Consider the following 57,671-nt stretch of genomic DNA (forward strand, 5'->3'; position numbering starts at 1 on the left):
TCCTATGTTGCGGTCAAATCCAAGAGGTCTCCAATAATTTGCTAATAAAAACACGATCGCGATGGCTGCTATGGCGATGTTTATGTAGTTAGCACGCTTTCGCGAAAGCGTACCCAACAAAGACCAAAGTGCTACAATTGAAAAACCTATCAGTACTAGCCCTAACCAATAACCATAAACGATAGATGTGATACCTAAAAGTAATAAAAGTGCATTGATCACTAATTTGAATCGGTTTCCGATAGTAGTTTTTCTAAACAAAAACGCAGCAAACGGCGGTATTAAAAATAGGGCAACGATAAGAGATGCAGTAAGCGCCATGGTTTTAGTAAATGCGAGTGGGCGGAACAGTTTTCCCTCAGCACCTATCATGGTAAATACTGGTACAAAGCTTATTATGGTAGTTAATACGGCAGTGAGTATCGCACCAGAAACCTCTGATGTGGCGTTATAAATAACCTCATTAATAGTAAAAGGAGTACCATCTTCACTGACTCGTAGTTTTTCATCATGTAGATGACGTATCATATTTTCGGCAAGTATGACGCCTACATCTACCATAGTACCTATCGCTATGGCTATACCAGAAAGTGCAACGATGTTTGCGTCTACATGAAACAATTTCATAGCTACAAAAACCATAAGAACTGCTACGGGCAATAAACCAGAGATAAGTATGGATGCTCGCAGATTAAATACCATAATTATAATGACTAAAATGGTAATTAATATCTCTATAGTAAGAGCCTCTCTCAAGGTATGTAAAGTCTCTTTAATCAATACAGTACGGTCGTAAAAAGGAACGATGGTAAGCTGTGAAACTCTACCGTCTGACAGGGTTTTAGTTGGTAATCCAGAACTAAGTTCTGCTATTTGGGCTTTTACATTATTGATAACCTCTAATGGATTTGCTCCATAACGTGCAATGACCACGCCGCCTACCACTTCGGCACCTTCTTTATCTAGAATACCACGTCTAGCTGCTGGTCCTAAATGTACGTTTGCAATGTCTTTAATGCGCAACGATGTAAAACCTTTAGAATCTACAACAGCACTTTCTATATCGATTATGGATTTTATATAACCTAGACCACGTACCAGATATTCTGCCTGATTAATCTCTAGAGTTTGTGCACCTATATCTTTATTACTTTCCTTAACTGCTTTTACAACGGCAGCCATTGTAATATCGTACTGACGCATTTTTTCTGGATCGATATCTATTTGATATTCTTGTACATAACCGCCTATTGAGGCTACTTCAGAAACTCCACTAGCTGACGATAAACCAAATTTTACATAATAATCCTGTATGCTACGTAACTCGTGTAAATCCCAGCCACCGGTAACATTACCGTCTTTATCACGGCCTTCTAAAGTGTACCAAAAGATCTGTCCTAATCCTGTTGCATCTGGACCCAAAGTAGGGTTAACACCATCTGGTAACAGGTTAGATGGCAGCGAATTGAGTTTTTCTAAAATGCGACTGCGTGACCAGTAAAATTCTGCATCTTCTTCAAATATGATGTAGATACTAGAGAAGCCGAACATAGAAGAACTACGTATGGTCTTTACTCCAGGAATACCCAGAAGAGAAGAGGTGAGTGGATAGGTAATTTGATCTTCTATATCTTGTGGAGAACGACCTTCCCACTTTGTATAAACTATTTGCTGGTTCTCTCCTATATCTGGAATAGCATCTACCGCTACAGGGTCAGATGGTAAGAAACCTAAATCCCAATTAAATGGTGCGTTAATAGTACCCCAGCCCACAAATAGGCAAAGAAGTAATACAGCTATTAATTTGTTTTCTATAAGAAATTTAATCGCCTTATTAAGCATAAGTATTGATTATTAGAATGTTGAAAAGAATATATGTTTGATAATGACACATGTATTTGTAACCCAATACAGAAATACCGTTGAGCTAGATTTTCAAAAACTAATAAATCAGATTAAAAAAGACTGGTGCAGGACTTGCACATCTCGCTTAGGAATAGGAGGCGAGTAGTGTATAAAAGGAACCTCGAGCGAGGTAGTACTTTCAAAAATACTTAAGTAAGAATAAGTGAAAGAAGCAATGAATAATTGCTGATTAAAAGTGATTTTATCTAAAGATGTTTTAAGATCTTCCTGACCTTGTTTAATCACTTCATGATCTGTACAACATGATTTTTTTTGAACTGTAGGTAATTCACAATCTGCCATAACAGCCATATCTTTTTCCATACCACAAGATTTTACTTTACTTGCAAATGAGAAATCTACCAACGTATCTCCACAATAATGCATGTCCACAGTAAATGACATCGTAGTAAATAGAACTACGCAAGTCATAAATATGGCAAGTGATTTATGTGTAAATTGTTTCATTATCACAAATTTACTCAATTTCTAACTATCATTAAGCCAATTAACAAATAGATAATAAATAAGCTGATTTGTTTTAAAATTGAAATCCTAGAATCGCATCGTAATGTAGATTGTAATGCTAATTAAATCATTTTCAATCTTACGATTAATAATCAAAGCTTATTATTTCTAAATAACGCGCTGATTATTGTTCTAGGGAAAAGTATTCTAGACATTACTGCTTACTATTATTAATATGATAGAAAGTGATTGTTCGTTAAATCAGATGGTTTAAATGTGAATGCTCATTATGGGTAACAAATAGTAGAGTATGAATTGAGAGAAGCAAGTTGCTAATTATTCTATTTGACATAATATATATTATGGTTCATTTAATAAATATGTAGAAATAACAAGGAACCACAGCTATTACGACGATATTACCATTTTTAAGCTATTCATAGAATTGACTATAATGTATTCTTTTACATTATAAATTAAATACACGATTCTCAGAGACTTGAAATTAGTAAATTTTATAACTGGATTCGTTCCTGTAAAATCTCAATCAACTCATTAGAACCATATTTGTAAATATCTTTAATATCCAGCACGGTTATTTTATTATGCCAGGTTGAATCAAAAACCTCTTTAATTATTTTCAGATGCTTGTTTTCCATGACATAGATTTTATCAGCAGCATCTAATTGTTTTAGCCTTAAATAATTTGTCCCTAGATTATTACAAGTCTTTTTATTTGTTCCAGCAGATTCATAATTATTTTCCGGAAATAAATTACTAAAATAATCCTCTGCAGTTTTAGAACGATCTTTGTTTGCTGAACAGATAAACAAAATATTTTTCATAGCTAAGAACTTTTTCGCATGCCAAATATATTTACTTCATATGGTGATCTGATTACAAAATGTTAGTTAATCGAATTTACATTTCTAGCATAAATACTATTGAAAACAAAAAAAAGGGAGAATAATTTTCATTATTCTCCCTGGGGCTAATTCAGTATGTGATCTAATTCATATCAATAATACCAACAACTTCATAGGCTCTGGTCCCATCATATTGTATCTTTTCATAAAGCACATTTGCGTACTCATAATAAGTTTCACCATCTAGAACTACTTTCTCATAATCGTCTGGTAATTCATATACTATAGTTCCTATTTCAGGTTCTATTACTTCATATTCATTATCAACTTGATTATAAAAAATTCCATTTACATTGTAATAATTATGGTTATTAAAACGTACTGTTCTATAATTAATAGGTAATACATTTATTCTAAAACCAACTTTAGGCGCTATTACAATATATCGACCTCTAGACTGTGTATAATATTTATTATTAGAGTAATAATAATTTTGACCATTGTGACGCACTACTGTTCTATTAGGTACGTTTCTAACAGAAATCACTTTCTTTTTGGGTGTTTTATAAGTAACTCTATTACTAGCTATTCTACCTTTAGTAGATCTACTAGGTGTCGTTACTGTTCTCGTTTTAGTAATCGTAGTGGTTGTTTTTCTATTGTCTTTTTTAATGGTAGTAATTCGCGATTGAGCATTGACTTGGACAGTCATTGCTAGTAAAAAAGCAATAGGAACAATATATCTTTTAGTAATTGATTTCATGACTTTCTATTTATGTGATTAAACTTTGCTATACTTCACTTATATGACGCACATCAAGCAGAAAGGTTTAAAATACCCTATCACATACATTTGTTAAAATCTTATATCACTATTAAAATATTTTCAGACCATTAGAAAAATTAGGCATAAAAAAAGGCACACTATTAAGTGTACCTTTATTGTAAATAATAATGAAAATATTATTTCAGTAAACCTAGTAATCCTGTTAATTCTGTTAGGTTTAAACTAGAGTTATTATCCTTATCTAAAACATTGAAGTTTTCAGAAACAGATCCTATTGCCTCTGTAGAACTAATTGCCTCATCTTTATTTGCATCTAACAAAGTAAAAAGACTAGAAATTTGCTGTACAGTAGAGTTAGAACTTAAAGAACTTAACAATGTTGCCGCTTGCGATATGCTAGAAGTGTTCATATTCTTTACGCTGTTACAACTAGTCATTGATGCTACTACTATTATTGCTAATGCTACTTTTTTCATGATGTATTTTTATTTATAACCGTAAAGGTAATGGCACACTTGATTCAAAACTAAACGAGAAATACATGTGTTCTAACAATCGTTAAAACACCTATTTAAAGGTTGTAATGCGTTTTTACAACTGCTTTTTAACTATTACAATAAAAGTTTTTCCATCCACTACTCCATTCCGTTCGCATCAACCATAGCTTAATAATTAGATTAAATTGATCTCATTTTACCCTTACTTTTAGGAGAGAATTTTTATGTTTTGATAAAATACATCGTTCATAATTCAATTATATGTTTACATTTGTGATGTAAACTTTAGGAGTAGCTATTAAATTAGTTTGAGAAAAATCCTTAGAACCTGATTTGGTTAATACCAACGTAGGGAAAAGTTATCAGCTTGTTGTATGCACAACACTGCACCTTTTCTATTCTCAAAACTTTTATCGTTTATAACATTACTCACATAAAGTAATTTATATCTCATGATAAACATAAAAGTAAATAACACTTTTCATAAAATTCAACCTAATAGCACTGTACAAATGGTACTCATCACACTCGCTATACCGGTTAATGGAATTGCTGTAGCTATAAATCAAGACATTATTACGAATACAGATTGGGATAAAAAAATCTTAATCGACGGCGATCAAATTCTTATAATAACTGCCACTCAAGGTGGTTAGTTGTCATTCAACAACTTATAGCTACTCACCTCCTACACATCAAAAATCAAACCTACTGTAAGCATAATTACTCATAGTCCATAACCTTATTACCATGAAGAGCAAAGACACCGCACCCAAACAAGACGGAATAACTAGACATCCATTTCCTAATTCTACAAAAGTGTATGTACCAGGAAAAATCCATCCTCAAATCAAGGTTGCCATGCGAGAAATTGCATTGAGTGACACGATAGACTCGATGACCAAAAAGAAAACACCCAATGAACCAGTCACCGTTTACGACACTTCCGGTCCCTACACAGATCCTAATAAAGAAATCGATGTTCATAAAGGGATAGAGAGAATACGTGAACAATGGATTTTAGATAGAAACAACGTAGAGCAATTAGAAGAATTCTCATCAGAGTATTGCAACGCGCGTTTAAATGATAAAAGCCTGGATCACATGCGTTTCTCTTTATTAAAGAAACCATTAAGAGCCAAAAATGGTGAAAACGTTACCCAATTGCATTATGCCAAAAAAGGAATCATTACTCCAGAGATGGAATACATCGCCATACGTGAAAACCAGCGTATAGACGAGATGACCGAAATTAGAAAGCAGCACAAAGGAGAACATTTTGGCGCTTCTATTCCAGATAAAATTACTGCAGAATTTGTACGCTCTGAAGTAGCAAGAGGTCGTGCCGTAATCCCTTCTAACATCAACCATCCAGAGGCCGAACCTATGATACTAGGTAGAAACTTCTTAGTAAAAATCAATGCAAACATTGGTAATTCTGCCGTGACCTCTTCTATAGAAGAAGAAGTAGAAAAAGCCGTTTGGGCATGTCGCTGGGGTGCAGATAATATTATGGATTTATCTACCGGAGAAAACATCCATGAAACTCGAGAGTGGATTATCCGTAATTCTCCTGTTCCTATAGGTACTGTACCTATATATCAGGCACTTGAAAAAGTAAATGGAGTTGCCGAAAATCTAACTTGGGAGATTTTTCGTGATACACTAATAGAACAAGCTGAGCAAGGTGTGGATTATTTTACCATACATGCTGGTGTATTACTGCGTTACATTCCTATGACCGCAAAACGTGTTACCGGTATCGTCTCTCGTGGCGGTTCTATCATGGCAAAATGGTGCCTGGCACATCATAAAGAAAGTTTTTTATACACCCATTTTGAAGACATTTGTGAAATCTTAAAACAATATGATGTTGCCTTCTCTCTAGGAGATGGATTACGTCCAGGTTCTGTGGCAGATGCTAATGACGAAGCTCAATTTGCAGAATTAGAAACCCTAGGTGAGTTAACCCAAATTGCTCGCAAGCACGAGGTGCAGTGTTTTATAGAAGGTCCAGGCCACGTACCTATGCACATGATTAAGGAGAATATGGAAAAGCAAATTGAGGTTTGTGATGAGGCTCCATTTTACACTCTAGGTCCTTTAACCACAGACATCGCACCAGGTTATGATCACATTACTTCAGGTATCGGTGCTGCTATGATTGGTTGGTTTGGTTGTGCTATGTTGTGCTACGTCACACCAAAGGAACACTTAGGTTTACCTAATAAAGAAGACGTGCGTGTAGGTGTTGTTACCTATAAACTGGCTGCCCATGCTGCAGATTTAGCCAAAGGTCACCCAGGTTCTCAACATCGAGATAACGCATTAAGTATGGCTCGTTTTGAATTCCGCTGGTATGATCAATTTAATCTAGGTCTTGATCCAGAACGCGCCCTTGAATACCATGATGAAACCCTACCTGCCGATGGTGCAAAGGTGGCCCATTTCTGTTCTATGTGCGGTCCTAAATTCTGTTCTATGAAAATATCTCAAGAGGTTAGAGATTTTGCTGCCGTTAATGATATCGTGGATAACGAGGTCATCGCTAGAGGAATGGAAGAAAAATCTAAAGAGTTTAAAGAAAAAGGATCTGAGGTATATCTGTAATATTTTAAGGGAGTTCCCACGCTTTAAAATAAAAAGCGTGGGCGGGCTTTCTGTTATATCTTTTGCCAAAAAAGCAAAAGGATGCCACTACAATCCCTAACTCAAAAACACTTCTTAATTATGATAATTCTTATTGCTCCAGAAAATGATATTTCAAACGAAATAGAAATATTGAACCAGTTGTTTGAAGAAGGTTTAATGTTTTATCACTTGAGAAAACCAGCAAAAAATTACCAAGAACACGTTGCATACTTAAATAAGATTGATAAGGAGTATCACAACAGAATTGTAGTGCATTATCATCATGAATTGATCAACGAGTTCAACTTAAAAGGAATTCATTTTCAGGAACAAAAAAGAATAGATCATATCGATAATCCTGGACAATATTTTAAGAACCTAGATATGTATGGAAAAACAATCAGTTCTTCTTTTCATGAACCAGAAGTTTTAGAAGCTTGTTATTTTGAATTTGATTATCATTTATTGAGTCCTGTTTTTTCTTCTATTTCTAAACAAGGTTATCAAGGCCGCGGTTTTAATGTGAATTCCATCCATAAAACCATCATAGGCATGGGCGGTATAGATACAGAAACCATAGAAGAAACTTTACAGTTGGGTTTTAAAGGTATAGGTGTTTTGGGTGGCGTGTGGAATACAGAAAATCCTGTAGAGAGTTTTAAAAGAATTAAAAAGCAATTTGAGAAATCAAGCTTAAAATAGATACACTGATTGCGTTAAGGATAGAACGGCATGTCTGAGCTCTTTTTGTGATTTTTCTTCACAAAAAAGCGAGTAGTGATAGCCTGGCCCTTTAGGGAACGCCTTAATAATGAGTTGTGAACTCTAAAATAAGAAACCACGTGAACGATAAAAACTACATATTAACCATTGCAGGCTTAGATCCTTCTAGTGGCGCAGGAATCACCTCAGATTTAAAAACGTTTGAGGCACATAATTTTTACGGTTTATCAGTTTGTACGGCGGTAACTGTTCAAAACGATGTCTCATTTAAAAAATGTATTTGGATAGAAAGAGATGATATTTTAAGCCAATTAGAAACGCTCTTAGAACGGTTTACCATAACCGCTGTGAAAATAGGAGTCGTTAAATCTTGGGATGTTTTATTAGAAGTATTAACGGTTTTGAGAGCGTACAATTCTAGTATACTTATAGTTTTAGATCCCATTTTAAAAGCCAGTGCTGGATTTACTTTTCACGATTCTCAAAATCTACATGTACTTGAAAAAGTTTTAGAAAAGTGTGATTTTATAACTCCTAATTATGAGGAAATACAAGAGTTATTTCCAGATAAATCAATTGAGGATACTATAAATTTTATTACTCAAAGAACCAATATCTATTTAAAAGGCGGTCATAGAATGGATAAGAAAGGTTGGGATGAAGTGTATTATGATATAGAAGAAAAACTGGTCTTACCTCCTATTTCTACTGGAGTTGTTTTTGAGAAACATGGCAGCGGTTGTGTTTTATCATCTGCTCTTGCGTCCTATTTATCACAAGGCGTATCAATAGAAGAGGCCTGTAAAAACACTAAACGATACATAGAACAATTTTTAACTTCTAACGAGACTTTATTAGGTACTCATAATTATGAAAATTCATGATCGATACGTTACAATACATCACACAAGGAAATTCACCTCAAGATCATATAGACAACCTGTTTAAGGCGTGTAATTACGGTATAAAATGGGTGCAATTGCGTGTGAAAAATACGGATGATGCAACTGTCTTAAATACAGCTATAAAAGCTAGAGAAATTACAAACGAGTATGGGGTTAAATTGATTATAAACGATCATTATAAAATCGCAAAAGAGGTACAAGCAGATGGTGTACATCTAGGTAAAACCGATGCCTGTCCCCTATTAGCTCGTGAATATTTAGGTAATGATTTTATCATAGGTGGTACGGCAAATACTCTAGAAGACTGTAGAGTTTTGCTAGAAAAAAAAGTAGACTATATAGGCCTAGGGCCTTACCAATTCACTGAAACTAAAAAGAATTTAAGTCCAGTACTAGGAGTTAAGGGTTATCGAGATATACTTAAAGAATTGAAAACCAAAACACCTATAATCGCTATAGGTGGTATTGCTCTTAATGATGTAGCTGCTATTCTAAAAACTGGTGTTTATGGTATAGCAGTTTCTGGAGTGATAACGAGTAACATGTCTAGTATAAAAGAGTTTCAGGATATTTTAAAGGCCACGTATTTATCAGAATAAACGTGCGAATAGAAAGTCAAAATTTTAAAAAGAAAAAATGAACAACCTACTAAAGATTGCCGATAAAGAATTTAGCTCTCGTTTATTTACAGGAACAGGAAAATTTAGCTCTTCACAAATAATGAAAGAGGCATTACTAGCTTCTCAAAGTGAATTGATAACCGTTGCTTTAAAAAGAGTCGATGTTCAAAATGAAAATGACGATATTCTATCTCATTTAAATCATAAACATATCAACTTACTGCCTAACACATCTGGAGTTAGAACTGCCAAAGAAGCCATTTTTGCTGCAAAATTATCTAGAGAAGCGTTAGGAACAAATTGGGTGAAATTAGAAATACATCCAGATCCAAGATATTTATTACCAGACCCTATAGAAACATTAAAAGCGGCAGAAGAATTAGTAAAGTTAGGTTTTGTCGTGATGCCTTACATTCATGCAGATCCTGTTTTATGTAAACGTCTAGAAGATGTAGGTGTGCAATGTGTCATGCCTCTAGGTGCTCCTATAGGAAGCAATAAAGGATTAAAAACTCAAGATTTTCTAGAGATAATAATAGAACAATCTAATGTGCCGGTAATAATTGATGCTGGTATAGGCGCACCATCACACGCAGCATATGCGATGGAATTAGGCGCAGATGCTGTTCTAGTAAACACAGCGATTGCAGTATCTCAAGATCCAATTAAAATGGCTGTGGCTTTTAAAATGGCGGTTGAGGCTGGTAGAATGGCATACGAAGCAAAACTTGCACCTATAAATAAAAAGGCTGCTGCAAGTAGTCCATTAACTAGTTTCTTAAATTAAAGTATGAGTCATTTTAAAGATTTATTTGACACCTATAATTGGGATATTACTCTAAAGAGCATTTATGATAAAACGGCTCTAGAGGTGAGCGCTGCTTTATCAAAAGATAAACTGGATATGGAAGATTTTAAAGCACTACTTTCTCCAGCCGCACAACCTTTTATTGAAGAGATGGCACAAAAAAGCCAACTCTTAACTAAAAAACGTTTTGGCAATACCATGCAAATGTACGTGCCTATGTATCTAAGTAATGAGTGTCAAAACATCTGTACCTATTGCGGATTTAGTATGACTAACAAAATCCCTAGAAGGACGTTAACCGATGCTGAAATTTTAAAAGAAGTAGCTTTTCTAAAAGCAAAAGGCTACGATCATATTTTATTGGTTACTGGAGAAGCAAATAGAACTGTAGGTGTTGAGTATTTAAAGAATGCTATTCAATTGATACGTGCTCAATTTTCAAATATTACTATTGAAGTCCAGCCTTTAGATCAAGATGAATATGAGTTGTTGGTAGAAAATGGGCTGTATGCAGTGCTCGTATATCAAGAGACTTATCACAGAGAGGAGTATAAAAAACACCATCCCAAAGGGAGAAAATCTAATTTTGATTATCGATTAGACACTCCAGACAGATTAGGGAAAGCTGGTATTCATAAAATAGGATTGGGTGCTTTATTTGGCCTAGAGGACTGGCGTGCCGATAGTTTTTTTACCGCTTTACATTTAAAATATTTACAGAAAAATTATTGGAAAACGAAGTACTCGATTTCTTTTCCAAGATTGCGACCACATTCTAGTGGTTTAGAACCTAAAGTAGAAATGACAGATGCCGATTTAGTCCAATTAATATGTGCTTTTAGGCTGTTTGATGAAGATATAGAGCTATCGATGTCTACCAGAGAAAGTGAGCTGTTTAGAGATCATATCGTAGAACTAGGTATTACATCTATTAGTGCAGAATCTAAGACCAATCCTGGTGGTTATTCTGTAGAGCCGCAATCATTAGAACAATTTGAAATATCTGATGAAAGAAGTACAGAAGAAATCGTTTCTATGCTTAAAAGTAAAGACCTAGAAGTGGTATGGAAAGATTGGGAACACTTTGAAAACGCATCAACATCATGAGTCTAACTAGAGAAGAGAGAAAACAATACGACCGTCACATATTACTTGATGAAATAGGCGAAAAAGGACAGCTGAAATTAAAAAAAGCGAGAGTCTTAGTCATAGGTGCTGGTGGATTAGGTTGTGCTATTTTACAATATCTAACTGCTGCAGGAATTGGAACAATAGGTGTAATAGACGATGATGTGATAGAACAAAGCAATCTACAACGTCAGATTTTATATACTATAGATGATGTAGGGAAATCTAAGGCAGCAACAACAATAAAGCGTTTATCAAGGTTAAATCCATTTATTAATTTTCATCTATTTCAAGAAAAATTGAATTCAAAAAATGCGATTGAATTATTTAATGATTATGACATTATAGTAGATGGCAGTGATAATTTCCCTACTCGTTATCTAGCTAACGATGCAGCTGTAATAACTAACAAACCTCTAGTTTATGGAGCTATTTTTAAATTTGAAGGTCAAGTAAGTGTATTCAATTATAAAGGCAGTGCAACATATAGGTGTTTATATCCAACATCACCTGATCCAAAAGATTCACCTAATTGCTCAGATATAGGTGTTCTAGGTGTGCTACCTGGAATTATAGGTAGTTTACAAGCCAATGAAGTTATTAAGATGGTGTGCGGCATAGGTAACGTGTTATCTAACCAACTATTAACCTATAATATGCTCACCATGCAACAAATGGTATTGACTTATAAAAAGAACACTTCTATAGAAATCAATGAATTAAATCCTGATTATAATTATGCTTGCGGTATAAAAGTCGATGATTATGGGATTACTAAAAATCAATTAAAAGCACTTCATGAAAATTATGATTTATTAGATGTAAGAGAACTTCATGAAAGAGAATTACATCATATAGGCGGTCACCATATACCATTAAGTGAGTTAGAAAAAAGAAGTTCAGAAATAACTACTGATCGAGACCTCGTAGTGTATTGTAAATCTGGAATACGCAGTAAAAAAGCCGTTCAAATACTTAAACAAATTGGGTTTAAAAACACATTGTTTTACCTGAACGACTCTATATTTTAATTAATTGATTTAAAAATGATTAAGATACATTAAGTAAACTAGTTATTCATATAAATAATTATCTCAAATCATTTAACCATCTTGAGATTAAAGATGGTTTAAGAATTCATAAAATCAATAATATCTTGTTCTATAATTTGTGGGTTTGCACCTTCACTACTTGCGACTAACGCTCCTACTGCACAAGCATAATTAATAGCTTCTTGTGGTAGATTTTCTTTAAGTAACTTACTGATTAAAGTTGCCAAAAAGGAATCTCCAGCACCTACGGTATCCACGACTTCTACTTGATAACCACTGTTATAATAGAAGGTATCATTATAATATAAAATAGCACCGTGACGTCCTTTTGTAACACAAATAGTTTTTGTATCGGTAAAGTCTGCAATGAATTTAATATTCTGTTCTAAAGAGTGAGTTTTTGATTCGAGCTTCTCTCCTATTTCAAAAATCTCATCATCATTAAATTTAATAAAATCTGCTTGTTCCATTAAATGAGCTAAAACCTCTTTTGTATAATACGGCTCTCTCAGGTTCACATCAAATATTTTATAAGATGCCAGCTTTAAAAGCTCGTATAAGGTATGTCTAGACGTTTCATCTCTTGCAGCCAAACTACCGTAGATAAAAGCATCGGCGTTTTCGGTCAATTTCTCGTTTTCTTCAGTCAACTGGATTTTATCCCAAGCTCTAGGATACATAATATCGTAAGAAGCAGAACCTTTCTGGTTAAGCATAACCTTTACTTTTCCTGTTTTTAACTCTTTATGAACTTGGATATGATCAGCATTTACACCTTGTTCTACTGTGTATTCTTTTATTTCGCTACCTTTTTTATCATCTCCTATACTGCTGATAACAGAAACTGAATTACCTAAAGATTGTAAACGCAAGGCAACGTTTAAGGGAGCTCCACCTATTTTTTTATGTGTAGGAAAAACGTCCCAAAGCACTTCACCATAACAAACTATATTCTTCATTTCCATCTGTTTAATTCTTAGCGTTTAAGTTGATCACAGATTGCTCTACTCCATTCTTTGTAATATCTTGATATGCTTTTGTAAATGCATCTTTAAAAATAGTAGAAGAAGATAAATTTCCAAAAATAGACTCTAGCGTTAAAAAGCTAGCAGGCTCTATAACAGAAGCAACAGCTTTTTCATGAAGCTGTGATTTCATCGCATCCTTTATTACTAATTCCTTTCCATTTTCATCCTTACCTAAACTATAAATAGCCCATGCTGCTACTACAAAAGCTGCAAGCTCTACCGATCCTTTTTCAACTAACTGTGCTTTTACAGTTGGTAAAATAAAGATGGGAAACTTTGCTGAACTCTCTGAACAAATACGGTCGATTTGATCTTTAATGTTGATATTTCCAAAGCGTTCTATTAACGAGTCTTTATATTCTTTTAAATTAATCCCTTCTAGATCACCTAATGTAGGAGTCACCTCTATATCCATATAGTTATGCAAAAATGTACTGATATTAGAGTTAGAAACAGACTCATCTATGGTATCATATCCTATTAATGCTCCCAGAATCCCTAACACAGAATGTCCTGCGTTAAGCAAACTCAATTTCATTTTTTCGTAAGGTTCTACATTTTCTACAAATTGCGCACCTACAGTCTCCCATGCCGGTCTACCTTCTATAAAATCATCTTCTATGACCCATTGCTTAAAAGGTTCACAAACTACAGGCCATGCATCTTGTACCCCTGTGGTTTCTTTTAAATTAGTAATATCACTAGCAGCTGTTGCAGGAGTAATTCTATCTACCATTGCATTAGGGAAAGATACATGACACTCTATCCAGTCTACTAACTCTGGAACTGCTTTAGCCACATAACTCAATAACATTCTTTTAGTCATGTGACCATTTCCTTGAATATTATCACATGACTGAATAGTACAACCTTTTAAACCACGCTCTTTTCTTAATTTTAATGCTTGTGTTAAATAACCAAATATTGTTTTAGGAGCATCAGGATTCTCTAAATCATGTTGTATGGATGGAGTACTAAAATCAAATTCTTTGGTAGCCTCATTATAATTATAACCACCTTCTGTAATGGTCAATGATATAATTTTAACCTCTGGACTGGCCATTTTTTCTATTACAGCAAGCGTATTCTCTGGTGCATATAGATATTCTACTATAGAGCCTATAACTCTAGTAGTTTGTGTACCATCTAGTTCTTTAACTATTAATGTGTACAGTCCATTTTGATTCTTTAAGGTTTGATAAATTTTAGTATCAAATTCTAGTAATGCAATTCCGCAAATTCCCCATTCAGAAGCTGAAGGATCATGCAATAATTGATCGGTATAAAACGCTTCATGAGATCTGTGAAAACCACCTATACCTACATGTACAATTCCTGTTTTAACCTTTGTTCTATCGTATGTGGGTACAGCGATACTTTCTGAAATTTTTGAAAGGTTTTCTGTATTAAGTTGATAATTTTTCATCTGAATAGTTTAATTATTTGCTTTCAAATCTTTGAAGTAAAACGGCAAATATGATAATCGCTCCTTTTACCACTTGTTGAGGGTAAGAAGGAACATTTAATAGGTTAAGAATATTACTGATAAGTCCTAAAATTAGAACTCCCATAAGCGTATTTATAGCAGTACCTCTACCACCATTTAAGCTAGCACCACCTATAACTACTGCTGCAATAGCATCTAGCTCCCAAGACATTCCCATATTAGGAGATCCTAAATTTGTTCTAGAAGCAACTATAATAGCAGCTGTCGCAGCTAGCGCTCCAGATATAGCATAAACTAAAAACTTATATTTATTTACCTTAATACCTGATAATCGAGAAGCCTCTTCATTACTACCTATAGCTATGATCAAACGACCAAAAACATTATAACGAAGCATCACCATAGCAGCGATAACGATTAGAAAAAATACAATAGCGATATTTGGTACTCCTAGCGTAGAATTGTTTGCAAAGTCAGACATAAAAACACCACCTGCCGTTTTAAAAGTTACTGGTGATCCTTTAGAATAAATAAAACCTAAACCTCTAGCTATAGTCATTAACGCTAGTGTGGCTACAAAAGGAGCCATTTTTTGATAGGCGACTAGATAACCTGAAATACTACCTAAACTAAAACCAATAACTATGGTTAGTAATATAGCTAGTGGCAAGACGACTAGATTAACCAATATGGCAAAAGTTACTGCCAGCAATGCGACCAGCGAGCCTACAGATAAATCAATACCACCAGTAAGAATTACGATTAACATACCGATACTAATAATACCTATTCCAGATACTTGCTTGAGTAAATTAGTAATATTTGCCGATGTGAAGAACACATCAGAAATTAATGCTGAAAATATAACGAGTAAAATAAAAATGAATACCGTATTATATTTGACTAAAAACTTAAGAATCCCACCAGGACTGCTCAGTTGTTCTTTTAATGTTAAAGCCATAACGTGAATTTTATATAGTTTGAGTTTGTTGTTTTAATCGTTTACCTATAGAGTAACGTAGTATATTTTCTTCTGTAAATTGGTCTTTTTGTAGCTCTCCATAAATAGTACCTTGATGCATCACTAGAATACGGTCTGAGATCCCCATAATCTCTGGCATGTCAGACGATATAACCACTACTCCTACTCCTTTTTTTGCCACTTCATTGATGAGATTATAGATTTCGATTTTTGCACCGACATCTACACCACGAGTAGGCTCATCTATAAATATCACTTTACTATCGATACTCAGCCATTTTGCTAATGCCACTTTTTGTTGATTTCCACCACTTAGATTTTTTACATTTACCTCAGAACTTGGTGTTTTAATGTTTAATTTTTCAATAAGGCCTAATACCTTTTTGTACTCGTTTTCTACATTAATAAAACCTAATTTACCAGAGATGGATTTAAAGCTCGTGACGCTTATATTACGTCTTATAGAAAGCGGTAAAAACACTCCTTCTTCCTTTCTATCTTCTGATACAAAACCTATTTGAAAAGCTGCAGCATCAACTGGAGATTTAGTTTTAATCTCTTTACCGTCTAGGATTAACGTTCCTGATTTCTTTTTATCTGCTCCAAAAATTAATTTTGCAGTTTCTGTTCTCCCACTACCACCTAAACCAGCAATTCCCAACACTTCTCCAGGTCGTACACAAAAAGAAACATCATGTACAATAGTATCTCTAGCTGTTAGGTTTTTAACTTGAAAAACAGGCTCGGTTCCTATTTCTACATTTCTAGCAGGAAATAAATCTTTTAAATCACGTCCTATCATTAATCTGATAATACCATCTGTATCGGTCTCTGATATAGGCATACTTCCTGTATCTACTCCATCTCTAAGAACTGTGACAGAGTCTGCTATTTTGATAATTTCGTCTAGATGGTGTGATATATAGATGATAGAAATTCCTTTCTCTTTTAGTCTAAACAGATTATCAAATAACTTTTTAGTATCGGTAGGATCAAATACCGTTGTTGGTTCGTCTAACACCAGTACTTTAGTGTCTTCTGACAGTGCTTTTGCAATCTCGACCACTTGCTTTTGCACAATGCTTAGATCTCTCACTTTCGCGGAAGCGTCAATAGTAAAGCCTAATGAATCTAATAACTCTTGGGCATCTCTAGTGATCTTATCCCAATTCATCCAGAATTTGCTAGCACCTAGTTTGTGTAAATAAACATTTTCTGCTACCGAGAGATCGTTTACAAGAGATAGCTCTTGATAGACCACACTTATTCCTAAAACCTGACCTTCATGAGTGTTTTTAGGATTAATCTCTTGTCCATTTAAACGTACCGTACCGGTATCCTTGTGATGGACACCACTCAAAATCTTGATCAATGTCGATTTACCAGCGCCATTCTCTCCTAGTAAAGCATGGATCTCTCCTGGCTTTACTTTTAAATTCACATCTTTAAGAACAGACACCACACCAAAACTTTTTGATATTCCTGTCATTTCTAGACGATAGTCGTTTTCTGAATTTTTCATAACCATACTAGTTAGACATTAAAATAATGCATTGGGATTATAGTACTGCTCTGCATTTTCTTTGGTAATGAGCAATGGAACAGTAAAAGATTTTTTAGGGAAATCTCTTTTACCGTTCATGTATTCCATTGCGTATTTTACAGAGTTGATACCTATTTGAACTGGACTATTCATAGCTGTACAACCATAAAAGTCCGTTTCCATGATGTATTTAATGGCTTCTTTCTGACCATCTGCACCAGCGACTATTAAAATATCATCTGTTTTACCTGCTTGGGCTATAGCTTTTATGGCACCTAGAACACAAACATCTGATTCTGTTATTACTACGTTTACATCTGGATGAGCAACGAGAATGTCTTCCATAGCTTTTAAACCACCTGCATAAGACCATTCTGTATAAGCTTGTGTCTTTATATTAAGATCTATTTTACCTTGTGTTCTCAGTTGCTCTTCTGTAATACCTTGTAACAAGCCTTGTTTACGTGTTCTCCCTACAGGATTACCGGCATTACCACTCAATAAAGCAATATTCATTTCTTTATTTCTCATTTCCTTTGCCAGCCACTCTCCAGCAAGTTCTCCATTTGCTAGATTATTAGACTGTATGGTAGTTACAACGTTTGCGCTATCGTCTATAGAACTGTCTATAATAAACACAGGTATTCCTGCATCCGTAGCGATGTTAGTGATTCCTACCAGTGCATCAGGATCCTTTGGATTTAACAATAAAGCGTCTACACCTTTAGTAATAAGATCTTCGACAGCAGCTATTTGTTTAGTAATATCGTCCTGACCGTCGGCAGATAAGAATATCATTCCATTCTTCTCTGTAGTAGATTTAATACTTTGTAATAACGCCTGATAATATGGAGCATTTAAAGATGGTGTACAATAGCCTATTTTCTTACCTGTTAGATCCAGCTCACTATCAAAAATATCTCCTGTAGATTCCTGACTACTTGAATCTGTTGTGGTACCTGCATCTAGATGTTCTACACAGCTAGAAAAAGTCGTACAAAAAACGACCAATACTGCTGGTAAAAACAAGCTCTTAAAAGCAGACTTTAAGTTTATATTTTTCATGATTTAAATATTTGAATAAATAATAAATTCTTAGTATAAATTAATGATTTTCATTTTATTACTATAAATATAAGGACTATTTCACACTTTAAAACAGCGTGATATCCAGTTGTAAAACAGTTCTTTCTTGCTCAGGATTCCACATAGCTGTTACTGCCACAGGCACTTGATATTCTAGTACAGAAAACCTCTTGCTGTAGGTTGCTCCTACATTAATAATATTACCAGAACTCTCTGTGTAGAACGTTTTATCAGTAAAGAAAGACCAGGCACCACCAGCAAAAACAGATAAATCAGCTGTCTCATTTTGCCATACTTTACTACTTACCTCAAAGTATTGCGTCCACGAGTTCTTTAAATTACCATCTTCTTCTATCTCAAAATCTCCAGAACCGCCATTTATAATAGTGGCTAGATATAATAAGGTATTAGGAGTTACATTATAACCGAAGTTGACATCTACAAAGTTGTACCCTTGCGTTCTATCATAACTCCAGTAACTTAATTCATCACCACGTTCTTCTACACCAGTATAGTTATTATGAGAAACAGCCTCTATAAAAAACCGATCAGAAAAACGGTATTTGGTATAAATAGAAAATTCTCTATAATAAGCGCTTTCATTCTCTCCAGTAGTTATGTTCTCTACATCTACAGAAGAAAAACTCGCTCCACCCCAAACACCAAATGTAAATTTCTTATTTCTAGTATTGTATTCTAGACTCGTAGCAAACAGCGCACCTGGATGTACGACAAATCCATGCCAGGTATGCATGTTTTTTAAATGACCGCTTATACTAAAAGGCTCATAACTGTCCATCTCATTATCTACCGTAATCATTTCTTTTTCTACCACTTCATTCTCTACGGTAGTTACATCTTGTGCTTGTACATTAAACCCTCCTGCAAACAACATCATGCTTATAGAAACTAGAATAAAAGACCTTTTATAAAAGGATTGCTTTTTACACGCTTTCGTTTCCATCAATTGATTATTATCTAACATAATTAAGCTTTTTAATAAGACATATTTTATAAACGTCTTTTTTACGTTTGTTTTTCAAATGTATTACAATTAATGGATTAAACACTATAATATCTAAATATTTGTGTAGTATTTTATCACATAACTGCTTTATATTGATAAAATAGAGCGTAAAATGACAAAATCGTAAATTAAAAAATACCGTTTAAATGACGTTTAATAGCATTTCAAAAAAGATAATGTATATATTGCGATCACTTAGTCTTATAAATAACTTAAGAATATGAACTCAAAAAAAATAGATAACATATCGGTAGATTGTGTTGTTTTCGGCTATGATATAAATGCAAAATCATTAAACGTCTTATTGATTAAGCGTTATCTAGAATCAAAAACTACACAAGAGGTTCTTGTAAACGATCATGTTCTTACCGGTTACCATGTACATAAAGAAGAGACACTCGACCAGACCGCAACACGTGTTCTTAAAGAATTAACTGGACTTACAGACCAGTATAAAAAGCAATTTAAGGCATTTGGTAATCCAGATCGTTTAACTAGTAAGAAAGACTTGTTATGGATAGAAAACGAAGGTTTTAACTCTAGAACCATAACCATAGCCTATTATTTTCTATTAAAAACAGAAGATGTAGATCTTGAAAATAACCCATACAGTGCTACCTGGTTTCCTGTAACAGCATTGCCAGAACTAGGTTTTGACCATGAAAAGATAATTCTAGAAGCCTATAAAGATCTTAAAGTAAAATGCCTGTCAGAGCCTATTATCTTTAAATTATTACCAGATAAATTTACCATCAACGAGGTACAAGACCTCTACCAGTCTATATTAGGTATAGAAATAGACAACCGTAATTTCAGAAGAAAACTCATCAATAAAAAGTACATTATCGCACTAGATGAAAAACAAGTAGGTGTTTCTAAAAAACCAGCTCAACTCTACATGTTCAGTAAAGATGTATATGATAAGGTATTTGAAAAAAATTACTTGATCAGCATTTAAAGATGAGTTATCAACACTCTTGTGTTATCATTTATTTAATCTTTTAACTTTTTAAAATATAAGAGCGCTGTAAATATTTTATTTTTGTTTATTCCAAATAAACACTAAACAGCCCATAATGATCCCCAAACTACATTACCGTTCTCAAGCCAGTTCTACCATAGACCACCTACAAAACATTCAAAAAGCATGTAGCTGTGGTGTAGAATTAGTACAACTGGACTTAGATCACATACCTGTAAAAGATCATTTGAACCTGGCCGAAGAGGTTATAAAAATAACCGCACATTTTCAAACCAGGCTAGTCATAAAGACCCATTATAAAATTGCACACGAGATTAAGGCAGACGGTATTTTTCTAGAACCTCAAGACCACAGCATTGAACATGCTAGAAAACATCTCTATACATGGCAAACGATAGGCGCTACAGCGCATACCTTGCAAGACTGTGAAAATCTTATATCTAAAGATGTAGATTACATCGCATTAGGACCATATAAAGCTATAAACGACTCTACTATAACACCTTTAGGAATAAATGGTTATACTGCAATAGTAGACGCATTAGAAACCTTTACTCCTATTCTAGGTTATGGTAACGTCACCACAGAAGATGTAAACGATATACTTGAGACAGGAGTCTCTGGATTATTAGTTGCACAAGGTTTACATGCCGATTTTAACAGCATTAAAAAATTCAATCAACTCTTAGGAGCATCTGTGGTGGAGGAAATGCGCCATTCTTTTAAATAATTACTTCATACTCAAAGTACACAACACAGTTTTAAAAAGGTAATACCTTCTATGTATAGAATAAGGTAGTTAATGACCTGCCTAGTAATGACTATCCCATTTAATGAGTTACTATTTTTTACTATTAAGTAATAATCAGTAACTCATTAAATGTGCACTTCATTTATTTCATTTTATACCCATTAAAACAGCCGTATCCATTAACTTTGAATAGAAGATGAAATCCGTTGGGTTTTATGATTTTATCTTAAAAGCAGATCTTATGAAAAATAGTATTTTTATTATAGGCATCCTGATACTTTGCGCCAGCTGTTCTACCTCAAAAATGACCACTGCCTCATGGAAATCAGACGGTTTTGATAACCAGACCATCGATAAGATATTAGTATATGCTAATACCGATGACCAGAAACTGCAAAAAGAATTTGAAGACCAAACCGCCCAAATTCTAATAAAAGAAGGCATTTTTACCTATAAAATGCACGATATCTTTCCAGACATTGTTTATAAAGAAGTAAGAACCCAAGAAGAAATAGCTGCCTTTGTAGAAGACTGCAAAGAAAAACAAATCAGTAAAATTCTTTTTGCGACAAAAAAATCACAGACCGTAGATACCGTAATGAGTAAATCACTACACAATTACATGAACGGTTTACATACATTAAGTCTAGAGCGTTATAATGAAGATGAGCCAGAGTACGACACAAAACAAGTAACCACCTATGTCATAGAAGCTGCGGTTTATGATATTAATGAACCGTCACAAAATGCTCCCATTGCCACCACCAGCGTTACCGCAACAGACCCAAAATCTTTAGATAAAATAAAAGATCAATTACTTAAATCTATTAAACAACTCTTTAATAAGTAAACCAGTACCCCTTTTTCCATTTACTTAAAGCAATAGAACCCCTATATTTCTATGGGCGTTTCCCTAAAAAAGGTCCCGCTTTCCACTATATCTTTTGTTTTAAAAGAAAAACAAAAGGATGCCGTTGCAATCGGTAACGCGAGTAGAAAAAAAGCAATCCATACACTAGATAGTAGATCTTATATAACCAGCAAAGTACCATAAAAATGAGCGACACCTTACCCATTAGTATAGACACTATAGTAGTAAAAGATCTCGATGGTAATACGGTAGATCTCATGCAAGAGCACAAAAACCAAGTGCAGTTATTACTTATCTATAACAACGACTGTCTGGGTTGCACAGGTCGCGCCATACCACTCGCCTATGAGTTTCAACTGCAATATCCCAGTATACAAGTAGCCGCCATACACAGCGATTTTAAAAACCGCGAGGGAAACACAGAAAACATAAAAAGCATATTTACCACCGGCCAGATTCCCTTCCCTATTTACATAGACCAGTATCACAAAGTCTACGACCAGTTTAAAGCAGAAGGCACACCACAATGGCTACTAATCACCAAAACTGGTAACCTCTACCGTTCTGTATTTGGATCACAGGATAACGCTAAGAATCGATTGTTTTATGCGTTGGAGAGTTTGGTGGTAATAGAAGAATAATAAAAAACAAATTTACTTCACTGATCAAAAATTTCGTTATTAATATCAACAAGTACAAAAGGATCCTGTGACTATTGCCTATTAAAATAATCCTGAACAGACCTAGATCGGTCTTTGCTTGCAGAGTAGATGAAAAGAGTGATATTAGTCAATTAAAAAAAAGTTTAAATTTTTAATTTAATTATCGATGAAATCGTTAAAAGAATCCAACAGATCATTAGATATTGAAATGCTTATAACAATATTTTTAACAAGTTCATCTAATTTATTTTTTAAATCAGATTTAGCCATATTTATTTCCTTAGACATTCTGGGTAAGTCTTCGATTGATTGAACAAATTCCTGAGTAGCAGGTAATGCACCATTCATTTCGATTATTAATTCAATCAAACTTTCTTTAGTTTCTAATGCTTCATCTTGATCAACTCTAAAATCAGATCGATATATTTCTAATGTCTTTTGCATTGCATTAATAGCATTTTGAAAGTTGTCAAAGAAAATAGGTGTTTCCGTTTCTATTCTTTTACCGAAAGTTCCCATAGACTTGGAAATCCTCACCATTATACTTCTAACTGTTTTTCTTGAAGGTGGATTATTGATTTTAGAGGATAACTCAGTAATCTCAATTGTTTTCTTTGAGAATTGATCACTGATCCAATTCATAGATTCAGTTATCCTTGATAAAGCTTGATTAGAATTTTCTATAGATTCTTCAAACTGTTCTTGATAATCGATAAGACCATATTCTTCTTCAATTAAAATATCTGAAGTATAAACTTCATCTATTACAACTTCACTAATTTCTTTCTTATTAGATTGATTATTATGAATCTGTAATATTCGTTTAGGTATGTGTATTCTTAAAAAAGAGCTTAATTGCTCACCATCTGAGTAATCACCATATAATACATTCTTATTGATGATATCTTTTTTAAATTTTTGAACTTTTCCCAATTGAACTAAATCAACATCAGGTGTAATTGGAGCGTTTTTAAAATAAAAAAGTATTTGTAAAGAATTTGGATTATTTTGAAAACGATCATAAGCATGCAAAAACTCTTCTTCTGTTCCTGACTCAGCCTTATTGGTCGGAGTTCCAAATCTTTTCCATAAAAGACCAATAAACAGGTCATAACTTTGGCCAATATCATTATTAATTATCTCTTGTACATGATTATCAGTAACAGCAGGAGCAGAATGTGTTTCCCATTTCAATAATTGAAGACTTATTTGATTAGGCATACCGAATGTAATATTCAATTCTTTTATTACGTCTTCAATTAATGTTCTTTCATCTGACAATTCACCGGGAGATCCTAAAAATATTTGATATTGTGTAATTGGTAAAGGCATACTTAAAATTTAGCTTAAAAATAAATGGATAAGAATAATATTTAACCAAAAGTAACTAATCCTAAAAGAAATCAATTACGGGAATCCGTAATAAACTTTCACTAAATCAAAGAACTAAGTAAATAACTTTTCTGAAAAACAAATCTATCAATAGATCATTAAACAACCCCTCTTTCGCGAAAGCGGAACTGTAGAGAACAAAGAACTTTTAAAATTTTAAAATCTCTAAACTGCTAGAAGCAAACGACCTAAAGGGACGTGATTCAATTTGTGAATATCTATTCGGTTTTTTAAAGATTTGGGTTGTTGTGCTAGGGTATATTTGGCACCCATAAAAACAAAAAAGATGAGCGCAACCTGGTACGAATGTAAAGTGAAATATAGAAAATTTGATGAAGCGTCAGGAACACAAAAGATAAAGACAGAACCGTTTCTAGTAGATGCGATTTCTTATACAGAGGCTGAGAGTAGAATCACTCATGAAATGGCGGCTTACTTGCCAGAGAGTGAAGAGATTAAGATTACTAATATTAAGGTGGCAAACTTTGCAGAGATCCACCCTTTTGAGAATACGGATAGATGGTTCAAGTCGCGTGTGTCTCTTATCGCCTTTGACGAAGAAAGCGGTAAGGAACGTAAGACTAATTTATATTTACTAGTGCAAGCTAACGATGTAAAAGAGGCTTATGACAACACGGTAAGCACGATGGCAGACACGATGGGAGAATACACGATTCCTGCAATTTCAGAGTCGCCTATTATGGATGTATTTCCATATTTTACTGGAGAAGAGAATGATATGGAGCGTTTAAAGGCTTTTGTCGCATTAAAAGATTCTACTCCAGAACCGGTAGGAATTATCGATGCACAACTGGACCATGATGATGTTCTCGCTGCTGCCGAAGAGGAATAACTTATTCTATTTAAAATAGTATACCACATATGTAATTGCAGTATTATATAAATTACTGATGTTTAAAATCCCTTAGAAATGAAAGAATCATTTTTAAGGGATTTTCTTTATGTAATTAGATCTTAAACACTCCATTATCAGGATAAGATAGTCGTGATTTAATAGAGTCGCTATAAATAACCTTGTTAAAGAATGTGCTATCTATTTTATGATGCCTAATTTTGTACACTCTTTGAGGTTTTAGCGTTTTTATACCCTACGCTAGAATTATTAAAAACAGCCTTATTATGTATGCAAAACACTTTTTATACGATTATCTAATTGAGATGGGCATGTCGGTCACTTATGCTAGATATATCAATATGATCGCGCTACTTATCGCTTTATTGATAGTAGCATTACTCGTAGATTATATAGTGAAAAGAATTATTGTAAATCTGTTTACCCAGTTTACAATTAAGACTAAAACAAAGTTTGATAATTTCTTGGTGACCAACAAAGTACCCAAAAATGTGGCGCACATTATACCGCTTATTCTTGGTCTAGAGTTTATACCAGTAGTCTTTGCCGATTTTCCATATTTTGAGAATATGGTAGAAAAGGGTTTTAAGGTTTTTGCCATAATTCTTACCCTATGGATCGCACGTAGTTTATTGAGTGCACTCAAGGATTATTTTAAAACACTATCTAGATTAAAGGATAAACCTATAGATAGCTACATACAGGTATTTATGATTTTTGCTTGGGTAATCGGTATATTTTCTGCTTTTGCGATTATCACTGGTATAGAATTCATAAAATTCATGACCACACTGGGTGCGGCGTCTGCTATAATCATACTTGTTTTTAGAGATACGATATTAGGTTTTGTAGCCAGTATACAGGTTTCTATTAATGATATGGTGCGTATAAGCGACTGGATTACTTTTGAAAAATACGGTGCAGACGGTACGGTGGTAGAGATTAATCTATCTACGGTAAAGGTGCAAAACTTTGATAAAACCATTACTACTATTCCTACTTATGCGCTCATATCTGACTCGTTTAAAAACTGGCGAGGCATGGAAAACTCTCCTGGTAGACGTATAAAAAGAGCCTTAAACATTAAGTTAGATAGCATCACTTATCTATCTAAAGATGACGTAGATACCTTAAAAAAAATCGACCTCATTTCTAGCTATGTAGAAAAGCGCCAGGCAACTATCGATAGCTATAATGAGAAAAATAATATCAATAAAGAACTTCCCTTGAATGGACGCAATATGACTAACATAGGCGTTTTTAGAAAATACATAGAGACCTATATTGAGAACCATTCTGGTATCAATAAAGACATGATGATTATGGTGCGACAGCTCGCTCCTACTAGTCAGGGCATGCCGCTAGAGATCTATGCCTTCAGTAGTGATAAGAGATGGGAAAACTATGAATACATCATGGCAGATATCTTTGACCATACCATTGCAGCTGTTCCTTATTTTAATCTAGAACTCTTTGAAGAACCGAGTAATTCTAGTTTTAAGAAACTTAAACCGCTTTCTTAATTACAGTATAGCATATAGATTTTTGTGTGTTCCGCTTTCGCGAAAGCGGAATTTACATTCCCACACCTAGATTTTATTACATCATTTTGATAATTCTTAAAGTGATGGCTGTATAGATTCTTACTTCTAGCATCACTCCTTTTCTATCATTTACTTGTCAGCACGCCACTAATATCTTGCTATAAGCTTATTTTAACATAATAGACCTCTTATTATAAAAGTTATGATAAACCCATGTTGAGATATTGTTAAACGGTATTCTTACGGCGTTCTTGTTGCCTATCTTTAAGAAAAGACAAGATATTATGAAAAAGGAAACCACAAAAACAGAAAAAGAATTAACCTACAATCCAGAAATAACGCAGCACGATAAAGATCTATTAAATCAGGACAATGCTAACTTGCACAGCGATAATAATGCAGACCAGCAACTCATCGATAGAAAAGAAAAAGTAGATTTTACAGGTGGTGATCTAGATATACCTGGTAGAACTGCAGCCCAAAAAGGCAACGGTACACCAGCCTTAAATGATGAGGAGAACAAGTTACACAGTCAGGGCGGTGACCGTCATAATAATCTAGAAAGAGATGACGCTGCTAGATAGTAAACGTCGCTAATTTTTAAATAAAAAAAGCTTTCTACAGAGAACCTGTTAGAAAGCTTTTTTTATGCATTCGTATTAAAGCTATCTATACTATACTTAGTTTTTAATAAGGTCAAATGATAATTTAATACCTTGAATAATCATACCTGTACCTATTATCGCGATAATAAGTCCCATAATTTTACCAATTACAGATATTACGTTATTTCCTACTATTCTCACAATTAGATCACTCAATTTAAAGGTGAAATAAGTAAGCAAACTCATAAAACCAAAAATAGCGATCACTAAAATAATTTGTAACATCTCAACTTTAGACACAAAATTCATCGCGGTAACGATAGTACCGGGACCTGCAAGAATAGGAATAGCAAGTGGTGATACGGCTATGTTCTCATCTATGTTTACATTATCAATGCTTTTTACACTAGACTGCTTAGACTGCAGCATGTCAAAACCTATGAAGAATATCAAAATACCACCAGTAATTTTAAAGGCAGGAATACTGATGTTGAACAATTCAAAAATAAATTTACCTAGAAGAACAAACACGGTCACAATAATAAAAGCAATAATGTTTGCTCTTCTATTAATGTCGAGTTTTGTTTTTTTATCTGCTCCTTGAGTAAGCGATAAAAAAACGGTCATGTTAGATATAGGATTAGTTATCGCAAAAAAACCTGTAAACACAGTGATACAAAAGGTTAGTAAGTTATCCATACTATTAAGTCTTAATTATTTCATCTCGTAAATACGAGGCGGCAATATTAGATATATTACCGCTAACTATAACACAATTAAGAGTTTATAATGCATTTTATGATATCAATTCAATTTGCCTATTTTACTTGAATATACCACAATTTAAGAAGGAGTTTTAAGCCAATTCTTTCATTATTTCTGAAAATAACTCATAAGATCTTATTCGGTCATTTGTGTCATAAATATTAGTAACAGCAATTAATTCATCTACCCCAGTTTTTTCAATAAAGTCTTTTACTTGTGCTTTAACTTTACTCTTACTACCTATAAAAGAATACTTCAACATTTGATGTACTTTATGATGTTTTAATAGCTCTCTAAATTCATCATTCATCTCTGTCCCAGGTTGTACATAATCACGGTTACCAGTGAAGATTCCTACTATCATGCGTATTAATGAGGTGGACATTCTTTCTGCTTCTTCGTCAGTGTCTGCTATAATAATGTTGACACCTGCCATTACATAAGGTTTTTCTAGATCTTGTGATGGTGTAAACTCATTGCGATAGATCTGTATAGCCTCCATTAAATGAGTTGTAGCAAAATGACTTGCAAATGCATAAGGCAACCCTTTTCTAGCCGCAAGGTGTGCACTGTCTGTACTAGAACCGAGTATATAAATAGGTACTTCTACACCTTCGGCAACGGTAGCTCTTACTTGCGCAGTGGCATTATCTTTAGAAAAATAAGTTTGTATTTTTTCTAATTCGGCTGGAAAAGAGTGCGCTGCCTGCATGAAATCAGATCGTATAGCTTGTGCGGTTTCTCTATCGGTACCTGGTGCTCTACCCAGTCCTAGATCTATACGATTAGGATATAAAGATGCTAGCGTGCCGAATTGCTCTGCAACGATAAGTGGCGAGTGATTGGGCAACATGATACCTCCAGAACCTATGCGCAAAGTGTTGGTACTTTGTGCTACATATCCTATCAATATAGATGTGGCACTACTAGCAATATTAGAAGCATTATGATGCTCTGCCAGCCAGTAGCGCGTATAACCGTACAATTCTGCATGTTGAGCAAGTCTCAAAGCATTGTTATAGGTTTCTTTAAGTGTATGACCTTGAGAAACTAATGCTAGGTCTAGAATGGAATATAAAACAGGTTTTGTATTCATAAAATATAAGTTGCTCAGTGATCAACTATCGAGTAATAGAAATATTGTAATGTATCTATAAAACTAAAATCATTCTTATAAGATCTATAAGCAAAATTAGGATTTCCAACTTACAATTTCTTCTAGTTCTCTTCTAGTTTTTGGGTGTTCTGGATCTGCTTTTCTATAACCGAATGCAGTCATAAATGACAAGCCATATTTATTGATATCTACACCAAATTTATCTTGTAATAAAGCCTCTGCTTTTTCTTGATGAAAACCTTCTATAGGACAAGAATCGATACCGATCAATGCTGCAGCAGTCATCATGTTACCTAATGCGATATAAGTCTGTTTTGACGACCAGTCGAATAATTTCTTATCTGTATTAAGGTTAAAATCACGTTCTTGAAATTCTCTATAAAACTTAGAATACATCTCCATCACATCTTCTGGCAGTTGCTTAACATCTTTCATCATACGTGTGATATAATCTGCATCATGTTTTATCATAGGTGCTTTCATACTTAGTCCTAAAACAAAATGACTAGCTGTATCTAATTTTAAAGGAGCACCCCAAGCCACAGGTTTTAATAATTCACGTAGCTCTTTATTTTGGACAACTATAAAATGCCATGGTTCAAAACCAAACGAACTAGGTGATAGTTGTGCGGTTTTAAGAATAAACTCCATATCTTCATTAGATACTATTTTAGAAGCATCAAATTCTTTTGTTGCATGTCTATAACGGAATGCGTTGAGTATTTCTTCTTTTGAAATGTTAGGTGTGTTCATGAATTTAAAATTTGCTATTTATACAGGCACAAAGATATTAGTACCAACAAGCTTAATTAAGGTATTAATAAAGGATATATAGGTACAAATCAAGGTTAATTACCTATATAATAGATAACCATAGAGGGAATTGATTAAATTTGATCAAAATACCAGATAAATGAATGTTATAGAAACATATAAACCTTTTGAAATACAAGAAATAGAATTAACAGAATGGAAGCCTCGCCCTGTTAAAAATAATTTCTTTGAACTGGTACTTATAAAATCTGGAGAAGGCACCCAATGCATTAATTACAACCTCTCACCTTATCATAAAAACAGCCTGTTTCTATTACCACCTTTAAAATGCCATTCTTTTACGGTAGAGAAACCTACCACATTTGTCTTTTTAAAATTTACAGATTCCTTTTTCAAGGATATAGGGAAAATTAATATTGATAGAAATGAATGGTTTAAAGAAGCATCTTTTATTCTATCTAATTATAATCAGTTGCCAGGTGATATAATTAAAGACGAAATAGATAGAAAACATCTCGAGAGTATTGTACAAATTATACTAGCCGAGTCGAGAAACTATGGATCTACTTCTATTAACCTAATAACTAGTTTAATGACTAGTATACTAGAAATTTTAATAAGAAATATAAAAAAAGGAACTTACAGCGAAGTTTCAGATAACACTACAGATCAAAGAATCACAAAAATGCTTAACTACATCAATGAGAACATTGATAAAACAGAACTTTTAAAAGTTGATCACCTCGCTAGTGTATTTATGATGTCACCTACCTATGTTAGTGAGTATTTTAAAAAACAAGTAAATATGTCCTTAAGAGAATATATTATTAAAGCAAAACTCAAACTTGTAGAGATACGTCTTCTTAACTCTAACTTTACACTTACTCAAATAGCAGATGATCTAGGTTTTACAGACATAAGCCATTTATCAAAAACCTTTAAACGTTATACAGGTATATCTATAAGAGAATTTAAAAGAAATGGCGAGTATATGTTGTTAAAACGAGCTCGATGTACTGGTTAAAAGACCTTTAAAAAAATCTATCTTGTTAAATTTCAGTAAATTACAATTTTCCTGTAAATATTAAAAAAACCATATACAGAAATGGAAGTATGCTCAGGAATATCCAGAATGATTGCTTAGACAGCTTACGTTTATACCTATTCATTAACAAGCCTGTATTAACTAGTGACCAGAATACGGTAGCAAAAAGTATGATTATAGAAATAAGGTTTAATTTACCGTAGGTAAGAGTCCCCTCATAAGAAGGAGCTATATATCCACACACTGTACCCACAGATAAAATTAGTAGGATAAGAAGGGTAAGTTTCTTGAAAATATTAAGATTTTGAAACCAAGTCATTTATTAAATAAGTTAATTGAAAGATAAGTTTTGTTTAACAAAAGGTAAAAATATTTCATTCTTTTGAGAACATTTTACGGTTTCCCTCATTTAACAAAAAACTAGTTTAAAAACATCAAAATTCACCTTTCAACGTCTAATAATTTGTTAAAACGACCTGTGACACTTCTTTGAGTATGTAGAAATAAGTAAGAATTGACAAAATTCCCATCACAAAAATAGAATGACTTAAAAAAAAACGAGAACCTATTACTAGATTCTCGTTTTCTAAAAATATGTTTTGGAAAAACTACTCTCCTGGCATAGGTACTACAACACCATTTTCTGGTTGTGCATAGAATGCAGCTGGAGTTTCTACAAACTCAACATTTGTAATAGATGCTACACCTATCTCATTAGTATAACCTTCTTCTTTACTCCAGTTACGGAAAGACCATTTAGACGCAAATGGCACACCATCTACAACAGTAAGTTCTTCATATTTTGCAAAATGAGGCTCTTCTTCTGCAGCTTCAACACCTTTTCCATAACTAACAATGTATGCAACACCGTCAAGTACGTTTGTTTTAGGATCTTTATATACCACATACCAGTCATCTGACGTGTCTCCTACTCCATTCTCAAAAGATAATCTAGAAGTTGGATATTGTGTATCTCCATAAGTAAGCATTTCTTCACTAGACCAATGTGTACCTGGATCATTTAATTTATACGGCATTGCAAAGAAATAAGACCATGTGAAAATGTGAAATCTAGTCATAGGGTTTGCAGCTAACTCTTCATTACTTGCATACACCTTATCTCCATCAAAAACGATTACACTACCGTCTTTGTTATCTATGCGTACCATAGAACCATCTGTCTTTTGAGTAATTTTACCATCTAATAAAGTATTACCACCAAAGGCAACGGTAAAATCATAAGCTACCGCATCATTAGATAGAAAAGCTTCTTTCTTATGTGCTAATTCTATACTGTTAGTAAACGCTGTGATTTCTGATTGCGCTTCTGGCATCTCTGTAGTTGCAGCAGGTGCTTCAACCATTTCTTTTACCTCTTTTTCTTCTTTACAACTAGTAAGAATGCTTATAGCCGCTAGTAGGAATAAAACTTTTTTCATGGATATTATGTATTTGATTTATTTAAGAATACAAAAGACTAAGTTATTTGTCACATAATGAGCTATTAGGCTGTTAAACTTGTGCTAAGAAATATAGGCCGCTATGTGCATCTTAAATTTGGTCAACTGTATCAAAAAACTATCTTCGCGGCATGTGGATGTATTTAGGTCTTTTGGCCGCTTTATTTTTAGGCTTACATAACTTATGTAAGAAGCATGCCGTACAAGGAAATGAGGTTTTCCCTGTGTTATTAGGCACCATAACAGCTGGATTTCTTTTTATAGTACCGTTTTATATAGGTTCTATTTTCTATCCAGATATTACTAGAGAACTAGGTTTTTATATAGAAACTATTCCATGGACCACGCACGGTTTTATACTTATAAAATCTATGATCATGGCATCTTCCTGGATACTCGCTTACCAGGCATTAAAACACTTACCACTTACCATAGTCACTCCTATACGCTCTGCAGGACCATTTTTTACCTTTATAGGTGCCATTGTTATTTATAAAGAAGCACCTAACAACTGGCAGTGGTTGGGCTTTTTTATGATTATTCTATCGGTGATTATGTATTCACAAATAGGTAAAAAAGAAGGCATACATTTTAAAAGTAACAAATGGATTTTTGCCATAATAGGCGCTACTTTTCTAGGTGCATCTAGTGGTTTATATGATAAATTCCTGATTCAGGGGCTTTTACTTAATCCGCAAACGTTGCAATTCTGGTTCTGTTTTTACACCATATTAATATTGCTCCTTATACTATCCATAACGTGGTTTCCATATGCTAGTAAAAGAAAAGCTTTCAAATTTCGCTGGACCATTCCTGCAGTAGGAATCCTATTACAAACAGCAGACTACTTCTACTTTAAAGCACTTCAAGATCCAGAGGCTTTGATCATGTTATTGAGTGCCATAAAACGCAGTCAGATAATCATAGCTGTTGTTTTGGGAGGTATTTTATTTAAAGAAAAGAACAAACGCAAAAAACTGATTCCTCTAGCGGGCATCATGATAGGCGTGTTTTTGATTTTGTATTCTTAGAGTTAGATAAAAGTTCCGCTTTCGCGAAAGCGTACACCATCACCATTATTTCTAAGCAAATACTGAGAACTTCAGTAAATTTGCATCATTAATTCAGACATTTATACCTATTAAAACATGATCAACAACATACCATGTCCTTCTTGTGCTACGCCTATACTTGTAAACACAGAAGAATTTTTAAAAGGCACCTCTTTTGCATGTTCTAATTGTGATGTAAAGTTAGGCATAGAAGAAAAAACAGATTTAGATCAAGAGAAACTAGACCTATTCAAGAAGTTTACCAAAACTAAAAAGGAAAGAATGTCTGTCATTCCATGTCCAGATTGTGGTGCAGCCATTACATTTTATGAGAGAGATTTAAAAAAAGGTGAAACCATCTCCTGCTCCAGTTGCAATGCTAGCGTTGCTTTATAACTTAAAAGAAACTGCGAGATTCTTAATTATGTTGAGAGTTTATTCTTCAAAACTCTCTTCTCGACCATCACTATGTAGCGCAAATCTGCCTTTAGTTCGATCATGTACTTGCTCTTGTTGAGGCCACGGCCAGCCACCGAATTGTGTCTCTTGATAATCTGCAAAGGCTTCTCTTATTTCTTGTTGTGTATTCATGACAAATGGCCCGTGCTGCGCCACCGGTTCATTAATAGGTTTACCCTGTAAAACAAGAATATAAGAGTCTGATGTGCTATTTGTTATCTCTAAATCTACAGCGGCATTTACTTCTATAGAGTGATTTTCATACACCGCAGTGCCAGCGATATGGATAGCTGTCCCACGATAATAATATAAAGTCCTTGTAGTTGTACTCGATTTTGCTTTGGGCAGTGTATAACTTGCACCGGCTTCCATCTTTATAGTTACCACAAGCACTTCGTTATCTTCATGCGCTGCCCATGAATCTGGTGTAGGATCTAGCGCACGCAATTGATTGATCTCTCCAGCAATAAGATCTACCGTTGTGATTTTATCCTGACTATCTCTATAATTAATAGTCGGAATATTCTCTTTCCACAGCATTTTAAAATGTGGCGGCACCATTTTACTTGCTCGAGGTAAATTGAGCCATACTTGAAACATCTCTAGTGTATTCTCCTTATCTTCTTGTAATAAGGGAAACATCTCACTGTGTAATATACCTTTTCCGGCAGTCATCCACTGAACATCTCCTGCACCAAAACGACCTGCACCACCTAATGAGTCAGAATGATCTACAAAACCTTCTTTATTTATAGTTATGGTTTCAAAACCACGATGTGGATGGTATGGGAAACCAGGCACATTACTACCATGGTACATTCTATAACCGTCTTTAATTGTAAAATCATTGCCTATATTTCTACCAGCTTTTTCTCTTTCAGGAACACCTAGATCTGCATTGCCTGCCGGATAATAGTCTCTGTGATGAGCACAAAATAAGAATGGATCTTGCGTTTTCCATGGAAAACCTAGTGGTGAAATGTTTTTTATTACAGTAGACATATACGTTTCTATTATTTATCGTCTTCATTAAAGACACGTAAAAATGAGCCAAAGAAATTTAAAAAACACTTATAGAATCCATAAAATTACAGAAAGTTTGTTGTGGTATTCGCTTTCGCGAAAGCGGAAACATAACATTATTAAATTTAAAATCAATTGTTAGCCGTTTACCAGAAAGAAATAACACTTAATAAAATAGACTTAAAATACTACCTCTCTAAAGAGGTTTTAATGAAATCCTCTTATCTTTGATATGGAATAAGATTTAATATTCTTAATGCAACAAATTAAACAACATCTTGAGGGCATCGCGCACATTACAGATAAGGATTGGGAATTCTTTATCTCAAAATTGACGCATCGATTAATACCTAAAAAGACTGTTTTTTTGGGTTTAAATGAGGTAGAAAATCACATTTCTTTTATTCAATCTGGTGTGGTGCGTCTTTTTATACCTAAGGATGATACAGAAAAGGAAATCACTTTTGGCTTTAGTTTTAAAAACCAATTTGTGAGTGCTTATGATTCTTTTCTTACCAGACAGCCTTCTTCTTATCAATTACAAGCACTTACAGAAACAAGTATTTTAAGCATTACCTACGACGATTTACAAGACGTTTACAAAAACACACAGATAGGAAATCTAATAGGTAGACTCACAGCAGAACGTCTTTTCTTACTTAAATCTAGTAGAGAACAAAATTTACTAAACCTCACAGCAGAAGAACGTTACCTTAAGCTATTTAAAGAAAGACCTGAGCTATTAAGAATTATGCCTCTCAAATATATAAGTTCTTATATAGGTGTAACCGCACAGGCTTTGAGCCGTATTAGAAAACGAATTTCTTGATCTAGGTTCATAGTTTAAGAACACAACTGCTTTTACCTTTGTAAAAAAAATAGATTATGGCAGTTATACTTCTAGTACTGGTACTATGGTACGGTGGGCTTTTCTTTCAATCCTTCTTTTTACATAGATATGCAGCGCATCAAGTTTTTACAATGTCTAAAACCATGGAACGCATCACTTTTGTACTTACATGGATTTTTCAAGGCTCTAGTTATCTAAGTGCTTATGGATATGGAATCATGCACAGAATGCATCATGCTTTTACAGACACAGAAAAAGATCCACACTCACCATCTTATGATGATAATATGTTTGCGATGATGTGGAAAACAAAGACTACGTATCAAGACATTAATAAAAATCGAGTTCCAGTTGAGGCTAGATTTACTAAGAATGTACCACAATGGAAAGCGTTTGACTCTTTTGCAAGTTCTCGTTTTTCTAGATTGTTATGGATCACGCTTTACATATTATTCTTTGCATACTTTGCTACAGCATGGTGGCAGTGGTTATTATTACCTATCACTTTTATGATGGCACCTATACATGGTGTGATTATCAACTGGTTCGGTCATATATATGGCTATGTTAACTTTAAAATGAAGAATACTAGTAAAAATCTTTTTAGATTTGATTTCTTAATGATGGGTGAAGGATATCACAATAATCACCATAAATATGCAAATAGAGCTAATTTTGGTGTGAAATGGTACGAAATTGATGTAACTTACCTCATTATTAGATTACTGAATACTGTAGGTATTATTCAATTAAAAAGAACAGGACATTAAAGCACAGCCCTTTTTTTTTAAGAAGAGGAATCCTCTCTACGGTATCCAAACCTGTAGGGGGATTTTGTTCTTAAATTAAAGTTGACCGAGAGCAACCAGATCATTTACGTAATTCTTTAGTTAGAATTGTGATTGCTTACTTACTAAAACCAAGCTCTTTTCAACTAAAAAAGCCAAGTCTAACGACTTGGCTTTTTAATTTAATAACGATATCTATTACTTCTTATCCTATTATATAAACAACAAAATAAGAGTAAGCACTAGCCCTGCTGCTGCAAATATGATTCCTTTTCTAAATATCTGAGTACCTGGCATGAACATCCAGAAGGCCGATATAACAAAGAATAAAAGCGATACACCAAAGAAAATATTAAGAAAGAACAATGGCTCTCCTGATTTTGCTTTATGAAAATGCGTCATTTTATCAAGTATGTAAGGAAGTTCTTTTTTTACAAAACTAGCTTCTCCAGTAATGCTATTATAACTACCACCTTTAAAGTAGTAAACGCCGGCTTCTTCTTTACTTATTTTAAGATTTTTGATTTTGAGAGCAGGTCCTACCTTATCCTTAGATAAACGAGCTTCTACTGTTTTCTCAATTTTAATTTCGTTCTTTAATGCATCTGTATCTCTGAAGATCAAAGCGACTCCACTAATAGCATAAACGGCCATGATTCCTGCCAAAAAGAAGCCTAAGTGCCTGTGTAATTCGCGCATTTTTTGAGATGTCTTTCTGCCCATAATAAAGTATTGTCTAGATTTATGTTAAATGACAAATCTAATGGACTAAAAAAGAAAATGACGCACTTTTTTATAAAAAAATATGGATCAAAAATAAATGAACCAAAAACAGCTCACAAAAATTATGAGTTAGTACCACTACTGTAATTATAGAATGCCTAGCATGGAATAGAATCGATGAAATACTCTTTGCGATACCTTATAACTACAACTAATACAGACCACTGTAGACAAATAAAAACAGTTGTTCATCCTGATACACAATTGATTAATAACTATTAAAATTTGTTTTCTCATAATCATTTACTAGTTAAAGTTTGAAAAAATAGATGAATTCGTAATTATTATACGAATAAATCAATAATTTGGTAACAACCTTTAAATCAATTATCAAATGAAAAAACTATCCTTATTAGTTCTATCCATTTTCATTTTTACAGCTTGTAATAATGAAGAGGCAGACTTTCAGGCAGAAACACCTGTAAGTAGTAAAACCCTCACCATTCAAGAAGTGAATCAATACATATCTGACCAGTTGCAACAATCTGGAGATGTAGACTGGACACATGCACCTGCAAACGTACTGTACAGTGCTATAATGCATGGTGATGGTATTCTTAGTTTAGGTTATGGACAGCCAGGTGAGCATTTTGCACAAGTAAAAACAACAGACCTAATTACAGCAAAACAAAACGCTATCTCAATTGCTGCTAATAAAGAAGGAATCAATAAAACAGAAGATTTCCTTATTGCCGATGATGATTTACTTAACTCTATCGAACTTAAAATTAACAATTTAGAAACTGTAATCGCTTTACAAACTGCTAACAACATACGTTATATAGATCCTATAGGCTATGGTTTATATGTAGATCCTAATGGAGTCGTTTTAAAATCTAGTTCTGGCTGTGATCAAAGCGGACAAAGTATCAATAGCAATGACTATACAGTTATATCACCTAACGCATGGAAACCATGGAATTACAACATACACAACATAGACGATGCCTGGAATTATAGTACAGGTGCTGGTGTTACCGTAGGACTTATCGATACAGGAATAAGTGCTAATCAAAGATTATTAGGTAGTGATTTTAATGACGGCGCTTCTTCTGGACGTAGTATTCAAAAATTCGGAACCTTTATAGATTCTAACTGGTGGTGGAGCAATAATACAGATGGACCTAATGACCGTTGTGGTCATGGGACAACTATGGCATCTACTATAGCCAGCCCACGTAATAATGACGCAATGCCAGTAGGTGTGGCTTATAACTCTAACATGGTAGCCTATCGCGGTACAGAAGACGTGCTTCTTAATGACTATCATGAACGTAAAGGTGTAAGTAACGCTCTCAAGGCTCTAGGTAACCGCAGCGATGTAAAGATAATCTCTATGTCTATAGGTTATGTATGGAGCATAGGTAATGTAAAAGATGCTGTAAAATATGCCTACTCTCGCAACAAGATGATAGTTGCCGCAGGTGGTACGTCTACATCACTTACTAGCTGGTACGGTGTTATTTTTCCTGCAAGTATGAGTGAGACAGTTGCCGTTACTGGATTAAAAGATAATGGATATAACCGTTGCGATATTTGTCATGAAGGTAGCGAGATAGATTTTACAATTATCATGCAACGTGCTAGTGACGAGTCTAGAACTGTACCTACTTTAGGATTCAATAATGGGACACGTAAATACGTAGGTGGTAGCTCTGTCGCGACCGCTACAACGGCAGGAATTGCTGCGCTAATATGGAGCAAAAATCCTAGCTGGTCTAGAGAGCAAGTTTTAAATAAAATGAAGCAGTCTAGTGAGTTCTATCCTAGTCGTAATTCAAGATTTGGTTATGGAAATATAGATGCTTTACAAGCAGTTCAATAGATCAATTAATTATTAACTTAAAAGCCTTTATCTTATTGAAGATAAAGGCTTTTTGAATTTTAAAAACTAAGTATAGACATTGCCTATAGTACGAGAATATGTTAAATTACAACTTGTCTAAGATCTCTTTTGGATCGGCACGGAGCTTGTAATCTTCTTCTATAAAATGGTACTCAATAATACCATTTTTTCCTATTACATAAGTAGCCGCAAGAGGTAATTCTTGGCTAGTATTTCCCTGCGTTCCATCTAGATCAATACCGAATTTTTTATACAGATTTTGTAAGTCTTCTGGAAGTGTAAAAACCAGATTCATGGCTCTAGCTAGTTCATTATTTTTATCGGTAAGAATGTCAAATGTGAGCTCATTCTTCTCGTGAGTAGTCATAGAATTATCTGGAGTCTCTGGAGTAATTGCGATAAGCCTCGCTCCTTTTTCTTCCATCTCTGGTAAAAAATGTTGCAGTGCTTTTAATTCTAGATTACAATAGGGACACCATCCACCACGGTAAAATGAAAGTACTACTTTGTCAGTTTTTAAAATCTCGTTGACATCTACCAGTTCGTTATTTTGATTAGGTAATTGAATTGCTGGTATTTTATCTCCTGTCTTCAGAGATTTAGAAACGATATGAGACGCTTTAAGCTCTTCAATACCCTTAGACATGATTTCTTGTGATTCCCCTGGATGACGTGATGCGCTACCTTCTGCTAGAGACTGTAATTGTGCTATAAGATTCATTTTATTTCCTTTTTTATGGTTACCCAATATTAAAAGATAAATCTCACAGAAGTATAAATTCCTAATTAAAGAAAACCTAAATTTTAGATTTTAGGCGGTAATAGCTGTGTAATCTTAATAAACACACCTCGCTCCTATTTCTTATTTCGTTTTGCTTTGCGTGCTTTTTTCTCTCTGTATTCCTTAATACGTTGCGCTCTCGCAGACAGTTGTATGCTATCATAAGACTCTGGCAGGTTATTCTCATACTCCTTCCAGTTTTTACGAGCCTTAAAGTAGTCAAATTCTATCGCCGCTTCTTGGTCTTCTAACTTATCGTCTGTAATGCTGTTTAATAAGATATCTTCTATGTAAAAGTCTTCTATAACAGCCTCAGGACTGTATTCTTCTTTTAACGAGATATCAAAAAGGCTCGCTGTTTTATCAAACCAGAAAGCACTCCAGCCACTACGCAGTCTTCTCAAAAGCGCATAAGCGGTGTCACCGGTCTGTCTATGAATGAGTTTTATGAGTATTTGTCCTTCGGTTTTTGTTAGTTTCTTAAGTTCGGCAGTAAATTCTTCTTCTATGTATTTTTCTACCATTTTAGAGTATTTCTTCTTTTGGTTTTTAGTCCTAAGAGAAGACAGTCGTTGATCTAGAACAGTAAGTCGTTCTGCCGCAAGTTTTGCATACGGCCACACTTTTAATACTTTACGTTTTAAAATCAGGTATTTAATACGCTCGTATCTGCTCTCAAATTTTAGATCTTGTAAGAGCAGGACACTATTTAATTCTATCGCATTGATAGAATCTCCATCTACATAAAAATACTCGGCAGGAGATTTTATGATCGAGTCCTTTGATACAGGCTGTGGTGATGGTGTCTGTTGCGCTTTCGCGAAAGCGAGACCACAAAAAACCATTAATAAAACGATAACCTTATTCATTATATCCATTTACACACTAAAAGTATTCCAAAAATAAGAAACCCTATAATATACAAGCGTTTTTGAGCATAGATTATTATCTTCACGTTCTAAAATTTATCACATGGCTGAAAAAAGCATTTTAAATAAAAAATCTCTCGACTTTCTTGAAAAATACCTAAATACGGCCTCTCCTACTGGTTATGAATGGAACGGTCAAAAGGTGTGGATGGACTACTTGAAACCATATGTAGATGAGTTTATTACTGATAATTATGGTACTGCAGTAGGTGTTATTAATCCTGATGCAAAGTTTAAAGTCGTTATAGAAGGACATGCTGACGAGATCTCGTGGTATGTAAATTACATTACAGATGATGGTCTTATTTATGTGGTGCGCAATGGTGGTTCTGACCATCAAATAGCACCTTCTAAAAAGGTAAACATTCATACTAAGAAAGGAATTGTGACTGGAGTCTTCGGATGGCCGGCAATTCACACACGTTCTCGTGCCAAAGAACAACCGCCTAAACCTGACAACATCTTTATAGATACTGGTTGTGAGACTAAGGAAGAGGTGCTAGAACTAGGTGTAGATGTAGGTTGTGTAATCACGTATCCAGATGAGTTTTTTGTGTTGAACAAAAACAAATTTGTATGTCGTGCGCTAGATAACCGTATGGGTGGTTTTATGATAGCCGAGGTGGCTCGTTTATTAAAGGAAAATAAGCAAGAATTAGATTTCGGTCTATATGTAACTAATTCTGTACAAGAAGAGATAGGATTGCGTGGTGCAGAGATGATTACTCAAACCATAAAACCTAATGTTGCGATTGTTACCGATGTGACTCACGATACTACAACACCTATGATTGATAAAAAATCAAATGGTGATGCAGCTATAGGAAAAGGACCTGTCCTGGCCTATGCTCCTGCTATACAGAATAACCTGCGCAACCTAATTATGGACGCGGCAGATGCTAAGGATATCCCTTACCAGCGTCGTGCAACATCACGTTCTACTGGTACAGATACAGATGCCTTTGCTTATTCTAACGGTGGTGTACCTAGTGCGCTTATCTCATTACCTTTACGTTACATGCATACTACGGTAGAAATGGTACATAGAGATGACGTTGAGAATGTCATTAAGATGATTTATGAATCTTTATTGAAAATTGAGAACAATCATGATTTTAATTACTTCTCTAATAAGAATGAAGGTTTATACTAAATCATAAAAAGATCTTTTAAGTAAATAATTACTTAAATAGATTGTAATTACAAATCCCTACTGGCGCTAGCCAGTAGGGATTTGTTTTTTAAGGGAGTTTAAGGTGATTAATTTTAACTTAGATTGTTGAAAACTCGGCTTTTAGTTGAGGGGAGATTTGTCTAGTTTTAAGACTTATTAATCAATGCTTTAATCAATAAAAAAGAATGGATACAATATTAAATATATTAACAATTGGTTTAAGACCTTTATATTATAAACATTATTCCTTTTATCTTATAATAATAAATTTCCGAAATAAGTTACCTCGAAAACAGAATCAAGCCCAAAAGTTAAATAAAAATATAGAAAAAATAATTTTGAAAGATAATTACAATCTTTTCTCAGTAATTGATTTATCAACTCAAAAAGTAAATTTTACGGAATCTGATGTTGATCTATTTTATAATCAATTGAATCATTTTGATTATAACTTTGTAATATTTAAAAATTACTACAAATCAATTGTAAAAAACTTAAATCGGTTTAATCCAAAAGCCAATGATCAGTCTTTTGATACTGCGATGTTGATAGACATATTAAAAGACCAAAAATCGAAACCGTACAAACCTTTCCCTATTTTATGGTATCATATAAAATATAAATACAAACTAACTTCTTGGATTTTTAGACATTTCAACTAAATCATTAATTGTATAAAAAAATTGTAAATAGAATTAGCTTAATTTTAAAATCTGTATAAGAATTAAAATATTTAAAGTCGAATTTATTAACCAAACCCAAAAATGAAACCCTTACTCCTATTACTATTTATATCCAACTTTGCTTGTTCTCAATACTGGGGCGGCCAAGAAATTAAAGAAAGTCAATTGGAAAATTGGATTCCAAAATTTGTATTAAAATATGCCGGTTCTTATCATTTTGGTGAAAGTGAAAGTGAATCTGAATTACATTTATATTTCAGTGGAGATGTTATCATAGGTCAGGTGCATAATGCCTATTGGGAAGAAAAAAAGGTATTATCTCGCAAGCGTAATTTTATCAATCTTACTCATATTGAAATAGACAAGAAAGGGAATTTTACCAGCGACCAGTATCATGGTAAGTTTGTGACTTTTACTAATGAGTCTGGAGAGGTCTACAAAGCCTTAAAAATAGATAACCCATGGACCAGCTGGATAGAAGACAGCGCATATGAAATAGGAACTAAAACAAGGTTAGTTTTTGAACACATCTATTACGGTAACTATCCAAAATCTTCTTACAGAAAATTAGAACCCAATGAATTAAAAAAGATGTCTAAAAATGAGCTGACCATTATGCGAAATGAAATATATGCTCGATATGGGTATATCTTTATTAAAAATGGCAAGATGGATCAATATTTCAGAAAGCAAGACTGGTACCATGCAGAGCATAAGAATGTAGATCGCTTTTTGAATGAAATTGAAATATTTAATATTCAATTAATTAAGAGTCTGGAATAGTGATATAAAATACCAATAACCAGAATTCAATAAAACAATTCCATACCAACCACTCTATTATGAAAACCACCCAACTAAGATATTTAATCATAACTTGCGTTCTATTAACAACAGTACAACATGGTATCTCTCAAAACATTTACGATAACAAATTAGGAGATTGTGACACATCCAGATTTGGACTAGAAAGTAAAGTAGAACAGGCAAAAATAGAAGACTCTAAAATCATAGATGCTATTAAGAACAGCCTTAATGGAAAAGCTTTTCAAAAACTAAGAGGTGTATTAAAATTACAGATTATCGTCTATACTGATGGCTCTTCCTGTTTATTCAGTTATGAGAATGAGACCAATTTAAAGGCAAGTGAGTTAGATATAGATTATATAAAAACTGCTGTAGATACTGATCTAGTATGGAACAAGGTCGAAGAAAACGTTACCGCTTTATTAGAAATAAATTTTAAAAAGCGAAAAACAGTAATTAGAAGAATGGGGATTCATGGCGATCTAGGCTGGCATATACTTAAAAAGTAAAACATGCCTTTTCTAGGACAGCAAGGGTTTGGGATATTATTAGATCGCTTTATAGAATTCTCTAGTGTTAGAGGTCTTGTGGGCGGTTCTTTACTCTTTTTTTGTGCAGTGACTCTTTGGATTTTTGAGAATGAACTTTTAATTCATATCCTACTCATTTTAGGAATCATATTAGGTATTTCATTGATATTATGGAAAGTTCTTGAAAAAAGTAAGGATAAAGACCTGTCCTAATTTAAAACTAGTGTAGAATATTTTAACAGCTACTTATAATTCTAAAATAGATTTAATCAAGTCGTTATTCAGTATCTCATCAATAATTTTAGACGCTTGTATAGGTGTTTGAGCAGGATGGCTTTGAAATACTTTCTTATTCAACTCTTCTACGGTGTCTGTAAATGGTATTGCCTTATTTATGGACATCTCCCTTATGGTAGATTTATATCTCGTATTAAAATTAAGATTATCAGGATCTACCTTTCCTTCTTTAATATAACCTCTCATTTTTTTAGAACATCTACAGGGGTTCTTCACATTAACGAGTCCGCATTTTTTATTCATCCAGTTGTATAGCTCCTGCCTGGTCCTCATTAATTTGATTCTAAAATTACCTGGTGTAATTCCTAGTATCTCACCACCTAGATTGTGATCTATGTCAAACATTTCTCCCAGGATGTAAATCATGCGTTGTTCCTTAGATAAACAGAGCAACATACCTGTAGTACAATTAATTCTTATCTCTTCAATAGAATCTTTAAATTCCTTTTGTTCTTGGTCGTTTAATTCAAAACTAGGCACAGAATCTATAGAGTTAAAATAACTCTCAAAGCTCACTAATTTTAATTTTGCATTTTGTTTTTTACTATTCAAAAAATGGTTTACCGTAATGCGGTACAACCATGTAGTAAATTTACTTTTACCTTTAAATTGAGAAAGAACCGTAATTACCTTTATAAAAACCTCTTGAGTTAAATCTTCAGCATCTTGTGTATTACCAGCCATTTTAAGAGCTAGATTATATACAAACATCTGGTGTCTAATAATTAAGCCTTGTAACGCTTTTTTATCTCCATCTATCGATAGTTCTACAAGTTGTGTATCGGTATAGTCGGAATAATTACCTGATAAAAGATTCTTCATAATTTGAATTTTAAAAGCCTCATTTCAAACAAATTGAAACAAGGCTTAATTTAAGAAATAATAAATTCTTTACAATTATATAGAGTTAATTCCACCTTGTACAGCAATTTCTTCACCGATGATATAAGAAGAATCATCAGATGCTAAAAACAATACTGCTTTTGCTACCTCTTCTGGATCACCAAAACGCTTTAAAGCTGTTTGTGCTGTAATAGCCTCTGCAGCTCCAGTAAGAACATCATCTGGTAAACCGATTTTACCCCAAAATGGAGTACCGATAGGTCCAGGACTTACTGCATTCACTCGTATTCCTCTAGGAGCAAGCTCTGCAGACGCAACACGTACAACAGATCTAAGAGCTGCTTTACTAGCACTTAATAAACTACTACCACCGAAACCAACTTCGTTTAAATAAGAAGTAGTCATAATAACAGACGCCTTATCATTTAAGCTTTTGATACCTTTTTGTAAAGTGAAGTAAGAACCTTTAAAGTTCACATCCATCATATCATCAAAAAATGCTTCATCAGTATCTTCTACAGGAGCCAGTTTTCCTTTACCTACATTTACAAATAGAGTATCTACTCCACCATATTTTGATGTTGTTTCAGAAAACAATCTTTCTAAATCTGCGTGATTAGTAACATCACCTTGAACCGCATAACTGTTAGAACCTAATTGTTCTACAGCAGCATCTAGCGCCTCTTGTCCTCTACTGAAGATAACTACTTTAGCGCCATTATTAATAAATTCTTGAGCCGTTGCAAGACCTATTCCACTTGCTCCACCTGTAATTACTGCTACTTTACCTTCTAATTTTCCCATTGTTCTATTTTTTTTAAATATTTTAAACATATTAATAGTGTATCTATAACTTGGACAACAGATAAATGGACGTGTTACAAAACTATTTTTAAAACAATGATTAAAGACAATAGATGATTCTAAAAATATGTAAGATAGAATGCTATTCTCACTGGCTTGTAAAAGAGACTAACCATTGCTCAACATATGACTATCATTACATTCTATAACTTAAAGGAGAAATTAAAAAACTGAATTCTAAGTGATTTATTTAAGAATAAAAAAGTGTCAAATTATATTTAATAATTTTAAAAACTATCTGAATAAAAAGTAGATTTAATGTTATTCACTCTATTAATTGACGCAAATCTAGCCTTGCGTGATGAGCTTATTAAAAAAGCTAGGTTGAATAAGGATATAAAAGATTAATTATGGGCAAATGAGGTTAAAGAATTTGGAATTATTTTTTATAACATGCACTTTATCGTAAAAAAATAAAAATATCTAGTTATTAAAATATTCTTGTATATCTTTTAACTTCATTAAAGTATTTCTTTTGACGAATAAGCTACTCCTTATCTTACTACTATTTTGCTATAGCGCATCTACTTTTTCTCAAAACAGTACAAGTAAGGTTGCAGATAGTGTGAACGTTTTAATTTCCTTATCTAAGAATAAAAATATAAGTGGTAACTATAAAGATGGATTGAAATTTGCAACTTCAGCAGTGCAACATGCAAATAAAACTACGGATAAACTATTGCAAGCACGGGCTTATGTGAGTCTAGCTAACACCTATCAAGCCATTAATGATAGTGATAATGCAAAAGAGTATTACCAAATAGCACTAGACAAAAAAACAGATGACTATTTTGTAAATGTAGCCTCACTTAATGGATTAGGTAATATATATTCAATAGATAAGAGTACAGCAGATAAAGCTGCAGGTTATTTTGAAAGATCGATATCATACACTCTAGAAGCAGGAAAAAATGAACATTCATTTTACACCTACTATAACATAGCTGGTATGTATTTAAATTTTAAAAATCCAGACAAAGCATATCCTTTTATTCTTAAAGCTAATGAGCTACTACCTAGAATTGAAAAAGAAAACCCTTTGCATCCATTATTACAAAATTTAAACTTTGCTATTTATCACAACCAAAAAAAAGATCATAGCCTTGCACTTATATATATTAATAAAGCGCTTAAAATAGCAGAAGAACATGCGCTTAATAAAGAACTCATAGATATATATGATTTCAAAAGCGAAATACATGAAGCGTTAGGAGCTTATGACCTGGCCTTAGCAAGTCTTAAGAAAATGCATTATTATAAAGATCTAGACTTTAATACAGAAAAAAGTCTTCAGGTAGAAGAAGTAACAGCAGATTTTAAGGTTAATGAATTTAAAGAAAAAGCTGAAGCCTCTCAATTAAAGGCAAATTTTATTACCGTAGTGGGAATCGGTACGTTACTATTTCTAAGTACTTCCTTTCTTATTTTTTACAACTATAAGAAGCAATTGTCTTATCAAAAACTTGAAAAAAAGAATAAAGCACTTGCACGAGCTAAGAATGAAGCTGAACATGCTAATAAATTAACATCAGACCTATTAATAAATATTAGCCACGATTTAAGAACACCGTTGTATGGAATTATGGGTATTACCGGAATGCTTATTGAAAACCCATCAATAATAAATACAAAAAAAGGGCTTTTAAATTCTCTAAAATTTTCTGGAGACCATTTAAAAGTCGTTATAAATAATATTCTTAAAATTAAGGAGGTAGAATCTAATAAAATCAATTTAAAAGTAGCTAAAACCAATTTACACGATTTATTAAGAAACATAATAAATTCATTAAATTATCTAGCCGATCAACAAGAAACTCAATTAACACTTGATATTTCAGATGACATATTAGAACACTATATTATAGATGGTAATAGTCTATCAGAAGTAATCACTAAGCTCATTGATAATGCTATAAAGCATACTACAAATGGTGCTGTTACCTTTTCCATAAAAATGATAAATAAAGAGGCTACAAAGCATTATATTGAATTTAAAGTTTCTGACACAGGATCAGGGATTTCAAAAGAGGATCTGTCTATTATTTTTGATAATTTTAATCAAGGTAATCTAGAAGAAAATACTTCTTATGGAATAGGTTTAGGACTACCCATTGTAAAATCTCTAATAAAGATGATGGGCAGCAAATTATATGTTAAGAGTGATGTAGGTATAGGATCTGAATTCTCTTTTATACTAGAATGTGAAGTTCCAAATGGAGAAACCGCACGATATACTAGTACAGAACATAAAAGTCTACAAATATTAGTTGTCGAGGATAATAAAATCAATCAAATAGTAACTCAAAAACTAATAAATTTGCTAGGGCATGACTGTACCATTGCCATCAACGGACAAGAAGCTCTAAAAGAATTTAACAGTAACCATTTTGACTTAATCCTAATGGATCTCAACATGCCTATTATGAATGGGTTTCAAGCCTCAAAAGCAATTACTGCACAAAACAAAAATATTCCAATAATAGCGTTAACAGCCTTACAAATCAGTGAAGTAAAAGAACGATGCAATAATGTTGGAATACTAGATATTATCAATAAACCAATAGATAAAGAAACTTTAAAAGCTATTATACAGAGTGTTTACAGTTAACATACCTAAACGATAACTTTTAAATTACAAAAATTATAAATCAATACTCGTTGTATCATTAGCTTCATTTATTCTTGCTATAATTCTAGACGGCATGATTCAAACTCTTAAATTTGCAGCCAGATAGTAAATGAGAGAATTACATTGCAAGAAGAATTAAAACAGCATAGAAACCAGTGTTATACTTGTATGAGGCCAGTAAGCACTTGCATTTGTAACCTTATTAAACCGTTGACAACTAACACTCGCTTTGTTATCTTAATGCATCCTAAAGAGTATAAGAAACAGAAAAACGGTACCGGTCACATGACCCACCTACAGCTGGAAAATGCAGAAATTATAGTAGGTGTTGATTTTAATAAGCATCAACGTGTTAATGAAATTCTTTCAGATCAAAATAACGCTTCCTTCCTACTCTATCCTGGTAAAGAAAGTTTCAACTTATCCACCAGTAATAGTACAGAAATGAATGATTTTATGGGACAGCATCCCTATCTATTTATACTAGATGGTACCTGGCCATGTGCTCGTAAAATGCTTAAACTGAGTAAGAACTTACAACAGCTTAGAAGAGTGAGCTTTGACAATACTATTAAATCAAAGTTTATCATCAAGCAGCAACCAGAACCTCTATGCTTAAGTACGATTGAATCTGTTTACACAGTAATTAATTTGCTTAAAACTAACAATTTAGAAAATTGTGATGCGAGTAAATTTCTCGTTCCGTTTGAAAAAATGATTGAATATCAACTGGAATATTTTCTTAATCCAAATAGTAAGAACTATTCTACAACAACAAACAAAGAGATCATTCCCAAAAATCAGTACAAAAAGAATACGCAAAGAAGTACTATTCTAGAGTCGTAGTTTTCAACAAGAAATTTATAATACAAATACTTCTTTTTACTCATTAAAAACTAAACCAATTTAGGACACTGCGTTTAGAATACATAGTACTAACTCAAATATCGAGTAACACAAAACACTATAAGAGATAGATGTTTAATTCGCTTTCGCGAAAGCGATAACACATTACCAAATAGGCAATTGTATTATACTTGTCTATTGTAGTACTTTAAGAATTTTAATAAGTTGTATATTTTCTTATAATATCTAAAACCTTAACAAATGAAAAAGAATATTTTATCGTTACTAACTCTCTTTGCCATTTTTCCAGTTATACAAGCACAAGAAATCCCCTTAGAACAATTAGAAACACAATCGATTAGTAATTCTAAGATGAATTCAAAGTCTATTTTAGAAAATGAAATAGAAGGAATTCATGTGGATCACGTCGCTTTAGGAGATGATAAAACTCAAGTAGATACATACCAAGAAGGTTATAGAACCATTTATTTATTCATGAAAGGATCAGGAAAAGTCATTGCGGCAGATAAAAGCTATGAAATTGTGCCTGAGACTATATTTTTACCTAATGCTATTGATCATATTAAAATAGAAACGACACCTAGTGAAACGTTGCACTATTTAAAGATAACCAGTAAATTAACGGATCAAGATATAATGGACTTAAAAGAATTCCCTAAAGAGAATACTGAAAATGTATATTATGCAAAATTCACCGATTGTAAATCTTATACAGAGCCAATTAAAAGTCCTAATACAGTAAGTCGTACTATTTTACCTAATAAAATTATTCCTAGAATAGCTATGGGAACCGTGCAAACTACTGGTCCTGATAAAGTAGGTGCTCATGAACACCCTATGTTAGAACAATTATTCTTAGGTTTAACTGATAATGATTGTACCGTGTATGCAGACGACGCTCAAGTAGATTTTCCAGAATACTCTGTTTTACACATCCCTCTAGGCTCTAGTCACTCCGTAACTGTAGAAGAAGATAAAGTTTTATATTATGTATGGATGGACTTCTTTAAAGATAAAAAGGGCGAAGAATGGCTGAAAACTCATAATCAAGATGAGGATAAGGATCACAAAAAAAAGAAGTAAGATTCAAACAACTTCATATAATTAAAAAAATCTCCCAAAAACCACGAGTTGTTTTTGGGAGATTTTTTAATCTGAGATATCTATAACTAATTATCTTACAAATAGTTGTACTCTATCTACTGGTGTAGAGTTAGAAGGAAGACCTCCATTCCAGGAGTTAACACTACCTATAGAATAAAACCAGTTACCACTGTTAACTGTTCCATCTAGATAGGTATTACCACCAGAAGATTCTAGTCCACCCCATCCATTGTTAGTCATAGAAATATTTATAGGTGTGTAACCAGTTACAGGACTTGTACTAGATGCTCCACTTCTAGGGTCAAATGTCTGGCTCCAGTGATTTGTTAAGTTTAAGGTTGGGTAGTGCAATCTAAATTCATAACCTGCTGCAGATTTGACTTCATCTAGTTTGCTTAAAATAGAATATTTGTTTGTGGATAATCCTGGAGAGGCTACATTAAATTCGTTTGCTTCTGAATCGTTTGAAAAATAACCACCAGCTGTATTATGAGCAAATACTAAAGTCCAACCACCGCCATCGTTAGTCATATCACAATAACAATCATAAGATGGGTTACTACCAGCACCATCAGGATCTATCGTATAAACACCGTCAGTTCTAGCGCCAGCATTATAATAAGCGAGACAGGATTCAAACACATTAGTCACAGTAGTACTTGCACTACAACTAGCGCCACGCCCCATTAAGGTAACTGTAAAATTATCTGTTTGTTGATTTATAGGAGTACCAGTACCGTTTAATGTAATCGTATTTAAACCTATAGAAGTAAATGCTCCAGATGCAGAAAAGCTATATCCATTCACAGTACCGGTAGTAATGGTATAAGGTTCTATCACATTAACAAATACGTCTACCGTTAGTGTATTACTAAGATTTAAAGGACTTCCCGCTTGGTAACCTCCATTTATGCTAGTAGAAGAACAATCTAATGAGTTAATAGGCATTTCTCCTAAACATCCAGACCAAGAAGAGCCTTTATAGTATTGAAAACAATTACTGTCTAGATTATAAATAAAAAGACCTTCGGCAGGAGATAGAATATTATCCCTTTGTACTTCAGTCATTCTAGGTAATAAAACACCTTGATCTGTAGATTCTATATGTAATGCACTAGAAGCATCTGGAGCCGCAGTTCCTATACCTACTTGTGAAAAACCAACATTAAAACTAATCAGAACAATTATTAATACGCAATGAAACTTGAGCATAGAATTTAACTTAATATTAATAGTATTACCCTACAATTATAAGTCATTAAATCATTTAACTTTAGATAATTAATAAGAAATTTTAATAATAATTAGATTCCTTCATGTAACCAATTATAAACCGTTTTAAATAGTATAAATTATACTGTATTTAATCGATAAATGTAGTATTTACAAGTGTTTACAAAGCTAAAGGCACTTATTTAAAGCACTTTTGTTTCATTAAATAGTACCAAATTTAATTTTTAATTAAACACTATAATCATTCTTACATGTTACAGAAAGCTACAAGTGCTTTACCTTTGTATTAAGAACTTATTTTATGTCCCTTACCCATCGCATTCTTTTTGAAGACAATCATCTTATAGCGATTAATAAACAATCTGGTGATCTAGTTCAAGGAGATAAAACTGGAGATGAAATACTGCCAGATTTAATTAAAGACTATATCGCAAAGAAATATGATAAACCAGGCGCTGTATTTTTAGGCGTTGTACATAGGCTAGATAGACCTACTAGTGGTGTAGTGATATTTGCTCGTACCTCAAAAGCATTGCCTAGAATGAATAAACTTTTTTCTGAGCATAAAACAGAAAAAACTTACTGGGCGATTATAGAAGGTAAAGCTCCTAATAAAACCGCTCGACTAGAGCATTACCTCGTGCGCAATCCTAAACAGAATAAAAGTTATGCTCACGACCACGAAGTGCCTAATTCAAAAAAGGCTGCACTTTCCTATACTGTAATTAAAGAATTAGATCGTTACACCTTATTAGAAGTTAAATTAGAAACTGGTAGACACCATCAAATAAGATCTCAATTAAGCAAGATAGGTTGTGTTATCAAAGGCGATTTAAAATATGGTGCAAAACGCAGCAACAAAGATGGCAGTATACACCTACATGCTAGGTTTTTAGAATTTATCCATCCGGTAAAAAAAGAAGCTGTAAAAATTACCGCACCAGTAAATGTTAAAGACCCTATCTGGAAAGCTGTTTCAAAGCTTTAATTCTTATGTTTTCTTAATGGTCATCATTTAACGTTGATTATTTCTTAGCTTTACTTTTCATAGTCACAAAATATGAATGCAAAGCAACTCCATAAATCACAACTAGACTTTTTTAAGACTCGTAAAACGGTAGATGTATCTTATCGCATTAAGAGTTTACAACGACTTAAAACTGCCATAGAAAGTCGAGAAAAAGAGATCTATAAAGCACTTGCTACCGATCTTTCTAAGAGTGAATTTGAAGCTTTTCTTACCGAGTACAATGTTATCTTAGGAGAACTTAAAAGCTATATTAAGAAAACTCGTAAACTATCTCAACCTAAAATTGTTAGACCTTCTATACTCAACTTTCCATCTAGGTCAAGAAGATATCCAGAACCTTATGGTAATACATTAATTATCTCACCGTGGAACTATCCATTTCAACTCGCATTAGGCCCATTAATAGGTGCGGTAGCTGCTGGTAACACAGTGGTGTTAAAACCGAGCGAATTCACCACTGCTACCTCTCAATTATTAAGTGATATTATAGAAGAAGCTTTTGTAAAAGAGCATGTTTGTGTTGCTCTAGGTGATGCTACCGTGGCACAAGAATTAACTGCTTTGCCATGGAATTACATCTTTTTTACAGGTAGTCCGGCCGTAGGTAAAAAAATATATCAGGCCGCGGCAAAACACCTCACTCCTGTGACTCTAGAATTAGGTGGTAAAAATCCATGTGTCGTAGATAATACTGCGCATATAAAAGTTGCTGCAAAACGTATCGTCTGGGCAAAATTCTTAAATGCAGGACAGACTTGCATTGCTCCAGATTACTTACTCGTGCACAAAGATGTAAAGAATAAGCTAGTTAATGAGATTAAGAATCAAATTCATGAATTCTTTGGAGCCGATGTAAAAAACTCTCCAGACTTACCTCGCGTTATAAGAAACGATCAGTTTGATAGACTCATGGAAATGTTAGAAAATGAAACTATTCTACAAGGTGGTGATAATGACAGGGCATCGTTATACCTCGCTCCTACTTTGATAGATGAGCCTAGTCGTGAGAGTAAGGTGATGGAACAAGAAATTTTTGGTCCTATTTTACCTGTCATCAGTTATGAAAACAAAGAAGACCTTGAACAGTGGATAGATAGTTATGAAAAACCTCTAGGTGCTTATTGTTTTACCAGCAATTCTAAATTTGAGAAATGGTTTTTGAACAGATTTTCCTTTGGCGGTGGTGTTATTAACGACAGTATCGTTCAGTTTATAAATGACCGCCTTCCCTTTGGTGGTGTCGGTAACAGTGGTATGGGATCGTACCATGGAGAAAAAACGTTTGAAACTTTTTCACATTATAAGAGTGTTGTACATCGTGGCACCTGGATAGATTTACCTTTAAAATATGCACCATATCAAGGGAAATTGAAAACTATAAAAAAATTACTTCAGTGGTTATAATCTTAATCGCAGCATTCACAAAATGGTCATAAAGTGTCGTTAAGATGTTGTTAGCACGCTTTCGCGAAAGCGGAACCACAACTATCTTTAAAGAAAAAAGACATGATTAAGGAAGGGTCTATGGTAAAGTGGAAATGGGGAAACGGTACCGCAACAGGTAAAGTAGAGTCTACGTTTACTAAGAAAGTAACGAGAAAGATCGATGGAAATGAAGTCACTAGAAATGGTGAAGAAGGAAACAAAGCACTTTATATTAAACAGGAAGATGGTGATAGTGTTTTAAAACTAGAAAGTGAAGTAGAACGTGCCTATTAATCATTTTAAATGACTAAATTTAACCATATAATATACCCATTTTGGATCTATCTTTAATTACATCACAACAATTGCTAGCGTCTAGCGCACAAAGCCTTTTGGGCTTGCTATTTATAGCGAGTATTATTGTGGTCGCCTGGTTGTGGTTTTTAAAAAGTCAACGCTCAAATACCGACGCTCCTAAGAGCTCTGTTTCTATAAAAATAGATAGAAACGGAAAATATAGATACGAAGCAGTACCTAATTCTGGTAATAGCAATCTTAAATTTTGGATTAAAATAATTATTGCAATTATGGCACTTGCTTTTTTATGGATTCCTATAAAATCGTTTATCAATCCGCAGTATTAAATTATGGCACAGTTAATTAAAATTTACGAGGATAATCCTAATCAAAAAGAACTAGAACGCATAGTTAAAGCAATGCGCGCTGGTGCTCTAGTTATATATCCTACAGATACTGTCTATGGTCTAGGGTGTGATATTACTAATAAACCTGCCTTAGAAAAAATTGCTAGAATTAAAGGTGTGAAACTAGAAAAGGCTAACTTTTCTTTTATCTGTGAAGACTTAAGTAATCTAAGTGATTATGTAAGCCAGATAGACTCTCATACTTTTAAAATATTAAAGCGCAACCTGCCAGGTCCTTATACCTTTATTTTACCAGGTAATAACAATTTACCGACTGTTTTTAAGAAAAAGAAAACGGTAGGAATACGTGTGCCGGATAATAATATTGCTATAGAATTAGTAAAACTATTAGGCAATCCTATTATCTCTACTTCTATTAAAGATGAAGATGAAGTGGTAGAATACACTACAGACCCTAGTCTTATTGCAGAGAAATGGGATAACCTAGTGGACTATGTTATAGATGGTGGTTATGGTGGTAATATAGGATCTACTATAGTAGATCTTACTGAAGATGAGCCAATAATCATACGTGAAGGAAAAGGATCTATAGATTTATAAACCTTTATTTCTAGATTTCATAAGACAGAGTTTTATACTAGTATTCTAATTTTTGCGATTAGCATTATTACTTATATGTATGTTTTATCAGAAACTATACATTTAAGAGAGTCTACAATGGATATCAATATTCATGACACCTATTACCTTTTTTCTTCTATTGATTTCTTTACTCTTATTCTTATTTTCGGAATTATTTCAAGTTTGATAATTTTTATTTTAAGCTTGAAAAAATTTAAAGCTTTTTCATTACTATTATTAATATTTACAGTTAGTTTTTCTTTATTTGTCTATTCTAGTTTATCAAATTTTGTATACTCAACAATTTATTTGCCTGATCTTCCAAAACGGTATTACATAAATACAGTTTTTCCAGAAGAAAATAACTTTAGGTTACTTATTATCATCTCTTTACTTATCTCTTTTCTTTCTTTATTGATTTTAATAGTTTGTAAACTCCTGAGAGTTAAAAAGAAGGTTAATTAACTCCTGTTTACTTTACTCACAAAGCTTTCTTATTTCACACTTTCTTATTAGAATGGTATCTATTTAATCTCTAATTTTAGAAGAAATAAAAACACTATAATAATGTCTTATTTAGAAAAAGAAACTGCACAACAAGATGCTAACGTAAGTATCTATTTTGAAGATCACGGTAGCGGACAACCTATAATTTTAATACATGGATGGCCATTAAGTGGCGCACAATGGGAATATCAAGTACCTGTACTAGTAGATGCTGGTTATCGTGTAATTACTTATGACCGTAGAGGTTTTGGTCGTTCTTCTAGACCATATAATGGTTATGATTATAACACTATGGCTAGCGACCTACATGACTTAATTGAACAATTAGATCTAGATAACGTTATTCTTGCTGGTTTTTCTATGGCAGGTGGTGAGCTGGCTCAATATGTAGATACTTATGGAACTAGTAAAATAGACAAGTTAATTTTTATAAGCTCCATCGCTCCTTACCTACTCAAAACAGATGACAACCCAAACGGTGCTCCTGACGAAGTATTTAAAGGAATGGAAGATAACGTGAGAAAGGATCGCACAGGATTCTTAAAAGGTTTTGGTAATGGGTTTGTGAACTATGACGATAATAAAGATCGCATTTCTCAAGGTCAGCTGGACTATAATTTTCAGATAGCAGCTAGTGCAAGTCCTAAAGGCTCGCTGGATTGCATCAACGCATTCGGTAGAACAGATCTTCGTCAGGCACTAGAAAAAATAGATGTCCCTACCCTATTTATACATGGTGATGCCGATAATATTGTACCTATAGAACCTAGTTCTAAACAAGGACACGAGATAGTAAAAGACTCAAAATTAGAAATTATCAAAGGTGCTCCACATGGACTTTATGTTACTCATAAAGAAGAACTTAATCAACTGCTATTAGATTTTATCAAATAACATTTTTTAAAAATCTAAAACTTCATAGCGCTCTAGAGATTTTTCTAGAGCGTTTATTTTTTGCTCTATTTTATTGAAAAAACGTGCACGCTCTTTAGAATTAGAATGTGATAAGGAAGTAGCCTGTTTCAACTGGTGTTTAAAATATCCTTCAATGCGGTGCAACATATTACTAGCCGTAAATCTTATGTAACCCAACATGGTCATAGTGACAAAGCCAGCCACAGGCTTGCCATGCTTATAAGCAATAGAATTATTGGTCATTATTAATAATTCATGATAGTGTATGTCATAACGATCTGTAAGCAGTTCTTTTTGCTTTAAAGCAATTAGGTTTTTAATGTCTTTACACAATATTCTAGCGTCTTCTAGTCGTAACATTCCTGCGGTAAGAAAATAATCAATCTGCTTGAGACTGCTAGTTACTGTAGTATCATTCCATATTTCACACACCTCAAATCGTTCAATGAGTTGTGCTATTTCCTTCATCGCCGACTTCATTTCCATAGTCAGGTGAAAGTTCTCATATTTAGTATCCATAAATGTAGGATCCATAAGTTGCAACCACACATAAATTTTAAACCTAGCCAGTTCACTATTATCAAAATGATGGTACACAGGAATATCCTTTGCACTGTACTC

60 protein-coding genes and 1 riboswitch (2 of these 61 cut by a window edge) are annotated in these 57,671 nt (G+C 33.6%); of the genes, 35 read left to right on the forward strand and 25 right to left on the reverse strand.

What is annotated here, in order from left to right; genetic code table 11:
- From LY01_RS05605 to LY01_RS05625, 5 genes are all read right to left on the reverse strand, one after another.
- Positions 1-1,842, reverse strand: the start of a protein-coding gene (locus tag LY01_RS05605) for an efflux RND transporter permease subunit (RefSeq protein WP_104514850.1). 1,917 nt of this gene lie to the left of the window's left edge; only the first 1,842 of its 3,759 coding nucleotides appear in the window; the start codon lies at positions 1,840-1,842; its stop codon lies beyond the left edge, outside the window.
- Between the two features lie 108 nt (positions 1,843-1,950).
- Positions 1,951-2,373 (reverse strand): HYC_CC_PP family protein, encoded by a 423-nt coding sequence (locus LY01_RS05610; protein ID WP_104514851.1) that lies wholly within the window; start codon positions 2,371-2,373, stop codon positions 1,951-1,953.
- Positions 2,374-2,888: 515 nt separating this feature from the next.
- Positions 2,889-3,218 carry a low molecular weight phosphatase family protein gene (locus LY01_RS05615; RefSeq protein ID WP_104514852.1) on the reverse strand — a complete coding sequence of 110 codons (330 nt, stop codon included), beginning with the start codon at positions 3,216-3,218 and terminating at the stop codon, positions 2,889-2,891.
- Between the two features lie 163 nt (positions 3,219-3,381).
- Positions 3,382-4,002 (reverse strand): DUF6515 family protein, encoded by a 621-nt coding sequence (locus LY01_RS05620; protein ID WP_104514853.1) that lies wholly within the window; start codon positions 4,000-4,002, stop codon positions 3,382-3,384.
- 200 nt (positions 4,003-4,202) lie between these two features.
- On the reverse strand, positions 4,203-4,502 hold the full coding sequence (locus tag LY01_RS05625; RefSeq protein ID WP_104514854.1) for a hypothetical protein: 300 nt from the start codon (positions 4,500-4,502) through the stop codon (positions 4,203-4,205).
- Positions 4,503-4,800: 298 nt separating this feature from the next.
- Positions 4,801-4,895: riboswitch (TPP riboswitch) on the forward strand.
- Between the two features lie 80 nt (positions 4,896-4,975).
- Here LY01_RS05625 and thiS point away from each other — a divergent pair.
- The 8 genes from thiS (at position 4,976) to LY01_RS05665 (ending at position 12,369) form a co-directional block, all read left to right on the forward strand.
- Positions 4,976-5,179: a sulfur carrier protein ThiS gene (thiS, locus tag LY01_RS05630; protein ID WP_104514855.1), complete on the forward strand. Its 204-nt coding sequence runs from the start codon at positions 4,976-4,978 to the stop codon at positions 5,177-5,179.
- Positions 5,180-5,273: 94 nt separating this feature from the next.
- The gene (thiC, locus tag LY01_RS05635; protein WP_104514856.1) at positions 5,274-7,133 is read left to right on the forward strand and encodes a phosphomethylpyrimidine synthase ThiC; all 1,860 of its coding nucleotides are present in this window, start codon (positions 5,274-5,276) and stop codon (positions 7,131-7,133) included.
- A gap of 120 nt (positions 7,134-7,253) precedes the next feature.
- The gene (locus LY01_RS05640; protein WP_104515196.1) at positions 7,254-7,856 is read left to right on the forward strand and encodes a thiamine phosphate synthase; all 603 of its coding nucleotides are present in this window, start codon (positions 7,254-7,256) and stop codon (positions 7,854-7,856) included.
- A 140-nt stretch (positions 7,857-7,996) separates the two neighbouring features.
- Positions 7,997-8,761, forward strand: a complete 765-nt coding sequence (locus LY01_RS05645; protein ID WP_104515197.1) for a hydroxymethylpyrimidine/phosphomethylpyrimidine kinase — start codon at positions 7,997-7,999, stop codon at positions 8,759-8,761.
- Entirely contained in the window at positions 8,758-9,381 is a 624-nt protein-coding gene (locus tag LY01_RS05650) for a thiamine phosphate synthase (protein ID WP_104514857.1), read from the forward strand. The genes LY01_RS05645 and LY01_RS05650 overlap by 4 nt, the downstream gene beginning before the upstream one ends.
- 37 nt (positions 9,382-9,418) lie before the next feature.
- Entirely contained in the window at positions 9,419-10,189 is a 771-nt protein-coding gene (locus tag LY01_RS05655) for a thiazole synthase (RefSeq protein WP_104514858.1), read from the forward strand.
- A 3-nt stretch (positions 10,190-10,192) separates the two neighbouring features.
- Entirely contained in the window at positions 10,193-11,317 is a 1,125-nt protein-coding gene (thiH, locus tag LY01_RS05660) for a 2-iminoacetate synthase ThiH (protein WP_104514859.1), read from the forward strand.
- Positions 11,314-12,369 (forward strand): HesA/MoeB/ThiF family protein, encoded by a 1,056-nt coding sequence (locus LY01_RS05665; RefSeq protein ID WP_104514860.1) that lies wholly within the window; start codon positions 11,314-11,316, stop codon positions 12,367-12,369. The genes thiH and LY01_RS05665 overlap by 4 nt, the downstream gene beginning before the upstream one ends.
- 98 nt (positions 12,370-12,467) lie before the next feature.
- On the opposite strand, the gene LY01_RS05670 is transcribed toward LY01_RS05665, so the two are convergent.
- The 6 genes from LY01_RS05670 to LY01_RS05695 all read right to left on the reverse strand — a co-directional run bounded on the left by LY01_RS05670 (position 12,468) and on the right by LY01_RS05695 (position 19,461).
- On the reverse strand, positions 12,468-13,349 hold the full coding sequence (locus LY01_RS05670; RefSeq protein ID WP_104515198.1) for a carbohydrate kinase family protein: 882 nt from the start codon (positions 13,347-13,349) through the stop codon (positions 12,468-12,470).
- 10 nt (positions 13,350-13,359) lie between these two features.
- Entirely contained in the window at positions 13,360-14,844 is a 1,485-nt protein-coding gene (locus LY01_RS05675) for a mannitol dehydrogenase family protein (protein WP_104514861.1), read from the reverse strand.
- A 13-nt stretch (positions 14,845-14,857) separates the two neighbouring features.
- The gene (locus tag LY01_RS05680) at positions 14,858-15,826 is read right to left on the reverse strand and encodes an ABC transporter permease (RefSeq protein ID WP_104514862.1); all 969 of its coding nucleotides are present in this window, start codon (positions 15,824-15,826) and stop codon (positions 14,858-14,860) included.
- A 10-nt stretch (positions 15,827-15,836) separates the two neighbouring features.
- Complete coding sequence (locus LY01_RS05685; RefSeq protein ID WP_104514863.1) at positions 15,837-17,369, reverse strand: sugar ABC transporter ATP-binding protein; 1,533 nt, start codon at positions 17,367-17,369, stop codon at positions 15,837-15,839.
- Between the two features lie 18 nt (positions 17,370-17,387).
- Complete coding sequence (locus tag LY01_RS05690) at positions 17,388-18,455, reverse strand: substrate-binding domain-containing protein (protein WP_104514864.1); 1,068 nt, start codon at positions 18,453-18,455, stop codon at positions 17,388-17,390.
- An 88-nt stretch (positions 18,456-18,543) separates the two neighbouring features.
- The gene (locus LY01_RS05695; protein ID WP_245890644.1) at positions 18,544-19,461 is read right to left on the reverse strand and encodes a hypothetical protein; all 918 of its coding nucleotides are present in this window, start codon (positions 19,459-19,461) and stop codon (positions 18,544-18,546) included.
- 262 nt (positions 19,462-19,723) lie between these two features.
- Here LY01_RS05695 and LY01_RS05700 point away from each other — a divergent pair, with 262 nt between their 5' ends.
- The 4 genes from LY01_RS05700 (at position 19,724) to LY01_RS05715 (ending at position 22,748) form a co-directional block, all read left to right on the forward strand.
- Entirely contained in the window at positions 19,724-20,461 is a 738-nt protein-coding gene (locus LY01_RS05700) for an NUDIX hydrolase (protein WP_104514865.1), read from the forward strand.
- A 118-nt stretch (positions 20,462-20,579) separates the two neighbouring features.
- Positions 20,580-21,215 carry a thiamine phosphate synthase gene (locus LY01_RS05705; RefSeq protein ID WP_104514866.1) on the forward strand — a complete coding sequence of 212 codons (636 nt, stop codon included), beginning with the start codon at positions 20,580-20,582 and terminating at the stop codon, positions 21,213-21,215.
- Between the two features lie 262 nt (positions 21,216-21,477).
- A complete protein-coding gene (locus tag LY01_RS05710; RefSeq protein ID WP_146080370.1) occupies positions 21,478-22,086 on the forward strand; it encodes a hypothetical protein in 609 nt (202 codons plus the stop codon).
- Between the two features lie 206 nt (positions 22,087-22,292).
- A complete protein-coding gene (locus LY01_RS05715) occupies positions 22,293-22,748 on the forward strand; it encodes a TlpA family protein disulfide reductase (protein ID WP_104514868.1) in 456 nt (151 codons plus the stop codon).
- Positions 22,749-22,925: 177 nt separating this feature from the next.
- On the opposite strand, the gene LY01_RS05720 is transcribed toward LY01_RS05715, so the two are convergent.
- The gene (locus LY01_RS05720; RefSeq protein WP_104514869.1) at positions 22,926-24,101 is read right to left on the reverse strand and encodes a DUF4062 domain-containing protein; all 1,176 of its coding nucleotides are present in this window, start codon (positions 24,099-24,101) and stop codon (positions 22,926-22,928) included.
- A gap of 346 nt (positions 24,102-24,447) precedes the next feature.
- On the opposite strand from LY01_RS05720, the gene LY01_RS05725 reads away from it, so the two are divergent.
- From LY01_RS05725 to LY01_RS05735, 3 genes are all read left to right on the forward strand, one after another.
- Positions 24,448-25,014 carry a DUF4494 domain-containing protein gene (locus tag LY01_RS05725; protein ID WP_104514870.1) on the forward strand — a complete coding sequence of 189 codons (567 nt, stop codon included), beginning with the start codon at positions 24,448-24,450 and terminating at the stop codon, positions 25,012-25,014.
- Between the two features lie 287 nt (positions 25,015-25,301).
- Positions 25,302-26,558 carry a mechanosensitive ion channel family protein gene (locus tag LY01_RS05730; RefSeq protein WP_104514871.1) on the forward strand — a complete coding sequence of 419 codons (1,257 nt, stop codon included), beginning with the start codon at positions 25,302-25,304 and terminating at the stop codon, positions 26,556-26,558.
- A gap of 305 nt (positions 26,559-26,863) precedes the next feature.
- Positions 26,864-27,163 carry a hypothetical protein gene (locus LY01_RS05735; RefSeq protein WP_104514872.1) on the forward strand — a complete coding sequence of 100 codons (300 nt, stop codon included), beginning with the start codon at positions 26,864-26,866 and terminating at the stop codon, positions 27,161-27,163.
- Positions 27,164-27,259: 96 nt separating this feature from the next.
- Here the strand turns inward: LY01_RS05735 and LY01_RS05740 are convergent, their stop codons facing one another.
- From LY01_RS05740 to LY01_RS05750, 3 genes are all read right to left on the reverse strand, one after another.
- Positions 27,260-27,883 carry a MarC family protein gene (locus LY01_RS05740; protein ID WP_104514873.1) on the reverse strand — a complete coding sequence of 208 codons (624 nt, stop codon included), beginning with the start codon at positions 27,881-27,883 and terminating at the stop codon, positions 27,260-27,262.
- Between the two features lie 157 nt (positions 27,884-28,040).
- Positions 28,041-29,045 (reverse strand): LLM class flavin-dependent oxidoreductase, encoded by a 1,005-nt coding sequence (locus LY01_RS05745; RefSeq protein WP_104514874.1) that lies wholly within the window; start codon positions 29,043-29,045, stop codon positions 28,041-28,043.
- Positions 29,046-29,141: 96 nt separating this feature from the next.
- Positions 29,142-29,819 (reverse strand): NAD(P)H-dependent oxidoreductase, encoded by a 678-nt coding sequence (locus LY01_RS05750; protein WP_104514875.1) that lies wholly within the window; start codon positions 29,817-29,819, stop codon positions 29,142-29,144.
- A 160-nt stretch (positions 29,820-29,979) separates the two neighbouring features.
- Between LY01_RS05750 and LY01_RS05755 the strand changes: the two genes are divergently transcribed.
- Positions 29,980-30,864: an AraC family transcriptional regulator gene (locus LY01_RS05755; protein WP_104514876.1), complete on the forward strand. Its 885-nt coding sequence runs from the start codon at positions 29,980-29,982 to the stop codon at positions 30,862-30,864.
- Between the two features lie 40 nt (positions 30,865-30,904).
- Here the strand turns inward: LY01_RS05755 and LY01_RS05760 are convergent, their stop codons facing one another.
- Positions 30,905-31,204 (reverse strand): hypothetical protein, encoded by a 300-nt coding sequence (locus LY01_RS05760; protein WP_104514877.1) that lies wholly within the window; start codon positions 31,202-31,204, stop codon positions 30,905-30,907.
- 289 nt (positions 31,205-31,493) lie between these two features.
- Positions 31,494-32,324: a DUF6503 family protein gene (locus LY01_RS05765; RefSeq protein WP_104514878.1), complete on the reverse strand. Its 831-nt coding sequence runs from the start codon at positions 32,322-32,324 to the stop codon at positions 31,494-31,496.
- A 152-nt stretch (positions 32,325-32,476) separates the two neighbouring features.
- Here LY01_RS05765 and LY01_RS05770 point away from each other — a divergent pair, with 152 nt between their 5' ends.
- Both LY01_RS05770 and LY01_RS05775 read left to right on the forward strand, forming a co-directional pair.
- Positions 32,477-33,376 carry an EamA family transporter gene (locus LY01_RS05770; protein ID WP_104514879.1) on the forward strand — a complete coding sequence of 300 codons (900 nt, stop codon included), beginning with the start codon at positions 32,477-32,479 and terminating at the stop codon, positions 33,374-33,376.
- A gap of 117 nt (positions 33,377-33,493) precedes the next feature.
- On the forward strand, positions 33,494-33,793 hold the full coding sequence (locus LY01_RS05775) for a hypothetical protein (RefSeq protein WP_104514880.1): 300 nt from the start codon (positions 33,494-33,496) through the stop codon (positions 33,791-33,793).
- A 39-nt stretch (positions 33,794-33,832) separates the two neighbouring features.
- Here the strand turns inward: LY01_RS05775 and LY01_RS05780 are convergent, their stop codons facing one another.
- The gene (locus LY01_RS05780; protein WP_104514881.1) at positions 33,833-34,858 is read right to left on the reverse strand and encodes a pirin family protein; all 1,026 of its coding nucleotides are present in this window, start codon (positions 34,856-34,858) and stop codon (positions 33,833-33,835) included.
- A gap of 277 nt (positions 34,859-35,135) precedes the next feature.
- Here LY01_RS05780 and LY01_RS05785 point away from each other — a divergent pair, with 277 nt between their 5' ends.
- Positions 35,136-35,708: a Crp/Fnr family transcriptional regulator gene (locus LY01_RS05785; RefSeq protein ID WP_104514882.1), complete on the forward strand. Its 573-nt coding sequence runs from the start codon at positions 35,136-35,138 to the stop codon at positions 35,706-35,708.
- A gap of 56 nt (positions 35,709-35,764) precedes the next feature.
- The gene (locus LY01_RS05790) at positions 35,765-36,499 is read left to right on the forward strand and encodes an acyl-CoA desaturase (protein WP_104514883.1); all 735 of its coding nucleotides are present in this window, start codon (positions 35,765-35,767) and stop codon (positions 36,497-36,499) included.
- A 231-nt stretch (positions 36,500-36,730) separates the two neighbouring features.
- Here LY01_RS05790 and LY01_RS05795 read toward each other — a convergent pair whose 3' ends face one another.
- Positions 36,731-37,240 carry a PepSY domain-containing protein gene (locus LY01_RS05795; protein ID WP_104514884.1) on the reverse strand — a complete coding sequence of 170 codons (510 nt, stop codon included), beginning with the start codon at positions 37,238-37,240 and terminating at the stop codon, positions 36,731-36,733.
- A 394-nt stretch (positions 37,241-37,634) separates the two neighbouring features.
- Here LY01_RS05795 and LY01_RS05800 point away from each other — a divergent pair, with 394 nt between their 5' ends.
- The gene (locus LY01_RS05800; RefSeq protein WP_104514885.1) at positions 37,635-39,125 is read left to right on the forward strand and encodes a S8 family serine peptidase; all 1,491 of its coding nucleotides are present in this window, start codon (positions 37,635-37,637) and stop codon (positions 39,123-39,125) included.
- 106 nt (positions 39,126-39,231) lie between these two features.
- Here the strand turns inward: LY01_RS05800 and LY01_RS05805 are convergent, their stop codons facing one another.
- A complete protein-coding gene (locus tag LY01_RS05805; RefSeq protein WP_104515199.1) occupies positions 39,232-39,867 on the reverse strand; it encodes a peroxiredoxin-like family protein in 636 nt (211 codons plus the stop codon).
- A 134-nt stretch (positions 39,868-40,001) separates the two neighbouring features.
- Positions 40,002-40,796 carry a DUF4294 domain-containing protein gene (locus tag LY01_RS05810; protein ID WP_245890645.1) on the reverse strand — a complete coding sequence of 265 codons (795 nt, stop codon included), beginning with the start codon at positions 40,794-40,796 and terminating at the stop codon, positions 40,002-40,004.
- Between the two features lie 103 nt (positions 40,797-40,899).
- Between LY01_RS05810 and LY01_RS05815 the strand changes: the two genes are divergently transcribed.
- The 5 genes from LY01_RS05815 (at position 40,900) to LY01_RS05835 (ending at position 44,263) form a co-directional block, all read left to right on the forward strand.
- Positions 40,900-42,009, forward strand: coding sequence for a M42 family metallopeptidase (locus tag LY01_RS05815; RefSeq protein WP_104514887.1), 1,110 nt, complete (start codon positions 40,900-40,902; stop codon positions 42,007-42,009).
- A 206-nt stretch (positions 42,010-42,215) separates the two neighbouring features.
- The gene (locus LY01_RS05820; RefSeq protein ID WP_104514888.1) at positions 42,216-42,692 is read left to right on the forward strand and encodes a hypothetical protein; all 477 of its coding nucleotides are present in this window, start codon (positions 42,216-42,218) and stop codon (positions 42,690-42,692) included.
- 102 nt (positions 42,693-42,794) lie between these two features.
- Positions 42,795-43,496, forward strand: a complete 702-nt coding sequence (locus LY01_RS05825) for a YARHG domain-containing protein (protein ID WP_104514889.1) — start codon at positions 42,795-42,797, stop codon at positions 43,494-43,496.
- A 59-nt stretch (positions 43,497-43,555) separates the two neighbouring features.
- Positions 43,556-44,029, forward strand: coding sequence for a hypothetical protein (locus LY01_RS05830; RefSeq protein ID WP_104514890.1), 474 nt, complete (start codon positions 43,556-43,558; stop codon positions 44,027-44,029).
- Between the two features lie 3 nt (positions 44,030-44,032).
- The gene (locus LY01_RS05835) at positions 44,033-44,263 is read left to right on the forward strand and encodes a hypothetical protein (RefSeq protein WP_104514891.1); all 231 of its coding nucleotides are present in this window, start codon (positions 44,033-44,035) and stop codon (positions 44,261-44,263) included.
- Between the two features lie 33 nt (positions 44,264-44,296).
- On the opposite strand, the gene LY01_RS05840 is transcribed toward LY01_RS05835, so the two are convergent.
- Together LY01_RS05840 and LY01_RS05845 are read right to left on the reverse strand one after the other, a co-directional pair.
- A complete protein-coding gene (locus tag LY01_RS05840) occupies positions 44,297-45,169 on the reverse strand; it encodes an RNA polymerase sigma factor (RefSeq protein ID WP_104514892.1) in 873 nt (290 codons plus the stop codon).
- A 75-nt stretch (positions 45,170-45,244) separates the two neighbouring features.
- Entirely contained in the window at positions 45,245-45,994 is a 750-nt protein-coding gene (locus tag LY01_RS05845) for an SDR family oxidoreductase (protein ID WP_104515200.1), read from the reverse strand.
- A 535-nt stretch (positions 45,995-46,529) separates the two neighbouring features.
- Here LY01_RS05845 and LY01_RS05850 point away from each other — a divergent pair.
- The 3 genes from LY01_RS05850 (at position 46,530) to LY01_RS05860 (ending at position 50,633) form a co-directional block, all read left to right on the forward strand.
- Positions 46,530-48,662: a tetratricopeptide repeat-containing hybrid sensor histidine kinase/response regulator gene (locus LY01_RS05850; protein WP_104514893.1), complete on the forward strand. Its 2,133-nt coding sequence runs from the start codon at positions 46,530-46,532 to the stop codon at positions 48,660-48,662.
- A 144-nt stretch (positions 48,663-48,806) separates the two neighbouring features.
- Positions 48,807-49,529: a tRNA-uridine aminocarboxypropyltransferase gene (locus LY01_RS05855; protein ID WP_104514894.1), complete on the forward strand. Its 723-nt coding sequence runs from the start codon at positions 48,807-48,809 to the stop codon at positions 49,527-49,529.
- Between the two features lie 261 nt (positions 49,530-49,790).
- The gene (locus LY01_RS05860) at positions 49,791-50,633 is read left to right on the forward strand and encodes a hypothetical protein (protein WP_104514895.1); all 843 of its coding nucleotides are present in this window, start codon (positions 49,791-49,793) and stop codon (positions 50,631-50,633) included.
- Between the two features lie 90 nt (positions 50,634-50,723).
- Here the strand turns inward: LY01_RS05860 and LY01_RS05865 are convergent, their stop codons facing one another.
- Positions 50,724-51,866, reverse strand: a complete 1,143-nt coding sequence (locus tag LY01_RS05865; protein ID WP_104514896.1) for a fibrinogen-like YCDxxxxGGGW domain-containing protein — start codon at positions 51,864-51,866, stop codon at positions 50,724-50,726.
- Positions 51,867-52,188: 322 nt separating this feature from the next.
- Between LY01_RS05865 and LY01_RS05870 the strand changes: the two genes are divergently transcribed.
- From LY01_RS05870 to LY01_RS05895, 6 genes are all read left to right on the forward strand, one after another.
- Positions 52,189-52,875, forward strand: coding sequence for an RluA family pseudouridine synthase (locus LY01_RS05870; RefSeq protein WP_104514897.1), 687 nt, complete (start codon positions 52,189-52,191; stop codon positions 52,873-52,875).
- A gap of 72 nt (positions 52,876-52,947) precedes the next feature.
- Positions 52,948-54,321, forward strand: coding sequence for an aldehyde dehydrogenase (locus LY01_RS05875; RefSeq protein WP_104514898.1), 1,374 nt, complete (start codon positions 52,948-52,950; stop codon positions 54,319-54,321).
- A gap of 102 nt (positions 54,322-54,423) precedes the next feature.
- A complete protein-coding gene (locus LY01_RS05880; protein ID WP_104514899.1) occupies positions 54,424-54,636 on the forward strand; it encodes a hypervirulence associated TUDOR domain-containing protein in 213 nt (70 codons plus the stop codon).
- Between the two features lie 41 nt (positions 54,637-54,677).
- On the forward strand, positions 54,678-54,986 hold the full coding sequence (locus LY01_RS05885; protein WP_104514900.1) for a hypothetical protein: 309 nt from the start codon (positions 54,678-54,680) through the stop codon (positions 54,984-54,986).
- Between the two features lie 3 nt (positions 54,987-54,989).
- Positions 54,990-55,607, forward strand: a complete 618-nt coding sequence (locus LY01_RS05890) for an L-threonylcarbamoyladenylate synthase (protein WP_104514901.1) — start codon at positions 54,990-54,992, stop codon at positions 55,605-55,607.
- Positions 55,608-56,195: 588 nt separating this feature from the next.
- Positions 56,196-57,029: an alpha/beta fold hydrolase gene (locus LY01_RS05895; protein ID WP_104514902.1), complete on the forward strand. Its 834-nt coding sequence runs from the start codon at positions 56,196-56,198 to the stop codon at positions 57,027-57,029.
- Positions 57,030-57,035: 6 nt separating this feature from the next.
- Here LY01_RS05895 and LY01_RS05900 read toward each other — a convergent pair whose 3' ends face one another.
- A protein-coding gene (locus LY01_RS05900) for a hypothetical protein (RefSeq protein ID WP_104514903.1) crosses the window boundary here: on the reverse strand, positions 57,036-57,671 show its 3' portion. It continues 327 nt past the right edge of the window; the window shows 636 of its 963 coding nt (coding positions 328-963); its start codon lies off the right edge, out of view — the gene reads right to left on this strand; it ends in the stop codon at positions 57,036-57,038.

Source organism: Nonlabens xylanidelens, from assembly GCF_002934445.1.
Taxonomy (GTDB): Bacteria; Bacteroidota; Bacteroidia; order Flavobacteriales; family Flavobacteriaceae; genus Nonlabens; species Nonlabens xylanidelens.

Excerpts from the sequence above, each read along its gene's own strand:
- LY01_RS05610 (WP_104514851.1), bottom strand. The coding sequence starts at position 2,373 with ATGAAACAATTTACACATAAATCACTTGCCATATTTATGACTTGCGTA.
- LY01_RS05615 (WP_104514852.1), bottom strand. The coding sequence starts at position 3,218 with ATGAAAAATATTTTGTTTATCTGTTCAGCAAACAAAGATCGTTCTAAA.
- LY01_RS05620 (WP_104514853.1), bottom strand. The coding sequence starts at position 4,002 with ATGAAATCAATTACTAAAAGATATATTGTTCCTATTGCTTTTTTACTA.
- LY01_RS05625 (WP_104514854.1), bottom strand. The coding sequence starts at position 4,502 with ATGAAAAAAGTAGCATTAGCAATAATAGTAGTAGCATCAATGACTAGT.
- thiS (WP_104514855.1), top strand. The coding sequence starts at position 4,976 with ATGATAAACATAAAAGTAAATAACACTTTTCATAAAATTCAACCTAAT.
- thiC (WP_104514856.1), top strand. The coding sequence starts at position 5,274 with ATGAAGAGCAAAGACACCGCACCCAAACAAGACGGAATAACTAGACAT.
- LY01_RS05640 (WP_104515196.1), top strand. The coding sequence starts at position 7,254 with ATGATAATTCTTATTGCTCCAGAAAATGATATTTCAAACGAAATAGAA.
- LY01_RS05650 (WP_104514857.1), top strand. The coding sequence starts at position 8,758 with ATGATCGATACGTTACAATACATCACACAAGGAAATTCACCTCAAGAT.
- LY01_RS05655 (WP_104514858.1), top strand. The coding sequence starts at position 9,419 with ATGAACAACCTACTAAAGATTGCCGATAAAGAATTTAGCTCTCGTTTA.
- thiH (WP_104514859.1), top strand. The coding sequence starts at position 10,193 with ATGAGTCATTTTAAAGATTTATTTGACACCTATAATTGGGATATTACT.
- LY01_RS05665 (WP_104514860.1), top strand. The coding sequence starts at position 11,314 with ATGAGTCTAACTAGAGAAGAGAGAAAACAATACGACCGTCACATATTA.
- LY01_RS05670 (WP_104515198.1), bottom strand. The coding sequence starts at position 13,349 with ATGAAGAATATAGTTTGTTATGGTGAAGTGCTTTGGGACGTTTTTCCT.
- LY01_RS05675 (WP_104514861.1), bottom strand. The coding sequence starts at position 14,844 with ATGAAAAATTATCAACTTAATACAGAAAACCTTTCAAAAATTTCAGAA.
- LY01_RS05680 (WP_104514862.1), bottom strand. The coding sequence starts at position 15,826 with ATGGCTTTAACATTAAAAGAACAACTGAGCAGTCCTGGTGGGATTCTT.
- LY01_RS05685 (WP_104514863.1), bottom strand. The coding sequence starts at position 17,369 with ATGAAAAATTCAGAAAACGACTATCGTCTAGAAATGACAGGAATATCA.
- LY01_RS05690 (WP_104514864.1), bottom strand. The coding sequence starts at position 18,455 with ATGAAAAATATAAACTTAAAGTCTGCTTTTAAGAGCTTGTTTTTACCA.
- LY01_RS05695 (WP_245890644.1), bottom strand. The coding sequence starts at position 19,461 with ATGTTAGATAATAATCAATTGATGGAAACGAAAGCGTGTAAAAAGCAA.
- LY01_RS05700 (WP_104514865.1), top strand. The coding sequence starts at position 19,724 with ATGAACTCAAAAAAAATAGATAACATATCGGTAGATTGTGTTGTTTTC.
- LY01_RS05705 (WP_104514866.1), top strand. The coding sequence starts at position 20,580 with ATGATCCCCAAACTACATTACCGTTCTCAAGCCAGTTCTACCATAGAC.
- LY01_RS05710 (WP_146080370.1), top strand. The coding sequence starts at position 21,478 with ATGAAAAATAGTATTTTTATTATAGGCATCCTGATACTTTGCGCCAGC.
- LY01_RS05715 (WP_104514868.1), top strand. The coding sequence starts at position 22,293 with ATGAGCGACACCTTACCCATTAGTATAGACACTATAGTAGTAAAAGAT.
- LY01_RS05720 (WP_104514869.1), bottom strand. The coding sequence starts at position 24,101 with ATGCCTTTACCAATTACACAATATCAAATATTTTTAGGATCTCCCGGT.
- LY01_RS05725 (WP_104514870.1), top strand. The coding sequence starts at position 24,448 with ATGAGCGCAACCTGGTACGAATGTAAAGTGAAATATAGAAAATTTGAT.
- LY01_RS05730 (WP_104514871.1), top strand. The coding sequence starts at position 25,302 with ATGTATGCAAAACACTTTTTATACGATTATCTAATTGAGATGGGCATG.
- LY01_RS05735 (WP_104514872.1), top strand. The coding sequence starts at position 26,864 with ATGAAAAAGGAAACCACAAAAACAGAAAAAGAATTAACCTACAATCCA.
- LY01_RS05740 (WP_104514873.1), bottom strand. The coding sequence starts at position 27,883 with ATGGATAACTTACTAACCTTTTGTATCACTGTGTTTACAGGTTTTTTT.
- LY01_RS05745 (WP_104514874.1), bottom strand. The coding sequence starts at position 29,045 with ATGAATACAAAACCTGTTTTATATTCCATTCTAGACCTAGCATTAGTT.
- LY01_RS05750 (WP_104514875.1), bottom strand. The coding sequence starts at position 29,819 with ATGAACACACCTAACATTTCAAAAGAAGAAATACTCAACGCATTCCGT.
- LY01_RS05755 (WP_104514876.1), top strand. The coding sequence starts at position 29,980 with ATGAATGTTATAGAAACATATAAACCTTTTGAAATACAAGAAATAGAA.
- LY01_RS05760 (WP_104514877.1), bottom strand. The coding sequence starts at position 31,204 with ATGACTTGGTTTCAAAATCTTAATATTTTCAAGAAACTTACCCTTCTT.
- LY01_RS05765 (WP_104514878.1), bottom strand. The coding sequence starts at position 32,324 with ATGAAAAAAGTTTTATTCCTACTAGCGGCTATAAGCATTCTTACTAGT.
- LY01_RS05770 (WP_104514879.1), top strand. The coding sequence starts at position 32,477 with ATGTGGATGTATTTAGGTCTTTTGGCCGCTTTATTTTTAGGCTTACAT.
- LY01_RS05775 (WP_104514880.1), top strand. The coding sequence starts at position 33,494 with ATGATCAACAACATACCATGTCCTTCTTGTGCTACGCCTATACTTGTA.
- LY01_RS05780 (WP_104514881.1), bottom strand. The coding sequence starts at position 34,858 with ATGTCTACTGTAATAAAAAACATTTCACCACTAGGTTTTCCATGGAAA.
- LY01_RS05785 (WP_104514882.1), top strand. The coding sequence starts at position 35,136 with ATGCAACAAATTAAACAACATCTTGAGGGCATCGCGCACATTACAGAT.
- LY01_RS05790 (WP_104514883.1), top strand. The coding sequence starts at position 35,765 with ATGGCAGTTATACTTCTAGTACTGGTACTATGGTACGGTGGGCTTTTC.
- LY01_RS05795 (WP_104514884.1), bottom strand. The coding sequence starts at position 37,240 with ATGGGCAGAAAGACATCTCAAAAAATGCGCGAATTACACAGGCACTTA.
- LY01_RS05800 (WP_104514885.1), top strand. The coding sequence starts at position 37,635 with ATGAAAAAACTATCCTTATTAGTTCTATCCATTTTCATTTTTACAGCT.
- LY01_RS05805 (WP_104515199.1), bottom strand. The coding sequence starts at position 39,867 with ATGAATCTTATAGCACAATTACAGTCTCTAGCAGAAGGTAGCGCATCA.
- LY01_RS05810 (WP_245890645.1), bottom strand. The coding sequence starts at position 40,796 with ATGAATAAGGTTATCGTTTTATTAATGGTTTTTTGTGGTCTCGCTTTC.
- LY01_RS05815 (WP_104514887.1), top strand. The coding sequence starts at position 40,900 with ATGGCTGAAAAAAGCATTTTAAATAAAAAATCTCTCGACTTTCTTGAA.
- LY01_RS05820 (WP_104514888.1), top strand. The coding sequence starts at position 42,216 with ATGGATACAATATTAAATATATTAACAATTGGTTTAAGACCTTTATAT.
- LY01_RS05825 (WP_104514889.1), top strand. The coding sequence starts at position 42,795 with ATGAAACCCTTACTCCTATTACTATTTATATCCAACTTTGCTTGTTCT.
- LY01_RS05830 (WP_104514890.1), top strand. The coding sequence starts at position 43,556 with ATGAAAACCACCCAACTAAGATATTTAATCATAACTTGCGTTCTATTA.
- LY01_RS05835 (WP_104514891.1), top strand. The coding sequence starts at position 44,033 with ATGCCTTTTCTAGGACAGCAAGGGTTTGGGATATTATTAGATCGCTTT.
- LY01_RS05840 (WP_104514892.1), bottom strand. The coding sequence starts at position 45,169 with ATGAAGAATCTTTTATCAGGTAATTATTCCGACTATACCGATACACAA.
- LY01_RS05845 (WP_104515200.1), bottom strand. The coding sequence starts at position 45,994 with ATGGGAAAATTAGAAGGTAAAGTAGCAGTAATTACAGGTGGAGCAAGT.
- LY01_RS05860 (WP_104514895.1), top strand. The coding sequence starts at position 49,791 with ATGAAAAAGAATATTTTATCGTTACTAACTCTCTTTGCCATTTTTCCA.
- LY01_RS05865 (WP_104514896.1), bottom strand. The coding sequence starts at position 51,866 with ATGCTCAAGTTTCATTGCGTATTAATAATTGTTCTGATTAGTTTTAAT.
- LY01_RS05870 (WP_104514897.1), top strand. The coding sequence starts at position 52,189 with ATGTCCCTTACCCATCGCATTCTTTTTGAAGACAATCATCTTATAGCG.
- LY01_RS05875 (WP_104514898.1), top strand. The coding sequence starts at position 52,948 with ATGAATGCAAAGCAACTCCATAAATCACAACTAGACTTTTTTAAGACT.
- LY01_RS05880 (WP_104514899.1), top strand. The coding sequence starts at position 54,424 with ATGATTAAGGAAGGGTCTATGGTAAAGTGGAAATGGGGAAACGGTACC.
- LY01_RS05890 (WP_104514901.1), top strand. The coding sequence starts at position 54,990 with ATGGCACAGTTAATTAAAATTTACGAGGATAATCCTAATCAAAAAGAA.
- LY01_RS05895 (WP_104514902.1), top strand. The coding sequence starts at position 56,196 with ATGTCTTATTTAGAAAAAGAAACTGCACAACAAGATGCTAACGTAAGT.